This window comes from Streptomyces sp. NPDC023573 (assembly GCF_055559735.1).
Genome location: NZ_JBVHKB010000009.1, coordinates 281,515 through 338,535 on the forward strand (window position 1 = coordinate 281,515; position 57,021 = coordinate 338,535).

The following is a 57,021-nucleotide window of genomic DNA, read 5'->3' on the forward strand; positions in this document are numbered from 1 at the left end:
GCACCGCGGTTACCACGGCATGGCCATGCCGACCTGGAACCGTAAGATCCGGATCTTCGCGGACTGGACGCTTGCGATGTTCCTGAAGCGCGAGGTCGTCTCGCTCGGCGCCATGGAGACTCCGCGCGAGGAGTTCTACGAGGCCGCCAAGCCGAGCCCGGCTCCCGTCGCGGCCAAGGCCGACGGCGACAAGAGCACGACCGGCGAAAAGGCCAAGGCCTCCTAGCGCCTGTACGGAACCGAAGGGGTCGTCCGCCATCCGTGGTGCGGGCGGCCCCTCCGGCGTTCCCGGGCCGGCTGTCCGTGGTGCGGGCGGCCCCTCCGGTGTCCTCCGGCCCTCCGCAAACTAGATGGTGAGTGCAGCTATTTTGCCGTTCCATTGCCCGGCAATGGGATGGCGCGGCCGAGGGATGACGTTGACGCTGGTGTACCTCGCCGCGGCCCCGAGGTGTCGCGGCCAGGTTCGGGTGCGTATATGCGAATTTAGGCACGTTCGGAAACACCACCACGGAGGTGTGCACCATGGCCGACGCCGCATCGCGGCTGACCGCTCTTGCCGAAGAGTTGCTGGGAGAGCCCCTGCCTGTCCGGATCCGGGCCTGGGACGGCAGCGAAGCCGGGCCGCCGGGTGCCCCCGCCCTGGTCCTGCGTCACCGCCGCGCCCTGCGCCGACTGCTCTGGAAGCCGGGCGAGTTGGGACTCGCCCGCGCCTGGGTGGCCGGCGAGATCGACGTCGACGGCGACCTCTACGCGACCCTGGACGCCCTGGCCTCGCTGCTCTGGGAAAGGGGCGCCGACGCGAAGGACTCCGTCCACCCGGTCCGCGACCCCAGGGTCCGGGCCTTCGCACTCGGCCTCGTCCAGCTGGCGGGCCCCTGGCCGCCGCCGCCCCCGCCCGTCGAGGAGGTCCGCCGCCGCACCGGGCCGCTGCATACCAAGCGCCGGGACAAGGAAGCCATCAGCCACCACTACGACGTGGGCAACGACTTCTACGCGATGGTCCTCGGCCCCTCCATGGTCTACTCCTGCGCCTACTGGCAGGAGGGCTCCACCCTGGAGGACGCCCAGCGCGACAAGCTCGACCTCGTCTGCCGCAAGCTGGCGCTCAAGGAGGACGACCGTCTTCTCGACGTCGGCTGCGGCTGGGGCTCCATGGCCATCCACGCCGCCCGTGAGTACGGGGCCCGCGTCACCGGAGTGACGCTCTCCACCGAACAGGCCGCCTTCGCCCGCAAGCGCATCGCCGAGGAGGGCCTGACCGACCGGATCGAGATCCGGGTCCAGGACTACCGGGACGTCAGGGACGGCCCCTACGACGCCATCTCCTCGATCGGCATGGCCGAGCATGTGGGCTCGGTCCGCTTCCGTGAGTACGCCGACGACCTCTACGCACTCCTCAGGCCCGGCGGCCGGCTGCTCAACCACCAGATCGCCCGCCGCCCCGAGAAGGACGAGTCGGCCTACCGCATCGACGAGTTCATCGACTCCTACGTCTTCCCCGACGGGGAGCTCGCCCCGGTGGGCCGCACCGTCGCCACCCTGGAGGAGGCCGGCTTCGAGGCCCGGGACGTCGAGGCGATCCGGGAGCACTACGCGATGACCCTGCGTCAGTGGGTGGCCAACCTGGAGAAGCACTGGAAGGAGGCCGTGCAGGCGACCTCGCCCGGACGGGCCAGGGTGTGGCGGCTCTACATGGCCGCCTCGGCTCTCTCCTTCGAGCACAACAAGATCGGCGTCAACCAGATCCTCGCGGTCCGGCCGCGGGACGGCGGCGGTTCGGCCATGCCGCTGCGTGCCCGGGACTGGACGGCGTCGGCGAACGCCTGACCCGGGAACGCGGAAGGGCCGGTACCCCCAGCTGCGGGTACCGGCCCTTCCACGTACGCCTACTCCGTCTTGATCGCGGTCAGCATGTTCAGCTTCGCGCCGCTACGGGCCGGCCACAGCGAGGCCAGCACACCCACGAGCCCTGCCAGCACCAGGAAGACCGCGAGCCGGTCCCACGGGATGACCAGGGCGTAGCCCGGGATCGAGGCGGACAGGCTCTTGCCGATCGCCCAGCCGAGGAACGTACCGAGGCCCACTCCGACCACCGCTCCGAAGAGCGAGATGACCACGGCCTCCAGCCGGATCATGCGCTTGACCCTGCGGCGGTCGAGACCGATCGCCCGGAGCATGCCGATCTCCTGCTGGCGTTCGAAGACCGACATGGCCAGCGTGTTGACGACTCCGAGTACGGCGATGATCAGGGCCATGGCCAGCAGCGCGTACATGATGTTCAGCGCGGTGTTGATGAAGCCGCCGAACATGTCCCGGATGCCCTGGCGGTCCACGACGCTCATCGCGGGGTTGTCGCCGAGCGCGTCGATCACGGCCTTCTCGTTGGCCTCGCTCTGGCCGCCGTCCATGGTCAGCCAGACCTCGCGGATGTCGGCGAGGGTCTCGTGCGGGTCGACCACGTCATCGGGGATCAGGACGGGGGAGAGGAACTCGTTGCCCTCGTAGAGCGCGCCGACCTTCAGGGTCTCCTTCTTCTTGTCCTGGAACGTCACGGGGACGCTGTCGCCGGTCTTCCAGCCGTTCGACTTCGCGGTCTTGCGGTCGACGGCGATCTCGCCGTCCTTCAGCGACGACAGCGAGCCGGAGACCGTCTTCAGGTTGAAGACCTTCTCGACGTCGCCCGGCGTGACTCCGGAGGCCGAGACACCCTGCTCGTCACTGATGTCCAGCCAGACGGACCGCTGCGGCGTGGCCGCCGCGACGCCGTCGGCCTTGCGCAGGGCGGTGAGGGCCGACTCGTCGAGCGGGTCGCCACTGGCCATGGAGACCATGTAGTCGGCCCGGATGTTGTCCGTCGTCATCTTGTCGATGGCCTGGCCGAGCGTGACACCGAGCACGGAGATGCCGGTGACCAGGGTGAGTCCGATCGCGAGGGCGGAAGCGGTGGCCCCGGTGCGCCGCGGATTGCGGACCGCGTTCTGCGCGGCCAGCTTGCCGGACACCCCGAAGAGGCCCCGCAACAGCGGACGCGCCAGGGCGATCACAGGCCGCGAGAGCAGCGGGATGAGCACGATGACACCGATGAGGGCGAGGAAGGCCCCGCCTCCGATGAGCCACCGGCCGTTCTCGTCGCCCTGGGCGGCACCGGCGATGATCAGCGCGGATCCGACGAGGGTGATCACCGCGCCGAACGAGTTGCGCACGACCAGCGACTTGGTGGTGGCCACCGCGTGCACGCTGCTCATCGCGGCCACCGGCGGGATCTTGGCGGCGCGACGGGCGGGCAGCCAGGCGGCGAACACGGTGATCAGCACGCCCACGGCGAAGGCGGAGACGACCGCGGTGGGGGAGACGACCAGGGGACCGGCCGGGATCTTCCCGCCGAACATGCCCATCGCGGAGCGCAGCGCCGTCGCGAGCCCGACGCCCAGGACGAAGCCGATCACCGAGGCGATCACGCCGACCACGCCCGCCTCCAGCAGGATGGCCCGCTTGACCTGCCGGCGGGAGGCGCCGACGGCGCGCATCAGGGCGAGTTCCTTGGTGCGCTGGGCGATGAGCATGGTGAACGTGTTGGCGATCAGGAACACACCGACGAAGAGTGCGATGCCCGCGAAGGCCAGCAGCATCGAGTTGAGGCTCTTGAGGCCGGACTCGGTCATCTCGGCCTCCTCGTCCGCGAGGGCCGCTCCCGTCTTGGCCTCGGCGTCCTCGGGGAGGAGGGGCTTGACGGCGTCCAGCAGCTGCTGGTCGGACGCGCCGGCCGCGGCGGTCACGGTGACGTCCTTGAACTCGCCGGGCCGCAGGTAGAGCTGCTGGGCGATCTCCGTGTCGAAGAGGACCAGGCTGCCGCCCGCGTTCACGGCGCCGTCCTCCGTGGTGAAGATCCCGGAGAGGGCGTACTCCTTCACCGGCCCGTTCGTGGCGACCCGTACCTTCTCTCCGACGCGGTAGTCGCCCTTGTCCGCGGAGGTCTTGTCGAGGGCGATCTGCCCGGCCTCGACCGGGCCCGCGCCCTCGGTGAACGCGTACTGGGCGTCCTTGCCGTCGGTACCGGGGGAGAAGTTGGAGCCGGTGTTCGACCAGCCGTTGCCGATGAGCTTGCCGTCGGTGTCGGCGACACCGGCGAATCCGGAGACCCGCCCGGTGGCCTCGGCCACGCCGTCCAGCTTCCGGATCTTGTCGAGTGTGGCCTCGTCGACGGCGGGGGTCTCCTCGTCGCCGCGCTCGGCCCAGGTGGTGACGGCGACGGCCACCTTGTCGTAGTTCTTGGCCGACTGGTTGCGGAAGGCGTTGCCGAGGGTGTCGGTGAAGACCAGGGTGCCGGAGACGAAGGCGACGCCGAGCATCACGGCGAGCACGGTCATCAGCAGCCTGGCCTTGTGCGCAAGGACATTGCGCACAGCGGTACGGAACATGTCGTCAATTCCTGGGGGGGAGTTCGGAGTGCGGAAGGGTGGTGCGACAGCCTCTGGGACGTCAGCTGGTGCGGCCCTTCGCGTCGAACGCCTTCATCCGGTCGAGGACCCCGTCGGCGGTGGGGTTCAGCATCTGGTCGACGACCGCGCCGTCCGCGAGGAACACCACGCGGTCCGCGTAGGAGGCGGCCACCGGGTCGTGGGTCACCATCACCACGGTCTGGCCGAGCTCGCGCACCGAGTTGCGCAGGAAGCCGAGGACCTCGGCACCGGAGCGGGAGTCGAGGTTTCCGGTCGGCTCGTCACCGAAGATGATCTCCGGCTGCGAGGCCAGGGCGCGGGCGACCGCGACGCGCTGCTGCTGGCCGCCGGAGAGCTCCGTGGGGCGGTGCTTCAGCCGCTCGGAGAGGCCGACCATGTCGATGACCTTCTGGAGCCAGGCGGCGTCGGGCTTCCGGCCGGCGATGTCCATCGGCAGGGTGATGTTCTCCAGGGCCGTCAGCGTGGGCAGCAGGTTGAAGGCCTGGAAGATGAAGCCGATCTTGTCCCGGCGCAGCTGCGTGAGCTGCTTGTCCTTCAGCGTCCCGAGCTCGGTCTCGCCGATGCGCACGGAGCCGCTGCTGAAGCTGTCGAGACCGGCCACGCAGTGCATGAGCGTGGACTTCCCGGACCCCGACGGGCCCATGATCGCGGTGAACTCACCCTGCGGGAAGTCCACGGTCACCCGGTCGAGGGCGATCACCTGGGTCTCACCCGCGCCGTAGACCTTCGACAGCTCCGTGGCGCGGGCGGCGACCGCGGTGGTGCGGTGAACGGTGGTGGTGGTCACAGGGGTACTCCTGGTTCGTACGACAGCTTCGCGGGGACTCCTCCATTCTCGCCGCCGTCGCGCGCCGGGTCGTCAGCCCCCGTGCCCGTTCCCGGGGCCCTCTTGAGTCGCACCCGCCGGGCGGTGGCGTAGTCCTGAGGTAGGAGAGCAACCCCGAGTCCCGGGCCGCTCAGCGGGGCGGGGCGGTCGACCCGCGGGGCACCAGGCGGGCCGCCGCGTCCTCGAAACCGGGAGCGGAGCCGTCGGCCACCACCGCCAGCAGGGTGCGGGCCGCGTGCGTTCCGTACGCGGGAATGTCCCTGCTCAGCGCGGTCAGCGGGGGACGCACGACGCGGGAGAGCTGGGAGTCGTCCCAGGCCACGAGCGAGAGGTCGGCGGGGACGCCCAGCCCCATCTCCTGCGCGACCGACAGCCCGGCTACGGCCATGATGTCGTTGTCGTAGATGACGGCGGTCGGCCGCGCGGACGAGCTGATGAGTCTGCGGGTGGCGCGTGCGCTCTCGTCGCCGGAGTAGTCGGTGTGCACCACCACCGGCTCACCCAGACCGAGTTCGGCGCTGATCTCGCGCTGGGCGCGGTCGCGCAGCTGGGTGTGGATCAGCTCGGGCAGCCCGGCGACCCGGGCGACGGAGCGGTGGCCGAGCGCGGTGAGATAGGCCAGGGTCTCCCGCAGAGCCGCCGAGTCGTCCGACCACACCGGGGTGAGGGAGCCGGCCGCCGAGGGGTGGCCGATCACGACGGCGGGCATGCCCAGCTCGGCGACGCCCTCGATGCGAGGGTCGGGGGAGCGCACATCGGCGAGGAACACCCCGTCCACCCGGCCCTCGCCCCACCAGCGGCGGTACACCTCCAGCTCCTGAGCCGGGTCGGCGACGACCTGGAGGAGCAGGGCGCGGCCACGCGCTGACAGCTCCGTCTCGATGCCGCTGATCAGCTCCATGAAGAACGGCTCGACCCCGAGCATCCTGGCGGGGCGGGACAGCGCGAGCCCCACGGTGTCGGCGCGGGCACGGGTGAGCGCGCGGGCCGCGCTGTTGGGGCGCCAGCCGATCTCCTGTGCGATGGCCTTGATGGACGCGCGGGTCGCGGGGGAGACCCCGGGGCGGTCGTTCAGGGCGTACGACACCGCGACCTTCGACACCCCGGCGCGGCGTGCGATGTCGGCGATCGTGGGGCGGAGTTTGGACATGCGACCTCGCTTAACCGGTTCGCTCTCAGGTGCGCATCTTAGACCGGCCGGCCGCACACCCCTGACCTGGGTCTTCCCCGGAGCGGTCCAGACCACTCAGGGAGCGCCATGGGAATGCTCATATGGGAGCGCTCCCGCACTCTTGACACCGGTCCGGCGCCCCCATACCTTCACGGCACTTACCCGGTTCAGTGACTCCGCTCAGCAGGGACGGCGGGGGAAGAGGAGGGGCTATGGGTACGCGTACCCGGCTGCGGGTCACCACCGCACTCGCCGTGTTCACGCTCGCCGCGACCGCGTGCACGGGGGGCGGTTCGGGGGCGGGCGGCACCGGCGGGGCGGTCGGCAAGGGCGGCTCGCTGCCGCGCGACGAGACGCTCTACACGACCGGCACCCAGTGGGGGCCTCCGGCCAACTACAACCCGCTGCGCAACTGGGACCACGCGACCGGCACCAAGGGACTGGTCTACGAGACCCTGTTCCACTTCGACCCGAACGAGGGCAAGCTGACGCCCTGGCTCGCCGAGTCCGGCAGCTGGACCGGCGACAAGACGTACGAGGTGAAGCTGCGCCAGGGCATCACCTGGGCCGACGGCAAGCCGCTCACCGCCAAGGACGTGGCGTACTCCTACGGGCTGGGCAAGATCGAGGCCTCCGCCTTCCACTCGCTGTGGAGCTGGCTGTCCGACGCGAAGGCGGTGGACGACTCGACGGTCCGCTTCACCTTCAGGGAGGCCCGCTACCAGGAGTGGGACTACACCCTCTACGGCCAGCCGATCGTTCCGGAGCACGTCTGGAGTCCGCGCACCGACGAGGACATCCTCAACGGCGTCAACGACAAGCCGGTCGGCACCGGGGCGTACAAGCTGAAGAGCAAGTCCCAGGACCGGGTCGTCTGGGAGCGGCGCGAGGACTGGTGGGGCACCGAGGCGCTGAGCATGACGCCTGCGCCCCGCTACATCGTCGACGTCTCCAACCCGAGCAACGAAGTGGTGATCGGTCAGCTGGGCCAGGGCCAGCTGGACCTCAGCAACAACTTCCTGCCCGGCGCGTCCTCGCTGATCAAGAGCAAGAAGGTCGTGTCGTACTACGACAAGGCCCCGTACATGCTCTCGGCCAACACCGCCTGGCTGGTGCCCAACACCACCAAGAAGCCGATGGACGACGCCGCCTTCCGCCGGGCGCTCGCCGCGTCCGTCGACACCGGGAAGATCGTCAAGGGTGTGTACGGCGACCTGGTCAAGCCGGCCTCCCCGACGGGCCTGCTGCCGCAGTGGGAGCAGTTCGACGACAAGGCCCTCATCGCGGAGAAGGGCTTCACACACGACGCCGCCGCGGCGAAGAAGGAGCTCGCGGAGGCCGGCTACCGGGACGAGGACGGCGACGGCTTCGTCGAGAACAAGGACGGCAAGGCCCTCAGCCTGAAGCTGGCCGTGCCCTCCGGCTGGACCGACTGGATGGAGGCGGCCAAGGTCATCGCCGCCGGGGCCAAGGACGCGGGCATCAAGATCACCACCGAGTTCCCCGACCAGAACGCCCTCAACGAGCGGCGCGGGAAGGGCGACTTCGACCTCGTGATCAACAACGAGCGTCAGCTGTCCAACACCCCGTGGACGTACTACGACTACATCTTCCAGATGCCGGTCCAGAAGCAGCAGAACACGGTGAACTTCGGTCGCTACGAGAACGAGGAGGCCTGGAAGCTGGTGCAGGAGCTCGGCGGGGTCAAGACCGACGACACGGCGGGCATGAAGGCCGCCGTGTCGAAGATCCAGGACATCCAGCTGACGGAGATGCCCATCATCCCGCTCTGGTACAACGGCCTCTGGTCGCAGTCCACCACCGGCACCTGGACGAACTGGCCCTCGGACGCCGAGGGGACTCCCAAGACCGCGCCGGCCCTGTGGCGCAACTGGCTGGAGATGGGCGGCTTCGAGACGCTCACGCAGCTGAAGCCCGCCAAGTAGGACCGACCGCATGACCGCCCCGCCGTGCGCGCGCACCTGACCGTGCGCGCACGGCGGGGCTCTCCACCAGGGGAGCACTCTTGCGCCGCTATTTCGCCCGCAAACTTCTCATCTACGCACTGACGTTCGTCGTCGCCGTCACCGTCAACTGGATGATCCCGCGCTTCATGCCCGGTGACCCGGTCTCCGCCATGGTCGCACGCGCCCGCGTATCGCAGCCGGAGGCCGCCGAGGCGATGCGCACCTACTACAACAACCTGTTCGGCTTCGACGAACCGCTGTGGCAGCAGTACCTCCACTTCTGGGGGGCGCTGCTCCAGGGCGACTTCGGTATCTCCATCTTCGTCTTCCCCACGCCCGTCGGAGACGTCCTGCTCGACGCGCTCCCGTACACGCTCGGCCTGATGATCCCGGCCGTCCTGCTCAGCTGGTTCGTGGGCAACTGGATCGGCGCGCTCTCCGCCCGCCGCAAGGTCCTCGACAACACCGTGCTGCCGGCCGGCTATCTGCTGACGGCCATGCCGTACATGTGGATCGCCGTCATCCTCGCCTGGGCGCTGGGTGCGAAGGCCGGCTGGTTCCCCATATCGGGGGGCTACAGCCTGGACATCCAGCCCGGCTGGAACGGCGACTTCGTCATCGACGCGCTGCACCACTGGGTCCTGCCGTTCCTCTCGCTCTTCCTCGTCGCGCTCGGCGGCTGGGCCATCGGCATGCGCAACATGATCATCTACGAGCTGGAGTCCGACTACAGCTCCTATCTCTCCGCCCTCGGCGCCCCGCAGCGGCTCATCCGCCGCTACGCGTTCCGCAACGCCGTCCTGCCCCAGGTCACCGGCCTGGCGCTCCAGCTCGGCGTACTGGTCGCCGGGGCGCTCGTCACCGAGATCGTCTTCGCCTATCCGGGGCTCGGCTCACTGATCCTGGCGGCGATCCAGAACCAGGACTTCTTCCTGCTCCAGGGCGCGTTCCTGTTCATCGTCATCGGCGTCCTGATCGCCAACTTCCTCATCGACATCGTGTACGTCGTCGTCGACCCCCGCACCCGTACGGGCATGGCAGGAGGCACGTCATGAGCACACTGCCCGACCCGGCGCCCGAAGCCCCCTCGGCCGGGGCCCCCACGGCCAAGCCGGGCCGCGAGTCGCTGCACTACGCGGTGCGCAACCCCAAGCTGATCATCGGGGTGACCCTCGTCGTCATCCTGCTCGCGATCGGCGTCGTGGGACCGATGCTGCTCGACAACGGCAATCCCAACGAGTACGTGGGCCCGCAGGCGTCCGCGCCGGACGGCACGTACTGGATGGGCACCACCACCTTCGGCCAGGACGTCTACGCCCAGTTCGTGCACGGGCTGCGCGCCACCTTCCTGGTGGGCGTCGTCGGCGGGGCCATAGCCGCCGTCATCGCCATGGTCGTCGGCTTCCTCGCCGGCTACCGGGGCGGTGTCGTCGACGAGGTCCTCAACATGGTCACCAACGTCGTGCTGGTGATCCCCGCCCTCGCCGTCCTGCTGATCATCAACGCCTACATGGGGGTGCGCAGCGTCGCCGTGCAGGGCCTGTTCATCGGGCTGACCTCATGGCCCTGGGCGGCCCGGGCGATCAGGGCGCAGACGTTCTCGCTGCGCACCCGGGAGTTCGTCGACCTGGCCCGGCTCAGCGGGAGCGGCACCTGGCGGATCGTGTTCCGCGAGATCGCGCCCAACATGAGCTCGTACCTCTTCATGATGTTCATCCTGCTCTTCGGCGGGTCCATCCTCATCGCCTCCTCGCTGGACTTCATCGGGCTCGGCCCGACCGAGGGCGTCTCGCTCGGCCTGATGCTGCAGAGCGCCCAGCAGTGGAGCGCGCTCCAACTCGGCATGTGGTGGTGGTTCATTCCGCCGGGCGCCGGGATCACCGCGATCGTCGGAGCGCTCTACGTCGCCAACGTGGGCCTCGACGAGGTCTTCAACCCGAAGCTGAGGGAGTCCTGAGCTCATGACCCTGACCGTCAACGATCTGCGGGTCCACTACCGCACGCTGCGTGGCGAGGTCCGGGCCCTGGACGGCGTCGGCTTCGACCTGGCGGACGGCGAGATCCTGGGCCTGGCGGGCGAGTCCGGCTGCGGCAAGACCACCCTGGGCAAGTCCCTCATCCGGCTCGACGGCCGGATGCGGCACGTGGGCGGCACGGTGACGCTGGACGGCGACGAACTGCCGCTGTCCGACGACCGGGCGATGAACGCCTACCGCTTCCACCGGATCTCGCTCGTCCCGCAGTACTCGATGAGCGCGCTCAACCCGACGCGCCGCATCGGCCGCATGATCCGCGAGCTCCTCGCCTCGCGCGGAGTGAGCGTGGACACGGACGAACTCCACCGCCGGCTCGCCCTGGTCGGCATGGAGCGGGACGTCCTGGACCGCTATCCGATCGAGCTGTCCGGAGGCATGAAGCAGCGTGCCGTCATGGTGATCTCCACGCTGCTCGACCCGTCCGTCCTCATCGCCGACGAGGTCACCTCGGCCCTCGACGTCTCCAACCAGCAGGCCGTCGTCGGCGCCCTCACGGGGCTCCGCGACAAGGGCCTCGTCACCAGCATGATCTTCGTGACCCATGACCTCGGGCTCACCTCGCACATCGCCGACTCGATCATGGTGATGTACGCGGGCAAGCTCGCCGAGAAGGCCCCCACGAAGGCGCTGACGACCGCGCCACGCCATCCGTACACGAAGATGCTGATCGGCTCGCTGCCCCAGGTCGGCGCCCGCTTCAAGGACAAGCCGCTCAGCGGCATCGAGGGCTCCCCGCCCTCTCTCCTGGACCCTCCCCCCGGCTGCCGCTTCCGTGCCCGCTGCCCGCTCGCCGACAGCGGGTGCGCCGAGGAGCCGCCGGTCGTCGAGGTCGCCCCCCGCCACACCGTCGCATGCTGGAAGGCGGCCTGATGCTGACCCTCGACCGTGTCACCAAGACCTTCCGGGCCGGCGCCTTCGGCGGCGGGTCCGTCACCGCCGTCGACCGGGTGTCCTTCGAGGCGGCACCCGGCGAACTGGTCTCGCTCATCGGCGAGAGCGGCAGCGGTAAGTCCACCATCGGCCGCATGGTCCTCGGGCTCACCCGGGCCAGTTCGGGCCGCCTCACCCTGGACGGCGAACAGGTCAGACCCGGCAAGGACTTCTACCGCCGGGTCCAGGGCGTCTTCCAGGACCCCTTCAGCTGCTACAACCCCGTCTTCAAGGCCGACCGCGTCTTCGCCCTCGTCCGCCGCGCGTACCACCCGGGCGTCTCCGACAAGGAGTGGTCCGACCGCGTGGAGAAGGCGGTACGGGACGTACGCCTGGACCCCGGGCAGGTGCTCGGCCGCTACCCGCACCAGCTCAGCGGCGGCCAGCTGCAGCGCCTGCTCATCGCCCGCGCGCTCCTGCTCGACCTGCGTTTCCTGGTCGCCGACGAGATCACCAGCATGCTCGACGCCTCCACCCGCATCGACGTCCTCAACCTCCTCGCCGGGCTCAAGGAACGCGGCCTGGGTGTCCTCTACATCACCCACGACCTCTCCCTCGGCACCTACCTCGCCGAGAGAACGGTGGTCCTGAGGAACGGCCGCGTCGTCGAACGCGGCGACACCCAGAAGGTCTTCGGCAACCCCCTCCACCCCTACACCCGCACCCTCCTGGCCGCGGTGCCCCGGCTGAACCAGCCCTGGACGTCCGCCGAACCCGTGGAGGCCTGCGCCTTCCACGAGGGGGGCCCGGGGGACAGCGACCTGTACGAGACCGAGCCGGACCACTTCGTCGCCTGCGCCGGACTCCCCGACTGCGTAAGGACCTCCGCGTGACCCCTCGCCACCTGCCCCTGCACGACGGCTGGACGCTCAGCGCCGACAGCGCCGTCCCTGTGGGGCTCCCCACAGGAGGCGTCCCGGCGGCCGTCCCCGGCTGCGTCCACACCGACCTGTTGGCCGCCGGCCTGATCGACGACCCCTATCTGGACGACAACGAGAACCGGCTCGGCTGGATCGGCCGCACCGACTGGACGTACCGCACCACGTTCCAGTGGTCCGCCGACGGCCACGCGTTCACCGACCTGTGCTTCGACGGCCTCGACACCGTCGCCACCGTCCTGCTCAACGGCACCGAGGTGGGCTCCACGGCCAACCAGCACCGGAGCTACCGCTTCCCCGTGCGCCCCCTGCTGCGCGAGGGCCCCAACACCCTCGCCGTACGCTTCACCGCCCCGTACACCTACGCCGAGGCGATGCGCGACAAGCTGGGCGACCGGCCCGGCGCGTATGCGGAGCCGTACGCCTTCATCCGCAAGATGGCCTGCAACTTCGGCTGGGACTGGGGGCCCACCCTCGTCACCTCCGGCATCTGGCGGCCGGTCGCGCTGGAGTCCTGGACCGGCCCGCGCATCGCCGGGGTGAAGGTGCTGGGCGACCTCGACGAGGACGGGGTGCCGCGCCTGGCGGTCACCCTGGACGTGGACCGCGGCGGCAGCGCGGCCCTGCCGGGCTCGGTCGAGGTGGCCGGCGCCCGCGCCGTCTTCGTCGCCGACGAGGAAGAGCGCCGCGTCTCGGTCACCCTGCCCGTCCCCCGGGCCGCGCGCTGGTGGCCGCACAGTCACGGCGAACAGCCCTTGTACGACGTCACCGTCCGCCTGGGGGAGGAAGTCGCCTGGACCGGCCGCACCGGATTCCGTGGAGTTTCCCTGGAGCGTGAGGCGTTCCGTGTCTCCGTCAACGACGAGCCCGTCTTCGTACGCGGGGTGAACTGGATCCCCGACGACTGCTTCCCCGCCCGGATCACCCGGCAGCGGGTCTCGGACCGTCTCGACCAGGCGGTCGCCGCGGGCGTGAACCTGATCCGGGTCTGGGGCGGCGGCCTCTACGAGAGCGACGACTTCTACGAGCTGTGCGACGAGAAGGGGCTGCTCGTCTGGCAGGACTTCCCGTTCGCCTGCGCGGCCTACCCGGAGGAGCAGCCGCTGTACGACGAGGTGGCCGCGGAGGTCCGCGAGAACCTCGTCCGGCTCGCCCCGCACCCCTCGCTGGTGCTGTGGTGCGGGAACAACGAGAACCTGGAGGGCCACGCGGACTGGGGGTGGCAGGAGAAGCTGGAGGGCCGGACCTGGGGCCACGGCTACTACCACGAGCTGCTGCCGGCCCTCTGCACCGAGACCGACCCCTCCCGTCCGTACTGGCCGGGGTCGCCCTACTCCGGGTCCCCTGAGCTGCCCCCGCAGGACCCCTCGCGCGGCACGGTCCACCTCTGGGACGTCTGGAACAGGGTCGACTACCGGCACTACGCCGACACCGCCCACCGTTTCGTCGCCGAGTTCGGCTTCCAGGGCCCGCCCGCGTACGCCACGCTGCGCCGCGCGGTCAGCGGCCCGCCGGCACCCGGCTCCCCGCTGCTCGCCCACCACCAGAAGGCGGAGGACGGCGACGCCAAGCTGCTGCGGGGCCTGGGGGACCATCTCCCGCAGCCGTCCGGCTTCGACGACTGGCACTGGCTCACCCAGCTGAACCAGGCCCGCGCGGTCGCCTTCGGGATCCGCCACTTCCGCTCGCACAGCCCGTACTGCATGGGCTCGGTCGTGTGGCAGCTCAACGACTGCTGGCCGGTCGTGTCCTGGGCGGCCGTCGACGGGGACGGCCGCCGCAAGCCGCTCTGGTACGCCCTGCGCGCGGTGTACGCGGACCGGCTGATGGCCGTACGGGACGGAGCACTGCACCTGGTCAACGACTCCGCCCGCCCGTGGGAGGGCACGCTGCGGCTGACCCGGCGCTCCCTCGACGGCGAGGTCCTGGCCGAGGAGGCGGTCGAGGTGGGCACGGCGGCCCGGGGCGTCACCCGTGTGCCCCTGCCGTCCGCGGTCGCCGACCCGGACGACAGCGCCCGCGAGGTGCTGGTCGCGGAGCTGGGCGAGCAGCGGCTGGTGGAGTTCTACGAGGAGGACACCCGTCTCGCGCTGCCGCCGGCGCGGTACCAGGCCACGGTCACCCAGGGTGACGAATCGGGCATCGGTTACCGGGTCACGGTGACGGCGCGGACCCTGCTGCGCGATCTCGCGCTCTTCCCCGACCGGCTGGATCCGGCGGCGGAGGTGGACGACATGCTCGTCACTCTGCTGCCCGGTGAGAGTGCCGTGTTCCATGTCACGGGCGCGGTGCTGAAGGACCCGGAGGCGCTGGGCTCACGGCCGGTTCTCCGGTGCGTCAACGACACCGTCGACCACTGAGGTGGCGGGCCCTGGCGAACGGTGGCGCGGCCCATGGCGTATTGGGCCGTGCGGGTGCGGCGACTTTCCGTCATTCCCGTTTGCCGGGGTTCGTACCCCCCGACCGGGCCGGGCGTGTGCTGATGCGGTGCCCGGTGTCTGACGGTCCCTCACACGGTCAATAAAATAAGACAACATCGAATGGATGTTCCGCTGTTCGAGGGACGCCCCCGGATAGGGTCTTGTGCCAAAGCGGAGCCGCGCGCCCACGCCCGGGTGGTGGAATGCAGACACGGCGAGCTTAAACCTCGCTGCCTCCTCGGGGGCGTGCCGGTTCGAGTCCGGCTCCGGGCACCACCGCACGGTCGGTGGAGCCCGGGCGGCCGCACGGTACTTCAGCTGTCAACCTCTTAGGGCCGTCCCGCCGGTGGTCACCCTTCCCGTTCCGGGTGATCACTGTGCGTGCGCGGCGGCCGGGTGACCGGGGCGCGTGCGCATTTTGCGGACGCGCCCGGCGGGTACGAGGCTTTCGGTACCGCACAGGAGGGGCCGGGGCCGTCGGCTTCCCCGAAGATCCTCCTCCGGTACTAGGGTGATTCTTTTGCCTACCCATTACTCTTGACGCAAGGCCGCGCGAGGTGGCCATGGAGGAGTGAAATGAGGAGCAGCAACCCGGTCTTCTCGCGACGGGGGTTCAGCCGCGACAACGGCTACGCGGGCTTCAACGCGGCGCCGCAGGCCGGGGCCCCCGCAGCGGGTGCCAACCCGTACGCGCAGGGCACCGCCGCGAACCCGTACGCCACGAACCCCTACGCCCAGCAGGACACCCAGTACGGCGCCCCGCAGGCGCCCGCGCGCTCCGGCGCGATGACGATCGACGACGTCGTCACGCGTACGGCCATGACGCTGGGCACCGTGGTGCTCACCGCCGCGCTCTCCTGGGCCCTGCTGCCGGTCGACGAGGCCAATCTCGGCAAGTCCTACGGCATCGCCATCGGCGCGGCCCTGATCGCGTTCGTCTTCGCGATCATCCAGTCCTTCAAGCGCAAGCCCGCGCCGGCGCTGATTCTGGCCTACGCGGCCTTCGAGGGTGTCTTCCTCGGAGTGATCTCCAGCACGGTCAGCACCTACATCAGCCCCGGCACGGTGATGCAGGCGGTGATGGGCACCATGTGTGTCTTCGCCGGTGTCCTCATCGCGTACAAGATGCGCTGGATCCGCGTCACCCGCCGTTTCTACGGCTTCGTGATGGCCGCGGCCGTGGGCTTCGTGCTCCTGATGATGGTCAACCTGCTGTTCAGCGTGTTCGGCGGCGGTGACGGCCTCGGCTTCCGCAGCGGCGGTCTGGGCATCCTCTTCGGAGTCATCGGCATCATCCTCGGCGCGTGCTTCCTGGCGCTGGACTTCAAGCAGGTCGAGGACGGCGTCAACTACGGCGCACCGCGCGAGGAGTCCTGGCTGGCCGCCTTCGGCCTCACCCTGACCCTGGTGTGGATCTACCTGGAGATGCTGCGTCTGCTCTCCATCCTCAACGGGAACGACTGACCCGTAGGCACGACGACGACGGGACGGCCCGCAGGCTCATCGCCTGCGGGCCGTCCCGTTTCGTCGTCGCGAGGTTCCCGGCCCCGTGCCCGGGCCTCGGCGCGTTGGAAACCATCCCGCGGGGGCGCGTAGGGTCACGGCGTGCTTGATACGACGCCCCTGATCACCGCCGTGGACCGTTTCGCCGACCGGCTGCGGAGTACCCCGCAGAGCCGGCTGCAGCGCGGTACGGCCGCCGAGGCCCTGGCGGCGGCGAGGGAGCTGTCCGTCCGTGCCCAGCGGGCCGAGGCCCCGGACAGGGAGCCGAGGACCATGCCGGACGCCGGGATATTCGCGGTCGGCGACCAGCTCGCGGTCGCCGGGCGGGACCTGGCCGTGGCACTGGAAACGGCCTCGTCCCAGGAGCTGGACGAGGCCGTGCGGTGTGTCGAGGAGGCGGCGGAGCGGGCGTTCAGGCCCTAGAACGAGGCGATGACGCGGTCGGCGAGGATGTAGACGTTGTCCTGGCCGCACGAGAACGTCAGCGCGTAGGCGCCGGAGACTCCCGAACCGCCCAGCAGCACCGGCTGCTCACCGGAGCGCAGCGAGTCGGCGAGCCGCTCGGCGGTCTCCCGGTGGCCCGGGGTCATGCAGAGCGTGGTGCCGTCGGCGAAGACGTACACATCGAGCGTCCCGAGAGGGCCCGGCCGCACGTCGGTGAGCTCCGTACCGGTATCGGCGAGCCGTTCCAGCCGGTTCACGGTACGCTCATGGTCGGTGACGACGGGTGTCTGTACGGGGACGAAGTCCGGGTGTGACGGGTGGCGGCGACGGGCCGCGGCCAGCTCGGGGGAGTCCTCGGCGTACTCCGCGTATTCGGTGACCTCGGGCATGTCGGTGAGCTCCGCCAGCTCGGCGAGCTCGTCCAGGGCGTCGCCCGCTTCGAGGTCCATCGCCTCCAGGCCCGCGAAGTCGGTCTGGCGGGGCATGAAGAACGGGACGTCCTCGCCGAGTCCGCCCAGCAGGGACGGGGCGTCGGCGGCGTCGCGTGCTTCCTGGGCCGCCCAGAAGGCGCGGGCCTCGGCGAGCTCCCGCTCCCGCTCCTCGGCGAGCGCGTCGGCGACCGCCGCGCGTATCTCCTCGGCGGGTGTGCCGGCGCTCCGGTTCAGCTGCTCGGGCACGGACGCGTGCGGGCCGCGTCCCTCCGCCAGCTCCGTGCGCAGGGCCGTGACCTGCTTGCGCAGCCCGTGAGCAGCGTGCAGAGCGGCGGCGCCGACGGCCGTGGCAGCGGCGGTGGTCAGCAACAGGGCAAACGGCATGGCGCTCACTGACATACTCCCGGTTTCAATCGACACCCCCGACTTCCTACATCAGCTTGTCCTGTACCGATGCCTGCTGTCAGTGCATTACGTCACGAATTGGACAGGTCTTTGGGCCTGGTGTTTAGCTCTGTGACTGGTGTGACCTGCAGAAACGACTCTCCCCCGGGACGCAGATCACATCCTGGGGGAGATTCGGTCACGATAGGAGCTCGGCTCGATTCAAAAGGGCCCCTGAGCGCGCGCTGAGCTTCGCCTGCGCTGCGGGCAGGTGCCGCCCTCGTTCCTCGGGCGCCCCCTACCCTCCGCTGCGGCTCAGCTCAGCCGCTCTGTGCTTGCGGTCGCGCTGAGCTTCGCCTGCGCTGCGGGCAGGTGCCGCCCTCGTTCCTCGGGCGCCCCCTACCCTCCGCTGCGGCTCAGCTCAGCCGCTCGATGACCATGGCCATGCCCTGGCCGCCGCCCACGCACATCGTCTCCAGGCCGAACTGCTTGTCGTGGAACTGCAGGCTGTTGATCAGCGTGCCGGTGATGCGGGCGCCGGTCATGCCGAAGGGGTGGCCCACGGCGATCGCGCCGCCGTTGACGTTGACCTTGTCCAGCGGCAGGCCGAGGTCACGGTAGGAGGGGATGACCTGGGCGGCGAACGCCTCGTTGATCTCGGCCAGGTCGATGTCGTCGACGGTCAGCCCGGCGCGCCCGAGAGCCTGCCTGCTGGCCTCGACGGGGCCGTAGCCCATGATCTCGGGGGACAGGCCGGACACGCCCGTCGAGACGATGCGGGCCAGCGGGGTCAGGCCCAGCTCGTGCGCCTTGGTGTCGGACATGATCACCAGGGCGGCGGCGCCGTCGTTGAGCGGGCAGCAGTTGGCGGCGGTGACGAGCCCGTCGGGGCGGAACACCGGCTTCAGGCCCTGCACGCCCTCCAGGGTGACGCCGGCGCGGGGGCCGTCGTCCTTCGAGACGACCGTGCCGTCCGGCGTCGTCACGGGGGTGATCTCGCGCTCCCAGAAGCCGTTCTTGATGGCTTCCTCGGCGAGGTTCTGCGACCGCACGCCGAACTCGTCCATGTCCTGGCGGGTGACGCCCTTGATCCGGGCCAGGTTCTCGGCGGTCTGCCCCATCGCGATGTACGCGTCCGGGACGAGGCCCTCCTCGCGCGGGTCGGTCCAGCTCGTGCCCTCCTGCTCGGCGCGGGCGGCGGTACGTGCCTCGGCGTCGGCGAAGAACGGGTTGTGCGTGTCCGGCAGGCTGTCGGAGTTGCCCTTGGTGAAGCGGGACACCATCTCGACGCCGGCGGAGATGAAGACGTCGCCCTCGCCGGCCTTGATGGCGTGCAGGGCCATGCGGCTGGTCTGGAGCGAGGACGAGCAGTAGCGGGTGACCGTGCAGCCGGGGAGGTGGTCCATCCCCATCTGCACGGCGATGACGCGGCCCAGGTTGTTGCCCTGCTCGCCGCCGGGGAGGCCGCAGCCGAGCATCAGGTCGTCGATGTCCTTGGGGTCCAGCTCGGGGACCTTGGCCAGCGCCGTCCGGATGATGGTCGCGGTCAGGTCGTCCGCGCGCAGATCCTTGAGGGACCCCTTGAAGGCCCGGCCGATGGGCGAACGGGCAGCAGAGACGATCACGGCTTCGGGCATCACGCGGCTCCATGAGGGCTGGAAGGCAGGAAGGCTGGACTGCCTTGGAAGTTACCCGGACGTATAGCTGAGGTCACCCAACAGGTGATGTGATGCGGACCTCTTTTCTAAGCAACCGCTCAGTTTCCCGGAATGTTCCCGGGCCGGCGCCAGGTCGCACCCGACCCGCGCTCCGGCATGGGGCCGCCGTCCGTGTCCGTGCCCGTGCCGTCGTGCGGGACCGGTTCCGTGTGGGCGGGCAGGCGCCGGCGCCTGCGGTGCTTGAGCATGGCCCAGGGCGCGCGCGCCGCCGTCACCTCGGTGCCCGCCTCGCGTGCGGCGCGGGAGGCCGCCTTGGCGACCGGCAGCATCCCCTCGCGGCGCGAACCGTCCAGGTGGTCGGACTCCGGCCACAGCCCGAGAGCCGCGCACAGGGTCGGCAGCATCGCCATCGAAGCGGTCGCGTACCCCTCGGCCGAGGGGTGGTAGTTGTCGGGACCGAAGAGCTCCCGGGGGTTCGCCTCGAACTCCGGACCCAGCAGGTCGCCCAGTGAGACGGTCCGCCCGCCCTGCTCCACCGCGCCGATCGTCTGGGCCGCCGCCAGCTGCCGGCTCACCCGCCGGGCCAGCCACCGCAACGGCTGGTAGACCGGCTCGATCGTGCCCAGGTCCGGGCAGGTGCCCACGACGACCTCCGCACCGGCCGTGCGCAGCCGCCGGACGGCCGTGCTCAGACAGCGCACCGACTGTGTCGCCGGCATCCGGTGGGTCACGTCGTTCGCGCCGATCATGATGGCGCAGACGTCCGGCACCCCCGACGGATCGGCCAGCACCAGGGACACCTGCCGCTCCAGATCGTCCGACCGGGCCCCCGGCAGGGCCACGTTCCGTAGATCCACCGGCCGTTCGGCCACCGCCGCGAGACCGGACGCCAGCAGCGCCCCCGGGGTCTGGCCGGCTCTCCGCACACCCTGGCCGGCCGCCGTCGAGTCGCCCAGCAGGACGAAGCGCAGCGGATCGGACGGGCCGGCGAACGCCACCCCGTACCGCCCGTCCGCACTCGGGGGGACCGGGGCCTTGCCCCCGCCCACCTGCCGTTTCGCCAGCTGGACCTCGGCCAGCACCAGCCCCACCGTCGCCGCGCCGATCAGCCCTACGCTGCCGCCCCCATAGGCCGCACCCGCTGCGATCCGCCGCGCCACCCTCGCTCTCGACACAGTCCGGTCCACCTCCTCCGTGCCGTACAGCCGTACACAGCACTACCTGCCCCGTGGAGGGCGTAACTCAATCGCTCGGCCCGATCTCCTGCCCGTACGCATACTCTTGCCTGACCATTACGGAGATCCCGGAGTACACGGTGCAATTCCACGATTCGATGATCAGTCTTGTCGGCAACACCCCGCTGGTCAGGCTGCGCAATGTGTCGGCAGGCATTCAGGCGACGGTCCTGGCCAAGGTCGAGTACTTCAATCCCGGCGGATCGGTGAAGGACCGCATCGCGCTGCGCATGATCGAGGCCGCCGAGCAGAGCGGCGAGTTGAAGCCCGGTGGCACGATCGTGGAGCCGACCAGCGGCAACACGGGCGTGGGCCTGGCCATCGTCGCCCAGCAGAAGGGCTACAAGTGCGTCTTCGTCTGCCCGGACAAGGTGTCCACGGACAAGATCAACGTGCTGCGGGCCTACGGGGCGGAGGTCGTCGTCTGCCCGACGGCCGTCGACCCCGACCACCCGGACTCGTACTACAACGTCTCCGACCGCCTGGTCAGGGAGACGCCGGGGGCCTGGAAGCCCGACCAGTACTCCAACCCCAACAACCCGCGCTCGCACTACGAGACCACGGGGCCGGAGCTCTGGGAGCAGACGGAGGGACGGATCACCCACTTCGTCGCGGGCGTCGGCACCGGCGGCACGATCACCGGTACCGGCCGCTATCTCAAGGAGATCAGCGAGAACCGCGTGCGGGTCGTCGGCGCCGACCCGGAGGGCTCCGTCTACTCCGGCGGCTCGGGGCGGCCCTACCTCGTGGAGGGCGTCGGTGAGGACTTCTGGCCGAGCGCCTACGACCGCACGGTCACGGACGAGATCGTCGCGGTCTCGGACAAGGACTCCTTCCAGATGACCCGCCGGCTCGCCAAGGAGGAGGGTCTGCTCGTCGGCGGCTCCTGCGGCATGGCGGTCGTCGCGGCCCTGGAGGTCGCGAGGCGTCTCGGCCCCCAGGACGTGGTCGTCGTCCTGCTGCCGGACAGCGGCCGCGGCTACATGAGCAAGATCTTCAACGACGAGTGGATGGCCGACTACGGCTTCCTGGAGGACGCCGGGCCGTCCGCCCGGGTCGGGGCGGTGCTCGACTTCAAGGAGGGGCCGCTCCCCTCGCTCGTCCACATGCACCCCGAGGAGACGGTCGGGGAGGCCATCGACGTCCTCCGGGAGTACGGCGTCTCCCAGATGCCGATCGTGAAGCCGGGCGCGGGACACCCGGACGTGATGGCCGCCGAGGTCATCGGCTCCGTCGTGGAGCGCGAGCTCCTGGACGCGCTGTTCACCCAGCGGGCCACGCTGTCCGACTCCCTGGAGAAGCACATGTCGGCCCCGCTGCCGCAGGTCGGCTCGGGCGAGCCCGTCGAGGACCTCATGGCCGTGCTCAGCGGTGCGGAGGGTGCCGACGCGGCGATCGTCCTCGTCGAGGGCAAGCCGACCGGTGTCGTGAGCAGGCAGGACCTGCTGGCGTTCCTGGCGAAGGACGCGGCGCCCAAGCCGTAGCGCCGGGGTGTCCCGGGTTCGCGAAAACGGTACGAGCGCGACACGTTGACGCAGCACCGGCTTAACACGGCTCCGGCACAGTAATGGGTGTCGGCGGGAAGGCCCGCCGGCACCACATACGGCGACACGGACTACGGAGCGGCTCCCGGACCTCCACCGTCGCCAGGACGCGGCACCCGGCCCTGACCCGGGACCGCGTCCCTCGCGGGGACCGCCGTCGTCCCGCCCCCCGGGCGACCGGGGGTGCGGCGGTCCCCGCGACTATCCTTCCGCCGTCCTCTCCCTCAGCCGTCCCACCCGGACGAGGTCCGCCGCTTCCCCGGGCCCCAGGGCCACGCGCGGGCGGAGTGCACGGCGTTCACGCCGAAGATCCCCAGCCAGGCCACGACGAGCCCCTCGATGCCGGCGTTGGCGACGCCGATCGCGGACAGGGGGATGGCCAGCACCAGCGAGACCGCCCCGAAGCCGAACCGCTCACCGAAGGTGCCGACGGCCGGCGTCGCGGGGCGGGCCGCGCCCCGGGCGGTGGCCATCCGCTGCTCGGCGAGGTGGCGCCTGGCCCGCAGGTCGTTCGTGCCGTCGAGCCGCTGCTCGACCTTCTCCAGGAACGACTCGATGAGCGCGGACTCGTACTCGGGCCCCAGCTCGCCGCGGGCCTGCAGGGTGGCGTCGAGCTCTCGCCTGAGCTCAGGGTCACGGGCTTCCATACGCTTACGGTACGAAGCCGGGGCTCCCCGGGCACTGGGGACAACCCCCCTGTTTCGGAGGGCCGTCACACGGGGCGGGCCGCGCCCCGTCGGCGTAGCGTTGGTGCCGCAGGACGGGAAACGGGAGGCGCGCCCATGGCCACCACGACATCCTCCGCCCGGGCCATCCCCCGGACATCCGGGACGCGGGCCCGCCTGGTCAACGAGGCCGAGCTCCGCGCGACGCTCTCCACGTTCCGTGAACTCACCGACGAGGACTGGCGGCGCCCGACCGTCTGTACCGGCTGGAACGTCCGGGACATGCTGGCGCACACCGTCGGCCAGTACGAGGAGGTGCCGCGCCCCTGGGTCGCGGCCCGCCGGATCCGGCGGGCCGCCCGCACCCATCCGCACCTCGGCCGGCTCGACGGGCACAACGAGGCCCAGATCGAGGACAGGAAGGCCGTTCCGGGCCGCGAACTCATCGGCGCCCTCGCCCACTTCGCACCCCAGGCCCTCATCGCCCTGCGCCGCGTGCCCGCACCGCTGCGCCGCAGGGTCAGGCTGAGCCTGCTCTACCCGGAGGCGAAGGCGCTGCCCGACGACTCGGTGGACTACCTCGGCAACGTCCTCGTGGCCCGTGACACCTGGATGCACCGGGTGGACCTCTGCGACGCCCTCGGGGCCGAGCCCGTCCTCGACGGGCACGACCGGGAGATCGTGGACCAGGTGGTCCTCGACCTGGCCCTCGCCTGGACGGGCCCCGCGGTGGAGATCGACCTCGGCGGGCCCGCGGGAGGGCGCCGTCTGCTGGGTATCGGCAGCCCGGCGGCGACGCTGCGCTCCGGCGCGGTCGACTTCGCCCGGCATGTCTCGGGCCGCCCGGTGCGCGGCCCGCTGGAGCTGGAGGGCGATCCCGGCGCGCGGGCCGCGCTGACGACGGCCCGCGTCGTGTTCTGACTCCGGGCGGCCCGGACGCTCAGCGGGAGGTCACCTCGGCGAGGAAGGCCTCGGGCGTGACCGCGTACCCCATGGAGTTGATGACCGGGACCGGCGTGCCGTCGATCAGCACCGTCGGGGTGGACCGGACGCCGCTCGTCCCGAAGGCGGCCGACACCTGTGCCGCCCAGGGCAGGTAGGTGCGCTCACCCACCTTCTGCCGGAAGGCGTCGGTGTGCAGCGCCTCGACCTCGTCGGCCAGCCGCAGCAGGGTTTCCCGGTCGGCGAAGGCGTCCACCTCCTCACTGGGCTGATCGGCGTACAGCGCCCGCAGGTAGTGCATGAACGGCTTCTGTCCCTCGTCCGCGGCGGCTCCCAGCGCGGCCAGCGCCTCCATGGAGCCGCTGCCGCCCGCGGAGTCGTCGATGAACGTGGCGAAATGGTGGTCCACCGCGAATCGGCCCTCGTCCGCGGCCCGCTCCATCACGGCTCCGAGGCCGAGCTCCATGCGCTTGCAGTAGGGGCAGCGCAGGTCGGCGTAGACGCTCAGTACGTGCTCGGCCTCGGCATCGCCGTAGCGGACGATGACGCCGCCCGGCCCTCTCGTATTGGCTGGGATCATGATCCCAGGGTCGGCAGGGGACGGCGGTCCCGCAATGCGAGCGGCCGGGCCGGGGACTGTATATGGACATTCAGACCGCTTGCTGGCTGAATGGATTCCTCGGTGCCGGACCGGCGCGGTGGAACTCTGGAGGGGACAGCATGAGCGGGAGCAGCCCGGCTGCACGGTTGCAGCGGCTCTTCGAGGGGCAGCGGCTCACGCCCACCCAGCGGCGGATCGCGCACTCCATGGTGCGGCGGGCGGCCGACGCCCCGTTCCTGTCGAGCGTGGAGCTCGCCGAACTGGCCGGGGTCAGCCAGCCGTCCGTCACCCGCTTCGCCGTCGCGCTCGGCTTCGACGGGTACCCCGCGCTGCGCAAGCACCTGCGGGAGGTCACCCCGGAGGGTGCGGCCGGCGGGGGCGGGACGGAGGAGAGTTTCAACGAGTACCAGCAGGCGGTGCGCGCGGAGATCGAGAACCTGCGGCAGCTGTCCGAACTGCTCGCCGATCCGGCCCCCGTGGAGCGGGCGGGGCGGCTGCTCGCCGGTTCCAGGCCGCTGCTCGTGCTCGGACTGCGGGCCGCGTCCTCGCAGGCCAGGGGGTTCGGGTACTTCGCCGCCAAGGTGCACCCCGATGTGCGGGTGCTCGACGAGGGCGGCAGCATGCTGCACGACCGCGTCGACGCCGCGGCGCGTGCCGGCGCGAGCGCGCTGATGTGCTTCGCGCTGCCCCGGCACCCGCGCGAGGTCGTGGACGCGCTGGCGTACGCCCGGGAGCGGGGGCTCACCGTCGTGACCGTGGCCGACTCGGCGTTCGCACCGGTCGCCGCCCACAGCGATCTGCTGATCCCGGCGGCCGTGGGGACCGGGCTGGCCTTCGACACCGCGTGCGCCCCGATGCTGCTGGGGCGGGTCCTGCTGGAAGCCATGTGCGACGGGCTGCCCGAGGCGCAGGCCCGGCTGGAGGAGTTCGACGCGCGGGCCGCCGCGCGGGGGCTGTTCGTCGAGTAGCCGGAGCCCGGCCGAGAGGCTCCGCCGATTCTCAGACGTCGCTCATCTGCGCCTACTAATCTCCGCGCCGAAAGGTCCACAGGGGACTGCGGGAGAGGGGTACGGACGTGGGGCGCGGAGCACAGTCGCTGGCGAGGGTGGCCGTGATCGTGAGAGCCGGCGCCGCGCCGTTGTGGTGGCCGGGGCTGCTGGCGGCGGCCGTCGGGGCGTTCGTCCCGGGCCTCCCCGGCCGGCGGATCGGACTGACGGCGGGGGCCGCGCTGTTCCTGGTGACCCTGGCCGCCGTGGCGTTCACGCGCACCGGGCGGTACACGGAGTTGGCGAAGGGCGCCACGAGGGCCGGGCGGGGCGACTTCCTCCAGGACCGGGACGTGACCGTACGGACCCGGCGGCGTGGCTGCCGCTGGTGGGTGGCCGGTGCGTTCCTGGTGGCGGTCGCGAGCGCGTACGTGCTGCCCGGTGCGGGCGGGCTCGTGATGGCCGGGGCCGGTGCCGGGCTCTGGCTGAAGGCCGTACGGATCGGGCAGCGTGAGCGGCGGGAGGACGTCCTGTACTGGGTGCGCACCGACTGGGTGGAGCGCGGACGGCCCACGGGCAGGCGCGTGAAGGCCTACAGGACGACCGGGCCGGTGGCGGGGGACGCCGCACCCGGTGGGGCGCGGCGTCGCCGCCGGTGAGAGGGCCGGCTCAGACCTCCAGCTCCGCCTCGATCTTCCGCAGCTGGTGGCGCGCCATCGCGAGGTTGGCCCGGCCGCCGTCCAGCACGAGGTAGAGGAAGAGGCCGTTGCTGCCGCGGGTCTTGAGCAGCCGGATCAGGTGGTACTGGGTGCCGAGGGTGATCAGGATGTCCTCGATCTCGTCCTTGATGCCCAGGTGCTCCATCGTCCGGAGCTTCGCCCGGACCACATCGGTGTTGCCGGCCGCGGCGACCTCCAGGTTGAAGTCCTTGCCACCGCCGAGGGTGCCCAGGGCCATGCCGCTGGTGTAGTCGACGAGTGCGACACCGACGGTCCCCTCGATCGACGCCATCGCTTCCTTCAGTGACGCTTCGGTGTTGGCCATAGTGCTCGTTTCCTTTCCCTGGCCGGCCCGGTGGCCGGTCCGTTGCTTGGTGGTGCGCTTCGCGTCCGTGGCGCGTGCGTGACGGGCCGCGGCGGGTGTCACGGGGAGTCCGGTGTGACGGTGCGGCGGGGCAGGGCCCGTGACTGCTGCGGCCGTGGGGGCGGCACGGGGCGGTCGGGGCGGTCCTGGGAGGCGTCGACCAGTTCGCCGATGCGCGCCCCGGCGCGGCGGCCCTCCAGGTGGAGACGGCCGACGTTGATGCGGTCCTCGGCCAGCAGCGTGAGGACGGCGGAGGAACCCGCCGCGTAGGTGGCGATGTAGCCGTTCTCGCCACGGATCAGGAGTTCGCGGAAGCCGCCGCGTCCGGTGGCGTCGGTCATCCGGATCGAGACGCCGAGTGCGGCGGCGGTCAGCGCGGCGACGCCCTCGGCCTCGACGCCCGGGGTGTCCTGGGCGACGATCAGGCCGTCCGTGCTGGCGGCCAGCGCGCCGGTCAGGAGGGGCACCCGCGCGCGTAACCGCTGGAGCTCGTCGAGGACGTCCTGCGCCTCTGCCTCGGGCACCATCAGCTGTCTCCTCCCGGCACGCTGTCTGAGCGCGCGTATCACAAGGCCTCCAATGCGTCTCTGAGCCGGCGCAACAGGGCGACGTCGGGGTCGTTCGTGACCTCGGGCAGCGTGATGCGTCCAGGCCCGGACGCCGGTGCGGAGCCTGCTGTGGCGGGGCGGACCGCTTCGACCAGCCCGGCGGCGGCGAGCCGGCGCAGGTCGACCAGGATGTGGAAGGCCGAGCGTCCCAGTTCCTGGGCGATGTCCGTGGCCGTGCGCTCGCCGTTCACCAGGGCCAGGACGCGGCGCTGGCGTGGCGGGACCGGCACGTCCACCGGGTGGGCCGTGGGGGAGAGCGGCGCGCTGTCGGTGAGCGCGTCCGGCCAGATACGGTCCAGGAGTTCGCGGCGCCGGAGCGTCTCGCGCTGCACGGCGTGCACGGGTACGGGGCGGACGGGGCCGATCCAGTGGGAGACGCCGTAGCGGAAGCGGGCGGGTGTGTGCGTGGGGGCCAGGGCGAAGAACGCCGCGTCGTACAGGGCGCCCAGATGGCAGAGCTCCAGCGCGCCGCCGGGGACCCGGCCGCTGTCCACGAGGTAGCGGCCGACCCGCTGTCTGGCGCCCGCCTGGGCGACCGCGTCCCACCAGCCCTCGGAGCGCAGGGCCCCGCCCGTGGTGAGCAGGACGTCGATCCCGGGGGTCGCGGGGCTCTCCGCGTGGACGACCTGGCCGTCGGCGAGGTAGAGGGTGCCGCGGTCGCGCATCAGCGCGCCGGTGGCGCGCTCCGCCTCGAGCCGCTGCAGCATCGGGGAGGGAGCGGCCCGTTCGGCTGTGCCGGGCCGGACGGTGGCGGTGGGTCTCATGCCAGGACCAGCCGCTCCGCTATCTCGCCGAGCCGGATGCGCGCCAGGGCGAGATTGCCCTCCGCGCGGTCCAGCCAGAGGTGGAGGAAGACGCTGCTGTCGAAGGCCGTCTCGACGAAACGGAGGATGTGGTAGCCGGGGGCGGTGGTGACGATGACGTCCTCGACGGCGGGGACGGGCGGCCCCGGTGAGCCGGTGGACGCCTCCGCCTGGGCGAAGACCGGCTGTTCGGCGGCCATCCTCGCCACCTCGGCCGTCTCGGCGGCCGTGGCCTCGTGGTCCCCGTTGGGCGACTCGCCGATGGTGCCGAGCGCGAGCCCGCTCGTCCAGTCGACCACCGAGGCGCCCCGGGCACCGGGCAGCCTCATGACTTCGATCAGGCACTCGTCGATCCCGGGCAACGCGAAATCCCTCCCGACGTGGCGTACGGATGTAATGGAGAGGCTACGCAACGTGTGTGTGCCCGGTGGGAGTTCTGGCATTTTCCACAGGTACATGCGGCGGGCCGTGTAAAGGGCTCCAGGTGGAAGCGCGACAGCCGGCCGGGACGGGTCCGGCCGGCTGTCCTTCCGTGGCGGGAACGGTCCGCCTCCGCCCGCCTCCGCCCGTCGTCAGGCCTTCTCGCGGGCCGGCATCACCGCCTTGTTGACCGCCCAGAGACCGATTCCGATCAGGAGGAGGATCCCGGCCCGGACGTAGACGTCGGCGGCCCGGTCGGCCAGCGGACTCGCCAGGATCAGGGAGGTGATCGCCCCCAGCACGGGCAGCGCCGTCGGCGTACGGAAGTGCCGGTGGTCCACGCGGTCCTTGCGCAGCACCAGCACGGAGATGTTGACGACGGCGAAGACGCAGAGGAGCAGGAAGGACGTGGTGTCGCCGAGGCCCTCGATCTCGCCGGTGGAGACGAGTCCGACGGCGAGCACGGTCACGAAGAGGATGCCGGCCCAGGGGGTGCGGCGTCCGGCGAGGACGCTGCCCATCGCGCGGGGCAGGATGCGTTCGTTGGCCATGCCGTAGCAGAGCCGTGAGGCCATCATGATGTTGATCAGGGCCGAGTTGGTGACCGCGAACAGCGCGATGAGGGCGAAGAGTTTCGGCGGGAAGTCGACGCCGCCCGCCTTCACCACTTCGAGGAGCGGGCCGCTGGACCCCTCCAGGGTGCGGGAGTCGACGAGCAGGGACGAGACCAGGGCGACCAGGACGTAGACGGTGCCGGTCACCGCGACGCCGATGAAGATGGCACGCGGGAACGTCCTGGCCGGATCGTGGGTCTCCTCGGCCATGTTCACCGAGTCCTCGAAGCCGACGAAGGCGAAGAAGCCGAGCGCGGTCGCGCCGAGGACGCCGGTGATCAGGGCGTATCCCGTGCCGCCCGTCTCCAGGTCGGTGAGCCGGGAGGGTTCGCCGTCGCCGGCGAACACGGCGTAGGCGCCGATCGAGAGGATCACGACGAGCCCGCTGAGCTCGACGAGCGTCAGGACGACGTTCGCCTTCACCGACTCCGAGACGCCCCGCAGGTTGATCGCCGCGAGCACGAGGATGAAGAGGATGGCGACGAGGGTGGGCGGCAGGGCGTCCGTGAACTCACCGAGGTAGTCGCCGCTGAAGGCCAGCGCCGCGGCGCTGGCGGAGGAGAGGCCCGAGCACATCACCAGGAAGGCGACCACGAAGGTCAGGAACGGGACCTTGAAGGCCTTCTGGGTGTAGAGCGCCGCGCCGGCCGCCTTGGGGTACTTCCCGACGAGCTCGACGTACGAGGCCGCCGTGAGCAGCGCGACCACGAAACCGATCAGGAACGGGAGCCAGAGCGCCCCGCCGACCTTGCCCGCGACCTTTCCGGTGGTGGCGTAGATGCCGGTGCCGAGGATGTCGCCGATGACGAACAGGATGAGGAGCTTGGGGCCGATGGCCCGCTTGAGGGCGGGCTCACCGGCTGGTGTCGTGGGCTGCGATGCGGGCACGGGGCCTCCCCGGGAGAGTGATGGGTTCAGGCCTGCCCGGGGGAGAAGGGGGTCTCACCTGTTGACTAGGAGTATTCAGGCGGACAGGATGTGAATAAGAGAGTCACATTCGCGAGGAGGCATCGCCATGTCAGGACCCCGCCCCGTACGGGCACCGCGCGGTACGGAACTGAGCGCCCTGGGATGGCAGCAGGAAGCCGCCCTCCGCATGCTGCAGAACAACCTCGACCCCGAGGTCGCCGAGCACCCCGACAAGCTCGTCGTCTACGGCGGCACGGGCAAGGCGGCCCGCGACTGGCGGTCCTTCGACGCCATGGTCCGTACGCTGCGGACGCTCAAGCAGGACGAGACGATGCTCGTCCAGTCCGGGCGGCCGGTCGGCGTCATGCAGACCCACGAATGGGCGCCGCGCGTCCTGATCGCCAACTCCAACCTGGTCGGCGACTGGGCCAACTGGGAGGAGTTCCGCCGTCTGGAGGCCCTCGGGCTCACCATGTACGGGCAGATGACCGCCGGGTCCTGGATCTACATCGGGACGCAGGGCATCCTCCAGGGCACCTACGAGACGTTCGCCGCGGTCGCCGCGAAGAAGTTCGGCGGCACCCTGGCCGGCACGATCACCCTCACCGCCGGTCTCGGCGGCATGGGCGGCGCCCAGCCCCTCGCGGTGACGATGAACGACGGCGTCGCGATCTGTGTCGACGTCGACCCGCGCGCCATCGAGCGCCGCATCGAGCACAAGTACCTGGACGTGAGGGCCGATTCCCTGGAGCACGCGCTCCAGCTGGCGGTGGAGGCGCGCGACGCCCGCCGTCCGCTCTCCATCGGCCTGCTCGGCAACGCGGCGGAGCTCCTTCCGCGCATGCTCGCCGAGGGTGCCCCCGTCGACATCGTGACCGACCAGACCTCGGCCCACGACCCGCTCGCGTACCTCCCCGCCGGCGTCGGCTTCGACGACATGGCCTCGTACGCGGCGAAGGACCCGGCGGGCTTCACCACCCGCGCGCGTGAGTCGATGGCCCAGCACGTCGAGGCCATGGTCGGCTTCATGGACGCGGGCGCTGAGGTCTTCGACTACGGCAACTCGATCCGGGGCGAGGCCCAGCTCGCCGGTTACGCGCGCGCGTTCGACTTCCCCGGCTTCGTGCCCGCCTACATCCGGCCGCTCTTCTGCGAGGGCAAGGGCCCCTTCCGCTGGGCCGCCCTCTCGGGCGAGGCCTCGGACATCCACAAGACCGACAAGGCGCTCCTGGACCTCTTCCCGGAGAACGAGTCGCTGCACCGCTGGATCAGGATGGCGGGCGAGCGGGTCCACTTCCAGGGCCTGCCCGCGCGCATCTGCTGGCTCGGTCAGGGCGAGCGCGACAAGGCGGGCGACATGTTCAACGACATGGTCGGCGACGGCACCCTCACCGCCCCGCTCGCGATCGGCCGCGACCACCTGGACTGCGGTTCGGTGGCCTCCCCCTACCGTGAGACGGAGGCCATGCTCGACGGCTCCGACGCGATCGCCGACTGGCCGCTCCTGAACGCCATGGTGAACGTCGCCTCCGGCGCCTCCTGGGTCTCCATCCACCACGGCGGCGGCGTCGGCATGGGCCGTTCCCTCCACGCCGGCCAGGTCTCGGTCGCCGACGGCACGAAGCTGGCCGGCGAGAAGATCCGCCGCGTCCTCACCAACGACCCGGGCATGGGCGTCATCCGGCACGTGGACGCGGGCTACGACATCGCGGAGTCGGTGGCGGACGAGCGCGGCGTGCGCATCCCGATGCGGGAGGAAGGCACCGCGTGAGCGACACCTTCCACGCCATGTGGCGCTCGCTGCGGCCCGTCGGCCGCAACGACGCCTCCGGCGGATACCGCCGCTACGCCTGGACCGGCGCCGACGCCGAGTGCCGCCTGTGGTTCCAGGCGCAGGCCGAGGCGCGCGGCCTCGATCACGAGACCGACCGCAACGGCAACCAGTGGGCCTGGCTCGGCGACCCGCTCGCCGGGAACGCCGTGGTCACCGGGTCCCACCTCGACTCCGTGCCCGACGGCGGCGCCTTCGACGGCCCCCTGGGTGTGGTGTCCGCCTTCGCCGCCCTGGACGAACTGCGCCGCAGGAAAGCGGTCTTCACCAGGCCCTTCGCCATCACCAACTTCGGTGACGAGGAGGGGGCCCGCTTCGGGCTGGCCTGCGTCGGCTCCCGGCTCGCCGCCGGACAGCTGACCGTCGAGCAGGCGCACCGGCTCCGCGACGGGGACGGCGTCTCGCTCCCGCAGGCGATGGAGGCCGCGGGGCACGATCCCGACGCCATCGGGCCCGACGCCGAGCGGCTCGCCCGCATCGGCGCGTTCGTCGAGCTCCATGTGGAGCAGGGGCGCGCCCTCGACCTGAGCGGGGACCCGGTCGGGATCGCCTCGGCCATCTGGCCGCACGGCCGCTGGCGGTTCGACTTCCGGGGCGAGGCCAACCACGCCGGCACGACACGCCTCGCCGACCGCCGCGACCCGATGCTCCCGTACGCCGAGACCGTGCTCGCGGCCCGGCGCGAGGCCGAGCTCGCCGGAGGTCTCGCGACCTTCGGCAAGATCGCCGTCGAGCCGAACGGGGTCAACGCGATCCCCTCCCTCGTGCGGGGCTGGCTCGACTCACGCGCCGCCGACCAGGCCACTCTCGACGCCGTCGTGAGCGGCGTCGAGCGGGCCGCGCGGGAGCACGCCGAGCGGGCCGGGATCGATCTCGACGTCGTACGCGAGTCGTTCACGCCGGTGGTGGACTTCCAGCACGCGCTCCGGGACGAGATCGGCCGGGTGCTGGCGAAGCGCGGCCCGGACGGTGGTGGCCGCACCGTGCCCGTGCTCGGTACGGGGGCGGGACACGACGCGGGTATTTTGTCCGCTTCCGTGCCGACCGCCATGCTGTTCGTACGGAACCCGACCGGGATCTCGCACTCACCCGCCGAACACGCCGCCGAGGACGACTGCGTGGCCGGGGTGAGGGCACTCGCCGACGTACTGGAAGGTCTCGCGTGCATCTGACAACGCAACCGACGGGCACACCGGTCACCGCGACGTACTGGATGTCGCACGCCTGGCTCGGGACCCATGTCGAGCCGGGCGTCCTCCTGGACGTGGCCGGCGGACGCATCGCCGGCGTCCGGACGGGCATCGACGCACCGCCTCCCGGCGCCGTCGTGCTCGACGGGCTGACCGTCCCGGGACTGGCCAACACCCACTCGCACGCCTTCCACCGCGCGCTGCGCTCCACCGTCCAGGTGGGGTCCGGCACCTTCTGGACCTGGCGCGAGCTGATGTACCGGACGGCCTCCCGGCTCACCCCCGACACCTACTACGACCTGGCCCGTGCCACGTACGCCGAGATGGCGCTGGCCGGGATCACCGCGGTGGGCGAATTCCACTATGTGCACCACGCGCCCGGAGGCACGCCCTACGACGATCCGAACGCCATGGGCGAGGCGCTCATCGCGGCGGCGGCCGAGGCCGGGATCCGCATCACCCTGCTCGACACCGCCTATCTGGCCGCAGGCTTCGGCGAGAAGCCGAGCCGGCACCAGCTGCGCTTCTCCGACACCACCGCCGACGCCTGGGCCGAGCGTGCCTCCCTCCTCAAGGGCGACGACGACATGGTGGTGATCGGCGCCGCGATCCACTCGGTGCGCGCCGTCCCGGCCGGGCAGCTGTCCACCGTCGCGCAGTGGGCGCGGGAGCGGACGGTCCCGCTCCATGTCCACCTCTCCGAGCAGACCGCGGAGAACGACGCCTGCCTCGCCGCCCACCGCCGCACCCCCGCCCAGCTCCTCGCCGACCACGGGGTCCTCGGCCCGCACACCACCGGCATCCACAACACGCACCTCACGGCCGAGGACATCGACCTCCTGGGCTCCTCCCGGACGGGCACCTGCATGTGCCCCACGACCGAACGCGACCTCGCCGACGGCATCGGCCCGGCCACCGCGCTCCAGGGCGCCGGCTCCCCCCTCTCGCTGGGCAGTGACAGCCACGCCGTGATCGACCTCTTCGAGGAGGCACGGGCGATGGAGCTCAACGAACGCCTGCGCACCCATGTCCGGGGCCACTGGACGGCGGCAGCACTGCTCAGGGCGGCTTCCGCCGAGGGCCACGCCGCGCTCGGCCGCCCGGACGCGGGCGTGCTCGAACCGGGCGCGCCCGCCGACCTCGCCACCGTCGCGCTGGACTCCGTCAGAACAGCGGGGCCGGTGCCCCGGCTGGCAGCCGAAGCAGCCGTATTCGCCGCGACCGCAGCCGATGTGCGGCACACCGTCGTGGCGGGCCGGCACATCGTCCGGGACGGCAGGCACACCCGGGTCGACGATGTGCCAGGAGCGCTCGCCTCGGCCGTCGCCGCCCTGTACGCCTGAGCGCGCGGCCGAGCCCCGCCCCGTGAACCCGGGCCGCAAGCAGGCCCGAGCCGAGAGAAAGCTGTGCACCGATGACGACGACCGCCATCACCCACATCGCGAACCTGGTCACCAACGACCCCTCCCTCGGTGACGGGACCCCCCTGGGACTGATCCAGGACGCGGCCGTCGTCATCGACGGCGACCGCATCGTCTGGACCGGTGAATCCAGCAAAGCACCCGCCACCGACAACGCCGTCGACGCGGGCGGCCGCGCCGTGATCCCCGGGTTCGTCGACTCCCACTCCCACCTGGTGTTCGCCGGCGACCGCACCGCCGAGTTCAACGCCCGTATGTCCGGCCGCCCCTACTCCGCCGGGGGCATCCGCACGACCGTGGCCGCCACGCGCGCCGCCTCCGACGAGGAGCTCTCCGCCAACGTCGCGCGCCACCTCGCGGAGGCGCTCCGGCAGGGCACCACCACCTTCGAGACCAAGTCCGGCTACGGCCTCACCGTCGAGGACGAGGCACGCGCCCTGCGCGTCGCCGCCCGCCACACCGACGAGGTCACCTTCCTCGGCGCCCACATCGTCTCCCCGGACTACGCCGACGACCCCGACGGTTACGTCGGCCTCGTCACCGGCCCGATGCTGGACGCCTGCGCGCCGTACGCCCGTTGGATCGACGTCTTCTGCGAGCGAGGCGCCTTCGACGAGGACCAGGCGCGCACGGTCCTCACCGCGGGGAAGGCCAGGGGCCTCCACCCCCGCGTCCACGCCAACCAGCTCGGTCACGGCCCAGGGGTCCGGCTCGCCGTCGAGCTGGACGCGGCGTCCGCCGACCACTGCACCCACCTCGACGACGCCGACCTCGACGCGCTCGGCCAGGGCTCCACCGTCGCCACCCTGCTCCCCGGCGCCGAGTTCTCCACCCGGGCGGCCTGGCCGGACGCCCGCCGCATCCTCGGGGCGGGCGCCACCGTCGCCCTGTCCACGGACTGCAACCCGGGCTCCTCGTTCACCTCCTCCATGCCGTTCTGCATCGCCCTCGCCGTACGGGACATGGGCATGACCCCGGACGAAGCGGTCTGGTCCGCCACCGCCGGAGGCGCCGCCGCCCTGCGCCGCACCGACATCGGCCGCATCACCCCCGGCGCACGGGCCGACCTCCTGATGCTGGACGCTCCGAGCCACGTCCACCTTGCCTACCGGCCGGGGGTCCCGCTGGTGAGCGCGGTGTGGCGGCAGGGGAAGCGGGTCGTGTGACACCCCCGCCCGGGGCGCACCCGATATTCCCGGTCGGTCACAGGATGTCGCGGCTGTCTACCGCCGGGTGACCGCGCCCGGTACCGTTCTGGGCAGCGTGGCTCAGGGGGTAGGACCGGGGGGTCTTGTGGGCAGCAGGCGCATACGTGTGGTCAGGCCCGGAGATCTGGGCGCGGGGGACATCGAGCGCTGGCGGGAGCTGCGGGCCAGGTCCGGCGCTCCGGCCCAACCGTTCATGGAGCCGGAATTCGCCCTCGCCGTCGGCCGGGTCCGGCCGCACGCGCGGGTGGCGCTGATCAGCGAGGAATCCGAGGATCCGGGCAGCGAGGAATCCGGAGGCCCGATCGGCGGGCGATCCGGAGGCCCGACCAGCGGGCAATCCGCGGGACCGGCCGGTTTCCTCCCCTTCGAGCGGGGACGGTTCGGCCACGGCCGGGCCATCGGCTTCGGGGTCTCCGACGTCCAGGGCGCCGTGCTGCGCCCCGGCCTTCCGCTGGACGCGGGGGAGCTGCTGCGGGCCTGCGGGCTCTCCGCGTGGGAGTTCGACAACCTCGAGGAGGGCCAGGGCCTCTTCGAGCCGGACGCCGCCCGCTCGTACGCCTCGTACGTGATCGATGTCGGTGACGGGTACGAGAGCTACGAGCAGGTCCTGCGGGCCCGGTCGCCGAAGTTCCTCAGGACCACCCTGGCCAAGGAGCGCAAGCTCGGCCGCGACGCCGGGGAGGTGCGGTTCGTCCTCGACGAGCGGGACCCCGCGGTGCTGCGGACCCTGATGGAGTGGAAGTCCGCCCAGTACCGCAGGACCGGACGCCGCGACCGCTTCGCGAAGAGGTGGATCCGCGACCTGGTGGAGTTCCTCTTCCACACCCGGGCGCCCGGGTGTTCGGGCCTGCTCTCCGTCCTGTACGCGGGTGACCGGCCCGTGGCCGCCCACTTCGGGCTGCGCTCGCGCACCGTGCTCTCCTGCTGGTTCCCGGCGTACGACCCCCGGTTCGCGAAGTTCTCCCCGGGCCTGATCCTGCATCTGCGGATGGCGCGGGCCGCGGCGGACGACGGCATCGGGATGCTCGACATGGGGCGCGGCGCGGCCGAGTACAAGGACGCCCTGAAGACCGGCGAGCTCACGGTGTACGAGGGCGCCTCGGTCCGGCCGGGACTGGGCGCGGCCCTCCGGTGGGCCGGCCGTGAACCCACCCGCCGCGCGCACGGCTTCGTACGGAACCGGCCACGGCTGGCCGGCCTGGCGCAGCGCAGTCTCGAACGGGCCGGCCGGTTGCGCGAACCGAAACGTCCATAGCGTCACGACCCGGGGGGACCGGATGCCGTACGGACACGCACAGGCAGCGAGCACGGAGCGGTTACCCGGCATCGGCCGGCTCGCCGGCATCGGCCGGCTCGCCGGCATGGCCGTCGCCGAGCTGGAGCTCGACGCGGCCGACGGCACGGGCGCCCGGATAGGGCCCGCGCCCGGCGGCCCGCCCCTGGGTCCGCCGGCCGGTGAGGAGCAGCGGATCTTCGCCCTCGTACGGCTGCGCGGGCGCCCCGTCGGCACGGTCGTCGGGCGCGTCAGGGCCGGCGACGACCCGGCCTCGGTCCTCGCCGAGCAGGCGAGGGACGAGATCGACGTCCCCGACGCAGCGGGGCGGCCTCCGGCCGGGGAGGCGCCCAGGGCCACGGTCGTCGTCGCGACCCGGGAGCGCCCCGCGCAGCTCGCCCGCGCCCTCGACTCGCTGCTCGCCCAGGACCACCCGGACTTCGAGATCGTGGTCGTGGACAACGCCCCGGCCACCGGCGCCACCCGCGACCTCGTCACCTCCGGCTACGCGGGCCGGGGCGTGCGCTACGCGCGGGAGCCGGTCCCCGGGCTGGCCGCCGCGCACAACAGGGGCGTCGCCGTCGCCGGGTCCGAGGTGCTGGCCTTCACCGACGACGACGTCGTCGCCGACCCGCACTGGCTCACCGCTCTCACCCGGCCGTTCGGCGAGGATCCCGGGCCGGCCTGCGTCACGGGCCTGATCCTGCCGGCCAGGCTGACGACCCCGGCGCAGATCCTGCTGGAGAGCCACGGCGGATTCGCCAAAGGGTTCACCGCGCGCCGCTACGACCCCGCGCGTCCGCCCGCCGACGAGCCGCTCTTCCCGTTCACCGCGGGGCGCTTCGGCTCCGGCGCCAACATGGCGTTCCGACGCGAGGCGTTGAAGGCCGTCGGCGGTTTCGACCCCGCCACCGGGACCGGCACCGCGGCCAAGGGGGGCGACGACCTCTACGCGTTCGTACGGCTCCTCGCCGAGGGGCACCCGCTGCACTACACGCCCGAAGCGATCGTCTGGCACCACCACCGGGAGCGCTGGGAGGACCTCTGCGGGCAGGCGTACGGCTACGGCGCAGGCCTGACCGCCTGCCTCACCGCGCTGCTGGTCCGCAGGCCCGCCCTGCTGCCGTCCCTCCTGGCCCGGCTGCCGCGCGGCCTCGCCCGCGCCCGCACGATGACGGCGCCCCGTGTCACCGACGCGGCGCCGGGCGGCGTTCCCGGCGCGCACGGTGCGTACACCTACCCGTGGCCCCGACATCTGTCCCGGCTGGAGCGCAGAGGGCTGCTGTACGGCCCCCTCGGATACGTACGCGCGCGGTTCGCCGTCCGTGGCGGATCACGTCCCTGGGAGACGAGATGAGGGCGCGCGGACCCGGGCGGGACGCCCCTTCCCGTATTCCCGTGCTGCTGTACCACGCGGTGATGGACGACCCCCCGGCGTGGATCGCGGAATTCACGGTCCCGCCGAAGGAGTTCGCCGCCCAGCTGGACGCGATCGGCGCCTGTGGGCGCACACCGGTCCCGGTCGGCGCGCTCGTCGCCCATCTCGCGGGGCGTGAGCCGCTGCCGGACCGGCCGGTCGTCCTCACCTTCGACGACGGTTTCGCGGACCTGCCGGGGCCGACCGCCGAGGCGCTCGCCGGACGGTCGATGCCGGCCACCGTGTATCTCACGACGGGCGCGCTGACGCGGTCCGGCGGGGGCAGCCTGCTGCCGCCCGCGCCGATGATGAGCCTGGCCCAGGCGCCCCTGCTGGAGCAGTACGGTATGGAGGTGGGCGGGCACACCGTGACCCACGCCCAGCTGGACACCCTGCCCGCCGAGGCCCTGCGCTCAGAACTCGTCGACTCCAGGAAGGCGCTGGAGGACGTCCTGGGCCATGAGGTGACCCATCTCGCCTATCCGCACGGTTACAACAGCGTGCGCGTGCGCCGTGCCGCCCGCGCCGCCGGTTACGAGAGCGCGGTCGCCGTCCGGCACGCGCTGAGCTCCGGCCGGGACGAGCCGTACCGGATCGCGCGGCTGATCCTGCGGCGGAGCCACACCGTGCGGGACGTCGAGCGCTGGATGGCCGGCGAGGGCGCGCGCGTGGCGCCGTTCCGCGACTCCCTGCCGACCGTGGGCTGGCGGTGGTACCGGCGGGGCCGGGCCGCCGTGCGGGGGCCCGAGTTCGCCGGGTGACCCGAGGAGTGCCCTGAGGGGTGGCCGGAAAAGGACGAGAGCGCCACAAAGCCGAAGCTCGTTCCTATACTTCGCTTAAGGGGACAACGGCGTGACGGCCGTGACCACATCCGTGGGGGGAGTCGCACCGTGCCACAGCATGTGCCCGCGCCGGCCAAGGGGGACACCGCGGTGAGCGCCGAGCCGGGGCCTCCCCCCGGGCGGCCGCGTGACGCCGCCCCCGGGACGGCGTCACGGGGCCTCCCCGAGGCGCTGAGACCCTGGGCGGTCCTCACCTGGCTGCCGTTACTCCTGGCGGCCGGTCTCTGGACCACCTCGCTCCCGTACATCGGATTCCGCTCGATGGGGGAGTACGGGCTCCTGGACCGGCTGCCCGTCATCTACTACCTCTCCCTGCTCGCCCTGACCGCCGGCTTCCTGGTCAGCCTCCGCCGGGCGGGCACCGCCGCCCCGTGGTGGCCCGCGCTGTACTGCGCCGGACTCCTGATGGCCCTCAAGGGCGTCCCCGCCGTCCTGTACGACTCGGAGCGCTATCCCTGGGCGTCCAAGCACGACGCGGTCATCAACCACCTGCTGGCCAACGGCGAACTGCGCCCGGACGAGGGCCTGTCGGGCAACATGTCCGCCTACGACCAGTGGCCCGGCTTCTTCACGCTCAACGGCGGGCTCGTCCGCGCCTTCGGGGCCGACAGCGCCGCCGCCTACCTGAACTGGGCCCCCGTCGTCCTCGGCCTGCTGATGATGCCGGTCCTGGTCCTGATCTACCGCACCTTCAGCGAGGACCGGCGCCTCGTGTGGACCGCCGTCTGGATCTTCCAGCTCGCCAACTGGGTGGGCCAGGACTATCTCGCCCCGCAGGGCCTCGCCTTCCTCCTCCACCTCGCCGTACTCGCCGTCGTCGTACGGCACTTCGTGCGTCCCGGTTCCGCCGGGCGGCTGGGCTCGCGCGCCTGGCTGGACCCGGCCGCCGCCACCGTGCCGCCGCCCACCGGCACCCGGCAGCGCGCGGTCTGCGTCGCGGTCCTGGTGCCCCTGATCGCGGCCGTCAACGCGACGCACCAGCTGACCCCGGTGATGCTCTGTGTCACCCTGCTCGCGCTCAACCTCACCCGCCGCTACCGCAACCTGGGGCTCCTCGCCGTGGCCGGGCTGATCATGCTGGCCTGGGACCTCACCATGGGCCGTCCCCTCTTCCTGGAGACACTGGGCACCCTGCGCGACTCCCTCGGCGAACTCACCCGGAACTCCCGCGCCGGATACGCCGGGCAGCTCACCGGGGCCGGACCCGAGCTCGCGGGCCGCGCCAACGTCCTGATGGTGCTGGCCGTCGCCGTCCTCGCCGGCGCGGCACTCCTGCTGCGACGGCGCCTGGCGCACAGCGCCCTGCCGCTGCTGCTGGCCTCCGCCGCGCCCGTCCCGCTGTTCGTGGTCAACGACTACGGCGGCGAAATGCTCTTCCGGGTCTACCTGTTCGCGCTCCCGGGCGCCGCGTTCTTCGCCGCCGCCGCGCTCGTCCCGGCCGCCGGGGGCGCCGGTGCGCAACGGGTCGGGCCCGCCGTAAGGAAGATCTGCGCCGTCGCGCTGCCGGTGTCCCTGGCCGCGCTGCTCGCCGGGTTCATGCCGTCCTACTACGGCAAGGAGCAGATGAACTACACCCCGCCCGCCGAGACCGCGCTCGTCACCCGCGCCATCGACCGCGCCCCCGAAGGAGCGCTGATCCTGGCCACCACCGGCTCCTTCCCCAAGGCGCTGCACCGCTACGACCGGCTGGAGCACTGGTTCTTCGCCGAGCAGGAACTCACCGCGAACGTCGAGATGCTGAAGGACCCGGCGGGCTACCTCTCGTCCCGGCTGCCGCCCGGCACCACGGCCTACGTCATCCTCACGCGCACCCAGGACATCTACACGGCGGGTGAGGGGCTGCTGCCCCCCGGCGGCTTCGACGCCCTGACCCGGGACCTCGCCGCCTCGCCGCTCTTCCATGTGGTCGAGCGGACCGGACACGGTCTCGTCCTGCGCCACGACAGCCCCTGAGACAGGTCCCCGACCAGGAAGGCAGCCACGTGTCCGAGAACCGGCAACCGGCACTCCCCGCCCGGCAGACCCTGATCAGAGCCGCCCTGGCGCTCTCCGGGTGGGTGGCGCTCGGCGCGACCGCGCTGCCGGGGGGTTCGCCGCTGCGCTGGGCCCCCGTGCTCCTCTTCGTCTGCCTCGGCCCCGGCCTCGCCCTGCTGTATCCCCGGCCCGGACCGACCGGGCCGGGCGCCGGCCTGGAGACGGCCGCGCTCGCCGCGCCCCTCGGGCTCTCCGTGGCCGTCGTCGCGGCCACCGCGCTGTTCCTGGTGGAAGGGTTCTCGGGGACCGCGTTCCTGGTGTCCCTCGCCGCGTTCACCACCCTCGCCGCAGCCCTCCCGGGGCTTGCGCTGCCCGCGGCCACCCGGGGCGCCGTCGAGCGCGCCGGGCCGGCCGGCGGGAGGCGCCCGTGACCCGCCACCGCACACGGGAGGGCCGCCGCCCCCGTACGTCCCTCGTACTCGCCCTGGTCGCCGTCGCGGCGCTGCTGACCGGACTGGTCGCCCTGTTCGCCACGGACTCCTCCGATGCGGGCGACGAGCGGGTGCCCTCCGCCGGAGCCCTCCCGGCCGACGCCGCCACCGGCCCGGTGCCCGGCGGGACGTGCGCCCCCACCGCCACGCTCGTCCCGCCGTGCGGGGCCTGGTGGGGCGCCTACGTGCCGTACGCCGAGAACGGATCGCTCAAGGACGCGGTGTACGCGTTCGAGGAGAAGATCGGCCGGAAGCTCGACCTCCTGTACACGTACCACGACATGTCGAACACCGATCTCGACGGACAGCTCCTGACCCCCGACGAGCAGGTCCTCGGCCGGGACCGGCTGCTCATGCTGGCCTGGGAGTCCACGGTGTGGCGCGAGCCCCACCACGCCGACTGGACCGAGGACCAGCTCGGCTGGGCGGCCATCGCGTCGGGAAAGCACGACCGCGAGATCATCGACCCGCAGGCGCGCCGCCTCAAGGCGTACGGGAAGCGGGTGTTCTTCTCCTTCGACCAGGAGGCCGACGCCCGGGTCGGCGACGCGGGCACGCCCGAGGAGTACGTCGCCGCCTACCGCCACCTCCACGACCGTTTCGAGGAGCTGGGCGTGGACAACGTGGTCTGGGTGTGGACGGTCTCCGGCTACCTCCCCTCGGGAGAACTCTTCGAACGGCTCTACCCGGGCGACGACTACGTCGACTGGATCGGCATGGACCAGTACAACTACTTCACCTGCCACGGCACCACGGACTGGAAGGACTTCGACCGCAGCCAGCGGCCGACGTACGAGTGGCTGCGCACCCACATCAGCGACGAGAAGCCCCTGATGTTCGCCGAGTTCGCCACCGCGCCCGATCCGGCGGACGAGGACCGCCGGCGCGAGTGGTACGAGGAGATCCCGGAGGTGGCCAGGACCATGCCCGAGGCGAAGGCGCTGGTGCACTGGAACCGGGCGGTTCCGGGCAAGGGCTGCGACCTCACGGTCAACGAGGGGCCGGGCCTTGAGGGTTACCGGACGGCCGGCCAGGACGACTGGTTCAAGCAGCCGGTGCCCGGGCGCTGAACCACCCCCGGACGCCGTACGCCACCGCCGCCGCCGCGCACAGCCCCCAGAACACGGGCAGTCCGGCCGCGGCGAAGGCGTCCTGCGCGGCCCACCCGGCCACCGCGAGCGCCCACACCGCGGCGGCCGTGACCCGCCAGTGCGCCCCGGCCGCCACCAGCAGGACCACGGCCGGCGCCAGGCACAGCAGCTGGAGCGCGAGCGGCAGGGCCCGCAGCACCGCCTCCGGCGGGGCCGCTCCCGGCGCCCCCGCGAGGACGCCGGCGAGCGTCCCGTGCCACTCCCGTGAGGCGGCGGGCGGCCGTACGCCGAGGAGGAGCGGGGCCGAGTGCAGGGCCGCCACGGTCGCCAGCAGCGAGGCGCCCAGCAGCGCGGGCCGGGGGCGGTGCAGCGCGACGGCCGCGGTGTGGACGACGATCAGGAGCACCCCGGCGGTCACCGTGACCGGTGGCAGCGCGCCGATCAGCTCCGCACCGGTCAGACGCGTGCGCCCGGAGTGCGCCGCGCGTGACAGCGGCACCCAGAAGAGCCCGGCCGCGAGCACGAGCAGTCCCCAGAGCCACAGCGCCTCGCGCCGTTCCGGCCCCGCGTCCGCCCGCTGTTCCGCTCCCCGCCGTTCCCGCGCCGCGAGCCGTGCCCAGCCCGTTCCGAACTCCTCGGCTCCCGGCGCCGCACGCCGGGAGCGCCGCGGCGTACGCCCGGTCAGGGCGGAACGCAGTCCGAGGGCGGAGACGGCGGCCACCGCGGTCATGGCGATCAGCATCGCCCAGCCGGCGCCGGCGATCCCCAGCGGGCCGAGCAGCACGGCCGCGCTGCCGAGGACGAGGACACACATCGCGCCCTGCAGGACGGCCAGGGCGCCGGTGCGGCCCTGCACCCGCAGCACGCCGATGTACAGCTCGACGACGACCCGGGGCAGGGCGGCCGCCGCCAGCAGCCGCAGGACCAGGGTGCCGTGCGCGGCGTAGTCGGAACCGAAGGGGCTCAGGATCTGCGGGGCGAAGAGGAGCAGGACGGCCACGACGGGAACCAGCAGGACCGCCATGCGGCGCAGTGCCCCGCGCACGCCCTCGGCCAGATGGCCGGGGCTGTGCGAGGCGTGCGCGGTGAGGGAGGAGGCCATGTTGATGGCCATGAACTCCATGGTGCCGCCGACGGTGTAGGCGATGTAGAAGAAGCCGTTGTGCGCGGCGTCGAAGCGCACGGCGACCATCACCGGCAGCAGGTTGATCATGGCCAGGCTGAAGAGCGCGCCGACGGAGTCGCCCGCCAGGAACCGGCCGATCTCACGCATCCCGGGCGGCTCGCGGTCCCGGTCGGTGCCGGCCTGACGTGGGATCAGCCGGCGGAAGACCATCCAGCCGAGGGGCAGCACGGACAGGGTGATGGCCGCGGCCCAGGAGACGAAGACACCGAGGACGGGGAGCGCGGTCGCGAACGCGGCGAGGAGCAGCAGCTTGCCGACGGAGAACACGGCGTTGCCGACGGGCACCCAGACGGCCTTGCGCAGCCCGGTCAGCACTCCGTCCTGGAGGGTGAGGACCGCCCAGGCGACGCAGGAGCCGGTGAAGACGAGCCCGGCGGAGAGGGTGCCGAGCGGGGCGTACGAATCGCCCCACAGGTCCAGCGTGAGCAGGAAGACCACGCAGGCCAGGGTGACGACGACGGAACTGACCAGGTAGGTACGGGCGACCAGGGAGCCGGTGGCGCGTCCGGCGCGGGGCACGTAGCGGACGACGGCGCCGATCATCGTGGTCGCGGTGACCGAGGCGAGGAGCCGCATCGCGGCGATGGCGGCGGAGCCCTGGCCGACGGCCTCCTCGCTGTAGTAGCGGGCGGCGACCAGCCAGAAGCCCAGGCCGAGGGCGGCGGAGACCCCGGTGGAGAGCATCAGGGCGTAGGCGTTGCGGAACATCGCGTCGCCGCTCGCGCCGCCGCTCTCCGGGGCCTGCGGGAGCGGCGCGCCCGTCTTCGGCCGGCCGGCTCTCGCGGTGTCAGCCACCGGGCAGCTCTCCCGCCGGCCGGGCACCCGCCGAGGCCAGGGTCTCGATGACCGCGCCGGCGCGCAGCGGGTCGACGGGCAGGGCGTGGCGGGCGAACCAGGCCGCCGCGGCGGGGGCGGGCGACGGGTCGGTGAACGGTGGGCCCGCGTAGGTGTCGAGCGGCGGGTCGTAGAGGTAGCCGACGGTGACGCGCCGGCGGGCGAGCGCGGCGACGGCCGCGTCCCGGTCGGCCACGAGCAACGGGACCCGGAAGAGCGGCTGGACGGGGGCGCCGGTGGTGACCGGAGGGGCCCAGCGGGTCGCGAGCAGACGCTCGGTGCCCGCCCGGTGCGCGGCGAGCCGCTCGTCGAGGCCGGCCAGCAGGCGGGCGACGCGCCGCAGCCGTAATCGGCCGGGGGCGACGCGGTAGTCGTGCATGTCGACCCGGACCCAGGAGTGGAGGGCCGTCAGCGAGGGCGCGGCGCCCAGGGCGCCGCGCAGCTCCGCGGGCCGCAACGGCATCCGGATCCCGTCCCGTTCCTGGAGCCCGAGGAGCCGCAGGGCCCACCAGGCGGCGGGGGCGAGCCGCAGCCCGCGTACGGCCGCTTCCGCGTACGGGCGTACGGCGTAGGCGAGTTCGGCGGTGAGGCGGGCCGGATCGAGCAGGGCGTCGCGGGCCCGTTCGAGCGGGGCGCGCAGGGCGGGGTCGGCGACGGCGAGGAAGCCTCCGGCCTTCGCGCCGACGTGTTTGGAGAGGCTGAAGGCCGCCGCGTCCCCGTACGAGCCGACCGGTCTTCCGTCCGTGACGCTGCCGATGGCGTGCGCGGCGTCCTCGATCAGGGGGACGCCGAGGCGGTCGCAGTGTGCGCGCAGCCGCCCGGCCGGGTCCGGGTTCCCGTACGGATTGGTGGTGAGGACGGCCGAGATGCCGGCCCAGAGGGCGTCGGGCACGGCGTCCACGTCGATCGTGCCGTCCGCCGCGGACAGCGGGGCCTGGACGGGCCGCAGGCCGGCGGCGAGGACGACGAAGAGGATGACGTCGTCGTTGACCGGGGACATCAGGATCCTGCCGCCGGGTTCGCACCAGTGGCGGAGCGCCAGATAGAGGCCGAGCCGGCAGGACGGCACGTACAGGCATTCCCGGCCCAGCCGGACGCCCATCGCCCTCTCGACCGCCGCCGTCGCTCCGCGGTCAGCAGGACCGCTCTCCCCATGAGCCATGTGTTCCCCCCAGAACCCCGCCCAATGTGGCCCAGTCCGTGCCACTTCGTCAACAATGCGGAAGGACCCGCCCGTTCGGCCGGGGCAGGTCCTTCCGCAGTGAGGTGCCGGTGGTTCGGGTGACGCCGGGTCACTCCTCCACGGTCAGGCCCTTCCTGAGCTTGACCAGGGTCCGGGAGAGGAGCCGGGACACGTGCATCTGTGAGATGCCGAGCTCTTCGCCGATCTCCGACTGCGTCATGTTGGAGACGAACCGCATGGAGAGGATCGTGCGGTCGCGCAGCGGGAGCGAGGCGATGAGCGGCTTGAGGGACTCGACGTACTCGATGCCCTCCAGGCCGTGGTCCTCGTAGCCGAGGCGGTCCGCGAGGGCGCCCTCGTTGCCGTCGGTCTGGTCGTCGGGCTTGGCGTCCAGCGAGCTCGCGGTGTAGGCGTTGCTCGCGGCCATGCCCTCGACGACCTCGTCCCTGCTGAGGCCGAGGCGGTCGGCGAGCTCGGCGACCGTGGGGGAGCGGTCCAGCTTCTGGGCCAGCTCGTCGCCCGCCTTGGCGAGGTCCAGCCGCAGCTCCTGCAGCCGGCGCGGGACGCGCACGGACCAGCTGGTGTCGCGGAAGAAGCGCTTGATCTCGCCGACGATGGTGGGCATCGCGAACGTCGGGAATTCGACGCCCCTGCTGAGCTCGAAGCGGTCGATCGCCTTGATCAGGCCGATGGTGCCGACCTGGACGATGTCCTCCATGGGCTCGCTGCGGGTGCGGAACCGGGCGGCGGCGAACTTGACCAGGGCCAAGTTGAGTTCTACGAGGGTGTTGCGCACGTACGCGTACTCGTGGGTGCCCTCCTCGAGGGCTTCGAGCCGCGCGAAGAGCGTCTTGGAGAGGGCCCTGGCGTCCAGGGCGCCGACCTCGGCGTAGGGCGGGATCTCGGGAAGTCCCTCGAGACCCTCGAACTCCTCGTCCGGAAGGTGGTCCTCGGCGGACAGGTCGGTGGTGGTGCCTGTGCTGGTCCGCGGGCCGGGTACGGCGCTCGCGACAGCGGAGTCGGAATCGGTCGGTCCCTGAGGACATGCCGACGTCGCGTCGTGGGTACGCGATACGTCGAGCCGGGGTGACATGGTTCTCCTCCATCGTTCTCGGCATATGGCTGCCGATGCCCATACGTCTTCCTGCGGTGAAGCGGCGCCTCCGAAGCCGATCGGGATTACTGGTGCAGATGTCTCTTCTACCCTTACCCGTTTCCAGCCACGAGTTACAAGCGCCAAATCGGCCTATATGTCCGGTTTGTTGAGTTCTTCGACTACCGTGTGGCGAGGGAAACGCGTAATGTTTTACGCACGTCGGCGGCAGCCACGCAGAAGCCGCGTACACAGGGACGTGGGTAGTGACGGACGGCGAAGAGGGACAGTCAATGGACCGCGGGACGGTCGGCAGTGCGAACCGGGGTCGACTCCGTGTCGAAGCCCGGACCGAGGGGCGGAGCGAGGTGGTGACGCCGGTGGGTGAGCTCGACCACCACACCGCGGATCTGCTTCGGGAGCCCCTGGAGAGCGCGGTCGAGGAAGGGCGCACACGCCTGGTGGTCGACTGCTCCGGGCTCGAGTTCTGCGACTCCACCGGGCTCAATGTGCTGCTCGGCGCGCGCCTGAAGGCCGAGGCCGCCGGAGGAGGGGTCCATCTTGCCGGAATGCAGCCCGTGGTGGCTCGCGTCTTCGAGATCACGGGGGCTGAGGCGGTCTTCACCGTCCACGCCTCGCTCGAAGACGCTCTGAGCAGCTGACAGCGGCGCCGCCGATGTCAGCCCCCGGCCCCGGGAACCCCGCCTGTCGCGCGAGTCACGCTCACGGCGTAGGCGAAAAGGGTGTTGTCACCACCCGGCCGGGCAGGAGACACCTCGTCGGGGTCATGGAACCCGCACACTCTGTATCTGATCAGTTCTGTTCGATGGCAACACGGTGAATCGGTGAGGTGAAGCGCTGATGAGCACCACCCGGCAGCATCCGCCGGGCGGCCTCGGCCGCGAGCCGGACGGCACGGGCACCGCCTCTGCCGTACCCGCTGACCGGCAGTGGCGCACGCTCTCGCTGAGACAGGCCAGCGGCATCGTGCCGATGGCCCGCGATTTCGCCCGGCAGGCGCTCCACGACTGGGGCTGGCTTCCCGCGTCGGGGGCAGACCGGCGGGCGGCGGCGGAGGACGTCCTCCTGGTCGTCTCCGAGCTCGTCACGAACGCCTGCCTGCACGCGGACGGCCCCGAGGAGCTCCGCATCGCCTGCTCGCCCAAGATGCTCCGGGTCGAGGTCGTCGACGCCGGGGCCGGCCAGCCGGCGCCGCGCACCCCGCACCGCGCGGGGCGCCCCGGCGGGCACGGCATGTTCATCGTGCAGCGGCTCTGCATGGACTGGGGCGTGACGCGTACGCCGGAGCAGCCGGGCAAGACCGTCTGGGCGGAGCTCGCCGCTCCGGCGTAACCGCTCCCTCGTCACCCCACGCAACACTCGGGGCCCCGCACCGATCCGATCGGTGCGGGGCCCTGAGTCATGTGGGCGGGGTCCGTGTCAGCGGACGTTGCCCATGAGCGCCTTGACCTTGCCGCGGTACATGAAGATCGCGACACCGGCGAGGACCGCGAGCGCGGCCTGGAGGGCCACCACCCCGTTGCCGTTGAGTTCGACTCCGGCGAGGGACAGCAGACCCGTGGTGCAGTCACCGGCGGTCACGGCCAGGAACCAGACACCCATCATCTGGCTGGCGTACTTGGCCGGGGCCATCTTGGTGGTGACCGAGAGGCCGACCGGGGAGAGCGTCAGCTCGCCGACGGTCTGCACGAAGTAGATCGCGACCAGCCACATCGCGGCAGCCTTGTGGCCGTCGCCCGCGATGGCCAGGGGCGCCAGGAAGAGGAAGAACGACGCGCCGACCAGCACCAGACCGGAGCTGAACTTCACGATCGTGCTGGGCTCCTTGCCCCGCCGGTTCAGCGCCAGCCAGAAGGCGGCGAAGACCGGAGCCAGCGCCATGATCAGGACCGGGTTGACCGACTGGTACCAGGAGACCGGGAAGTCCCAGCCGAGGACCGAGTTCTCCGCCGAGGAGTCGGCGAAGATCGCCAGGGTCGAACCACCCTGGTCGTAGATCATCCAGAAGATGGCGGCGGCCACGAAGAACCAGATGTAGCCGGACATCTTCGCCTGCTCGGCCTGGTCGAGCTCCTTGTCGCGCTTGATGCGCGCCAGGACCACCACGGGGATGACGAGACCGGCGACCGTGATCGGGACCAGCAGCCAGTTCAGCGTGTAGACGCCGGTGACGACCGTGCCGATGTAGAAGACGGCCGCGATGCCCAGCCAGATCATCGACTTGCGCAGCGTGGAGGCGCGCTCGGCCACGGAGAGCGGCTTCGGCACGACGTGGCTGCGCTCGTTCAGGTGGCGGGTGCCGAGCAGGAACTGGGCGACACCGAGTCCCATGCCGGCGGCGGCCAGGGCGAAGCCCAGGTGCCAGTTGACGTTCTCGCCGACGGTGCCGATCACCAGCGGGGCGGCGAAGGCGCCCACGTTGATGCCCATGTAGAAGATCGTGAAGCCACCGTCACGGCGCGGGTCGTCCGGGCCGTCGTAGAGATGGCCGACCATCGTCGAGATGTTCGCCTTCAGCAGGCCGGAGCCGATCGCCACCAGGCCGAGGCCCGCGAAGAAGGTGCCCTCGGCGGGCAGGGCCAGCACCAGGTGGCCGAGCATGACGACGCCGCCCGCGATGGCGACGGTCTTGCGGGGGCCCCAGACACGGTCGCCGATCCAGCCGCCGGGCATGGTGAGCAGGTACACCAGCGACAGGTAGACCGAGTAGATCGCGGTGGCCGTCGCGGGGTTCATGTGAAGCCCGTTGGGAGCGATCAGGTAGAGCGGGAGAAGGGCGCGCATGCCGTAGTAGCTGAAACGCTCCCACATCTCCGTCATGAAGAGAGTGGCCAGGCCGCGGGGGTGGCCGAAGAAGGTCTTCTCCGAACCAGAAGTACTGGCCGAGTCCTTCGTCAGGCTGGACGCCATGGTCGATCCTTGCTGGTCGGGACGCGCTCGCCTCGTGAGCGGTACGCGCCCGGTGGGGGGTAGCCGGCACCGGACGGACACGCCCCACCCCCGACGCCTCGAGGGGATTCGATCCGGGCCACCGCTCCGCTGGGAGTGGGGTGACGGGGTCGTGGGACAGACCGCTCCGGGATCCACGCCCGGCGCGCGTCCTCGCGCTCCGGGCCCGGCCCACAGGTCATTCACTGGTCGGGGCCGGCGGGAACCGGCCCGTACACAAAAGAGACCCTTGGCGCGAAAAGCTGCCCAAAGGTCCTTCGGTGGTGCAACAGGCGTCGAGCAACCATACGACACGACACGCGGGGATATGGAAGGACTTGAGAGATGGATCACAGGTATGCGTGGAACCACGGTCCCATATTCAAAGGAGGATGACCGATTCGTGACCCTGACTCGCAGGGCCTGCCCAGTGCCTCACCCCAGCGGGCCTGCGCGGACTACCATCACTCCATGACCCGTGTACTGCTCGCCGAGGACGACGCATCCATCTCGGAGCCACTGGCCCGCGCCCTGCGTCGTGAGGGTTACGAGGTCGAGGTCCGCGAGGACGGTCCGACCGCGCTGGACGCCGGACTCCAGGGAGGCGTCGACCTGGTCGTCCTCGACCTGGGGCTGCCCGGGATGGACGGGCTGGAGGTCGCCAGGCGGCTCCGGGCCGACGGCCACGCCGTGCCGATCCTGGTGCTGACCGCCCGGGCCGACGAGGTCGACACGGTGGTCGGCCTGGACGCCGGGGCCGACGACTACGTCACCAAGCCCTTCCGCCTCGCCGAGCTCCTCGCCCGGGTCCGCGCCCTGCTGCGCCGCGGCGCCACCGAGCCCGCCCCGCAGCCCGCCACGCACGGCGTCAGGATCGACGTCGAGTCCCATCGGGCCTGGATGGGCGACGAGGAACTCCAGCTCACCGCCAAGGAGTTCGACCTGCTGCGGGTCCTCGTGCGGGACGCCGGCCGGGTCGTCACCCGCGACCAGCTGATGCGTGAGGTGTGGGACACCACCTGGTGGTCCTCCACGAAGACCCTCGACATGCACATCTCCTGGCTCCGCAAGAAGCTCGGCGACGACGCGGCCAATCCGCGCTACATCGCCACCGTCCGGGGCGTCGGCTTCCGCTTCGAGAAGAGCTGACGTACAGAACACTCATGCGCCGCCGACTGATCAACTCCACGCTCGCCGTGGTGCTCGTCGTGATCGCCGTCTTCGGCGTCTCCCTCGTCATCGTCGAGACCCGCACCATCAGCAACAGCGCCCAGGAGAGCGTCGACTCCGAGGCTTTCCGGCTGATCAGCGTCGTCGAGAGCCGGCTGCTCGGCGCCGAGCGGATCACCCCCCAGGTCCTCGCCGAGCAGGTGGACCCCAGTCGCTACGCCCGCGTCGAGATCCCGGGGCGCGCCGCCATCGAGGTCGGTGACCGCCCCACCGGCGGCGACGCCATCCGGAGCACGGAGACGGGGGATCAGGGCGAGAAGGTCACCGTCGAGGAGGACCGCTCGGCCGTGACCCGCGAGGTCGGCCGGACCCTGCTGATCATCGGAGCGGTGGCGCTGCTCGCCATCATCTCCGCCGTACTCCTCGCCGTACGCCAGGCCGACCGGCTCACCTCCCCGCTCACCGACCTCGCCGAGACGGCCGAGCGCCTCGGATCGGGCGATCCCCGCCCCCGCCACAAGCGGTACGGGGTGACGGAGCTGGACCGGGTCGCCGACGTCCTGGACTCGTCCGCCGAGCGGATCGCCCGGATGCTGACCGCGGAGCGGCGCCTGGCGGCGGACGCCTCGCACCAGCTCCGTACGCCCCTGACCGCCCTCTCCATGCGGATCGAGGAGATCTCCGTCACCGACGACCCGGAGACGGTGAAGGAGGAGGCGAACATCGCGCTCACCCAGGTCGAGCGGCTCACCGACGTGGTGCAGCGGCTGCTGACCAACGCCCGCGACCCGCGCACCGGCTCCGCCGTCGTCTTCGACCTCGACGAGGTCGTCAAGCAGCAGATCGAGGAGTGGCGCCCGGCCTACCGCAGCGCCGGCCGGGCGGTCGTCTGCTCGGGCAAGCACGGCCTGGAGGCCGTCGGCACCCCGGGAGCCGTCGCCCAGGTGCTCGCCGCGCTGATCGAGAACTCGCTGATGCACGGTGGCGGCACGGTCGCGCTGCGTACCCGTGTCACCGGCAACCAGGTCGTCGTCGAGGTCACGGACGAGGGGCCCGGCGTCCCCGCCGACCTTGGGGCGCGGATCTTCGAGCGCACCATCAGCGGCCGCAACTCCACCGGGATCGGCCTGGCCGTGGCCCGGGACCTCGCCGAGGCCGACGGCGGCCGGCTCGAACTGCTCCAGCAGCAGCCGCCGGTCTTCGCCCTCTTCCTCAGCCGTGTCGCGCCGAGCCGCAAGGACTCCCTGCGCCCCGTGCGCTGAGCGTCAGCGGGTCACGGGACCCGGTGTCACCTCGTCGGAGGGCCGCCGCTGTTCCAGAAACCGTTCCGCGTCGAGCACGGCCTCCTTGGCGGGCAGCGCCCTGAACACCCAGGTGCGGTAGGACCAGAAGCGGAACAGCGTGGCGACCCCGATGCCGATGATCTTGAAGACATTGCTCTGGACCGGGCTGTTCCAGCCGAAGCCGTACGTCGCCAGGTAGAGCACGCCCGTCTCGATGACCGCCCCGACCGCGCTGAAGAGCAGGAACAGCGTCAGCTCCCGGGTACGGCCGGTCTTGTCACGGTCCCGGTAGGTCCAGTAACGGAAGCCGACGTAGTTGAAGAGGATGGCGACGACCGTCCCCATCAGTCCGGCCCGCACCACGGGGAAGTCCGTGGTGCGCCAGATCAGGTTCGAGACGACGATATTGACGACCAGCCCGAGTGCGCCGACCGCGCCGAACTTGGCGACCTCCCGGGCCAGCAGATCAAGCCGGGTCCGCAGTGCGCCCCGTTCGCTCATGGTGATCGCTCAGCCCCGTCCGGTCGGTTTCGTCAACTCGGCCATGCTAACCAGCCCTCCCGTGTGATGCCCGTGAGCCGCCTCGCCCCCGTGACGAGGCCTCGTGCCGGGGGGGTGCCGGAGAGGGTGGGGGCGGCCTTCGCACGGCCCGATACCCTGGACCGGTGACGTTCCCTGTAGTCGGCATGGTCGGCGGCGGTCAGCTCGCCCGCATGACCCACGAGGCGGGCATCCCCCTCGGCCTCAAATTCAAGCTCCTCAGTGACACGCCCCAGGACTCGGCCGCCCAGGTGGTGGGCGAGGTCGTCGTCGGTGACTACCGCGACCTGGAGACACTGCGCGCCTTCGCGCGCGGCTGCGACGTGATCACCTTCGACCACGAACATGTACCGACCGAGCACCTCCGGGCCCTGGAGGCGGACGGCATTCCCGTACGCCCCGGCCCCGACGCTCTGGTGCACGCCCAGGACAAGGGGGTGATGCGCGCGAAGCTCACGGAGATCGGCGCGCCCTGCCCCCGGCACCGCATCGTCGCGGACGCGGCGGACGCCGCCGCCTTCGCCGAGGAGGTGGGGGGCTTCCCCGTCATCCTGAAGACGGTCCGCGGCGGATACGACGGCAAGGGCGTCTGGGTGGTCCGCTCCGAGGCGGACGCCGCCGAGCCCTTCCGGGCGGGTGTCCCCGTCCTCGCCGAGGAGAAGGTCGACTTCGTGCGGGAACTGGCGGCGAACATCGTCCGCTCGCCGCACGGCCAGGCCGTCGCCTACCCGGTCGTCGAGTCCGTCCAGGTCGACGGGGTCTGCGACACCGTCATCGCCCCGGCACCCGGCCTGGACGAGCGCCTCGCGGGGGAGGCCCAGCAGCTCGCCCTGCGGATCGCCGCCGAGCTGGGCGTGGTCGGCCACCTCGCGGTCGAGCTCTTCGAGACGCACGACGGCCGCATTCTCGTGAACGAGCTCGCGATGCGCCCGCACAACTCCGGGCACTGGACCCAGGACGGCGCGGTCACCTCGCAGTTCGCCAACCATGTACGGGCCGTCCTGGACCTCCCGCTCGGCGACCCCCGCCCGCGCGCCACCTGGACGGTCATGTGCAACGTCCTCGGCGGCGACTACCCGGACATGTACCAGGCGTATCTGCACTGCATGGCCCGGGACCCGCAGCTCAAGATCCACATGTACGGCAAGGACGTGAAGCCCGGCCGCAAGGTGGGCCACGTCAACACCTACGGCGACGATCTGGCGGACGTGCGGGAGCGCGCCCGGCACGCGGCCGACTACCTGCGAGGAACGATCACCGAATGACCGCACCAGGCTCCGCCCCCGTCGTCGGCATCGTCATGGGCTCGGACTCCGACTGGCCCGTGATGGAAGGGGCCGCCAAGGCCCTCGGCGAGTTCGAGATCCCCTACGAGGTCGACGTCGTCTCCGCCCACCGCATGCCGCACGAGATGATCGAGTACGGCGAGAGGGCCGCGGACCGCGGTCTCAAGGCCATCATCGCGGGGGCGGGCGGAGCGGCCCACCTGCCCGGGATGCTCGCCTCCGTCACCCCGCTGCCCGTGATCGGCGTACCGGTACCGCTGAAGTACCTCGACGGCATGGACAGCCTGCTGTCCATCGTCCAGATGCCGGCCGGGGTCCCCGTCGCCACGGTCTCCGTCGGCGGCGCCCGTAACGCCGGACTGCTCGCCGCCCGTATCCTCGCCGCCCACGACAGCGCGCTGCTGGAACGGATGAAGGACTTCCAGCAGGAGCTCAAGGAGCAGGCGACGGAGAAGGGCAAGCGGCTGCGCGCCAAGGCCCAGGGCGCGGACTCCTTCGGCTTCGGGAAGTAGGCCCCCGATGGACAACCTGGACCGCGCCCGGCTCCTCCTCGCCGACCACCCGGTCGTCGACGGCCACAACGACCTGCCCTGGGCCCTGCGCGAGCAGGTCGGCTACGACCTCGACGCCCGCGACATCTCCCGGGACCAGACCGGCACGCTGCACACCGACATCCCGCGGCTCCGGGCCGGCGGCGTCGGAGCGCAGTTCTGGTCCGTCTACGTCGCACCCCGCCTGGCCGGCGACGACGCGGTCAGCGCCACGCTGGAACAGATCGACGTGGTCGGCGAGATGCTGGACCGCTACCCGCACGACCTGCGGCGCGCCCTGACCGCGGACGACATGGAGAAGGCCCGCGCCGAGGGCCGTATCGCCTCGCTGATGGGCGCCGAGGGCGGCCACTCCATCAACAACTCGCTGGCCACCCTGCGCGCGCTGCACGCACTCGGCGTCCGCTACATGACGCTCACGCACAACGACAACACCGACTGGGCGGACTCGGCGACCGACTCCCCGCGCGTCGGCGGCCTGTCGGAGTTCGGCCGTGAGGTCGTACGCGAGATGAACCGCGTCGGGATGCTGGTCGACCTCTCCCATGTGGCGGCCACCACGATGCGCGACGCGCTCGCCACCTCCGTCGCGCCGGTGATCTTCTCGCACTCCTCCGCCCGGGCGGTCTGCGACCACCCGCGCAACATCCCCGACGACGTGCTGCGGATGCTCGCGGCCAACGGCGGCGTGGCCATGGCGACCTTCGTGCCGAAGTTCGTCCTGCCCGCGGCCGTCGAGTGGACGCTCGCCGCGGACCGCAACATGCGGGAGCACGGCCTGCACCACCTGGACACCACCCCCGCCGCCATGCGGATCCACGCGGACTTCGAAGCGCTCAACCCGCGCCCGATGGCCACCGTGGCCACGATCGCCGACCATCTCGACCACATGCGCGAGATCGCGGGGATCGACCACATCGGCGTGGGCGGCGACTACGACGGCACGGCGTTCCTCCCGCTGGGGCTGGAGGACGTGTCGGGCTACCCGCACCTGATCGCGGAGCTGCTGACGCGCGGCTGGTCGGACACGGACGTGGCCAAGCTGACGTGGCAGAACGCCGTGCGGGTCCTGCGTGACGCGGAGGCGGTGTCCCGCGATCTGATCACCCGCGTCGGCCCGTCCCACGCGACGATCGACGAGCTGGACGGCCCGACGGGCTGAGCCGGTCCCCGACACGAGGAGGCGGCGGCCCTGTGGCCGCCGCCTCCTCGTGTGTGGTGCTCAGCCGGGTCAGGCCTTCGGGCGGCCCATCGCCCGGTACGTCCAGCCGGCCTCGCGCCACACCGTGGGGTCCAGCGCGTTGCGGCCGTCCAGGATGATCCGGCGCCCCGCGGCCTCGCCGAGCGCCACCGCGTCCAGCTCCCGGAATTCGCGCCACTCCGTCAGGTGCAGCACGACGTCCGCGCCGCGCACCGCGTCCAGCGCCGTGTCCGCGTAGCCGAGCGTCGGGAAGAGCCGCCGGGCGTTGTCCATGCCCTTCGGGTCGAAGACCGTCACCTGGCCGCCCTGCAGATGGATCTGCCCGGCGACGTTCAGGGCAGGCGAGTCGCGTACGTCGTCGGAGTCCGGCTTGAAGGTGGCGCCCAGGACCGCGACGCGGGTGCCCAGGAAGGATCCTCCGCCCACGGCCTCGCGGGCCAGCTCGACCATGTGACCGCGCCGGCGCATGTTGATGGAGTCGACCTCCCGAAGGAAGGTGAGCGCCTGGTCGGCGCCCAGCTCACCGGCGCGCGCCATGAAGGCCCGGATGTCCTTGGGGAGACAGCCACCGCCGAAGCCGATCCCGGCCCGCAGGAACTTCTTCCCGATGCGCTCGTCGTGGCCGATCGCCTCGGCGAGCTTCACCACGTCGCCGTCGGCGGCCTCGCAGACCTCGGCCATCGCGTTGATGAACGAGATCTTGGTCGCCAGGAAGGAGTTGGCGGAGGTCTTCACCAGCTCGGCGGTCGGGAAGTCCGTCACCACGAAGGGCGAACCCTCCGCGACCGGCCCCGCGTACACCTCGCGCAGCACCTTTTCGGCCCGCTCGCTCTCCACGCCGACGACGATCCGGTCGGGGTGCAGGGTGTCCTTGACCGCGAAGCCCTCGCGGAGGAACTCCGGGTTCCAGGCCAGCTCCGCGTCCGTGCCCACCGGCGCCAGCTCGGCCAGCCGCGCCGCCAGCCGTGCGGCGGAGCCCACCGGGACGGTGGACTTGCCCACGACCAGTGCGGGGCGGGTCAGCTGCGGGGCCAGCGACTCGAAGGCGCTGTCCACATAGCTCATGTCGCAGGCGTACTCGCCGTGCTTCTGGGGAGTGTTCACGCAGACGAAGTGCACATCGCCGAACGCGCCGATCTCCTCCCAGGAGGTGGTGAACCGCAGCCGCCCGGTGGACCCCTCGATACCCGCGACGTGCTTCTGCAGGATCTCCTCGAGCCCCGGCTCGTACATCGGCACCCTGCCGGCCGAGAGCATCTCGATCTTCTCGGGCACGACATCGAGCCCCAGGACTTCGAAGCCCAGCTCCGCCATGGCCGCGGCATGGGTGGCGCCGAGGTAGCCGGTGCCGATCACGGTGATCCTGAGGGCCATGGGTGCTCCTGAACGATGCGGGCAGACGTGCGGAGCCGAGCATAACCGGGCGTGCGGAACGCCGTTTTCCGGTCGTCCCCCGGGCCGTCTCCGCGGCTGTCGGCAAGCTCACGTG

The 57,021-nt window shown here is 71.6% G+C and carries 50 protein-coding genes and 1 tRNA gene (1 of these 51 only partly in view); 32 read left to right on the plus strand and 19 right to left on the minus strand.

The genetic code is table 11. From position 1 onward, the window contains the following. On the plus strand, positions 1-226 hold the 3' end of the coding sequence (locus ACZ32T_RS27770; RefSeq protein WP_356709603.1) for an NAD(P)/FAD-dependent oxidoreductase. It extends 1,178 nt beyond the left edge of the window; only the last 226 of its 1,404 coding nucleotides appear in the window; the start codon falls outside the window, past its left edge; it ends in the stop codon at positions 224-226. A gap of 296 nt (positions 227-522) precedes the next feature. Beyond that, positions 523-1,827 carry a class I SAM-dependent methyltransferase gene (locus tag ACZ32T_RS27775; protein WP_467273335.1) on the plus strand — a complete coding sequence of 435 codons (1,305 nt, stop codon included), beginning with the start codon at positions 523-525 and terminating at the stop codon, positions 1,825-1,827. A gap of 59 nt (positions 1,828-1,886) precedes the next feature. Here ACZ32T_RS27775 and ACZ32T_RS27780 read toward each other — a convergent pair whose 3' ends face one another. From ACZ32T_RS27780 to ACZ32T_RS27790, 3 genes are all read right to left on the minus strand, one after another. Beyond that, positions 1,887-4,418, minus strand: a complete 2,532-nt coding sequence (locus tag ACZ32T_RS27780) for an ABC transporter permease (RefSeq protein WP_467273336.1) — start codon at positions 4,416-4,418, stop codon at positions 1,887-1,889. A gap of 61 nt (positions 4,419-4,479) precedes the next feature. After that, positions 4,480-5,247: an ABC transporter ATP-binding protein gene (locus ACZ32T_RS27785; protein ID WP_467273337.1), complete on the minus strand. Its 768-nt coding sequence runs from the start codon at positions 5,245-5,247 to the stop codon at positions 4,480-4,482. Positions 5,248-5,416: 169 nt separating this feature from the next. Beyond that, positions 5,417-6,436 carry a LacI family DNA-binding transcriptional regulator gene (locus tag ACZ32T_RS27790; RefSeq protein WP_467273338.1) on the minus strand — a complete coding sequence of 340 codons (1,020 nt, stop codon included), beginning with the start codon at positions 6,434-6,436 and terminating at the stop codon, positions 5,417-5,419. 233 nt (positions 6,437-6,669) lie between these two features. Between ACZ32T_RS27790 and ACZ32T_RS27795 the strand changes: the two genes are divergently transcribed. From ACZ32T_RS27795 to ACZ32T_RS27835, 9 genes are all read left to right on the plus strand, one after another. Next, positions 6,670-8,403 carry an ABC transporter substrate-binding protein gene (locus ACZ32T_RS27795; RefSeq protein WP_467369615.1) on the plus strand — a complete coding sequence of 578 codons (1,734 nt, stop codon included), beginning with the start codon at positions 6,670-6,672 and terminating at the stop codon, positions 8,401-8,403. A gap of 80 nt (positions 8,404-8,483) precedes the next feature. Next, on the plus strand, positions 8,484-9,479 hold the full coding sequence (locus ACZ32T_RS27800; RefSeq protein ID WP_467273340.1) for an ABC transporter permease: 996 nt from the start codon (positions 8,484-8,486) through the stop codon (positions 9,477-9,479). After that, the gene (locus ACZ32T_RS27805; RefSeq protein WP_467273341.1) at positions 9,476-10,381 is read left to right on the plus strand and encodes an ABC transporter permease; all 906 of its coding nucleotides are present in this window, start codon (positions 9,476-9,478) and stop codon (positions 10,379-10,381) included. The genes ACZ32T_RS27800 and ACZ32T_RS27805 overlap by 4 nt, the downstream gene beginning before the upstream one ends. A gap of 4 nt (positions 10,382-10,385) precedes the next feature. Beyond that, positions 10,386-11,330: an ABC transporter ATP-binding protein gene (locus tag ACZ32T_RS27810; RefSeq protein ID WP_467369617.1), complete on the plus strand. Its 945-nt coding sequence runs from the start codon at positions 10,386-10,388 to the stop codon at positions 11,328-11,330. Then, complete coding sequence (locus ACZ32T_RS27815) at positions 11,312-12,223, plus strand: ATP-binding cassette domain-containing protein (RefSeq protein WP_467369619.1); 912 nt, start codon at positions 11,312-11,314, stop codon at positions 12,221-12,223. The genes ACZ32T_RS27810 and ACZ32T_RS27815 overlap by 19 nt, the downstream gene beginning before the upstream one ends. Beyond that, the gene (locus ACZ32T_RS27820; RefSeq protein ID WP_467369622.1) at positions 12,220-14,628 is read left to right on the plus strand and encodes a glycoside hydrolase family 2 protein; all 2,409 of its coding nucleotides are present in this window, start codon (positions 12,220-12,222) and stop codon (positions 14,626-14,628) included. Before ACZ32T_RS27815 ends, ACZ32T_RS27820 begins: the two co-directional genes overlap by 4 nt. Before the next feature lie 249 nt (positions 14,629-14,877). Further along, positions 14,878-14,964 (plus strand) — tRNA-Leu (locus ACZ32T_RS27825). Between the two features lie 300 nt (positions 14,965-15,264). Continuing rightward, the gene (locus ACZ32T_RS27830) at positions 15,265-16,152 is read left to right on the plus strand and encodes a Bax inhibitor-1/YccA family protein (protein ID WP_467273345.1); all 888 of its coding nucleotides are present in this window, start codon (positions 15,265-15,267) and stop codon (positions 16,150-16,152) included. 141 nt (positions 16,153-16,293) lie between these two features. Further along, the gene (locus ACZ32T_RS27835; RefSeq protein ID WP_467369624.1) at positions 16,294-16,614 is read left to right on the plus strand and encodes a hypothetical protein; all 321 of its coding nucleotides are present in this window, start codon (positions 16,294-16,296) and stop codon (positions 16,612-16,614) included. Here the strand turns inward: ACZ32T_RS27835 and ACZ32T_RS27840 are convergent. The 3 genes from ACZ32T_RS27840 to ACZ32T_RS27850 form a co-directional block, all read right to left on the minus strand. Then, the gene (locus tag ACZ32T_RS27840) at positions 16,611-17,465 is read right to left on the minus strand and encodes a hypothetical protein (protein ID WP_467273347.1); all 855 of its coding nucleotides are present in this window, start codon (positions 17,463-17,465) and stop codon (positions 16,611-16,613) included. The genes ACZ32T_RS27835 and ACZ32T_RS27840 overlap by 4 nt on opposite strands. A 401-nt stretch (positions 17,466-17,866) precedes the next feature. Then, complete coding sequence (locus tag ACZ32T_RS27845; RefSeq protein WP_467273348.1) at positions 17,867-19,087, minus strand: acetyl-CoA C-acetyltransferase; 1,221 nt, start codon at positions 19,085-19,087, stop codon at positions 17,867-17,869. 119 nt (positions 19,088-19,206) lie between these two features. Beyond that, a complete protein-coding gene (locus tag ACZ32T_RS27850) occupies positions 19,207-20,268 on the minus strand; it encodes an SGNH/GDSL hydrolase family protein (protein WP_467273380.1) in 1,062 nt (353 codons plus the stop codon). A 155-nt stretch (positions 20,269-20,423) separates the two neighbouring features. On the opposite strand from ACZ32T_RS27850, the gene ACZ32T_RS27855 reads away from it, so the two are divergent. Further along, complete coding sequence (locus ACZ32T_RS27855) at positions 20,424-21,827, plus strand: cystathionine beta-synthase (protein WP_467273349.1); 1,404 nt, start codon at positions 20,424-20,426, stop codon at positions 21,825-21,827. Between the two features lie 284 nt (positions 21,828-22,111). Here ACZ32T_RS27855 and ACZ32T_RS27860 read toward each other — a convergent pair whose 3' ends face one another. Beyond that, a complete protein-coding gene (locus tag ACZ32T_RS27860; RefSeq protein ID WP_467273350.1) occupies positions 22,112-22,534 on the minus strand; it encodes a hypothetical protein in 423 nt (140 codons plus the stop codon). 135 nt (positions 22,535-22,669) lie between these two features. Between ACZ32T_RS27860 and ACZ32T_RS27865 the strand changes: the two genes are divergently transcribed. Then, entirely contained in the window at positions 22,670-23,473 is an 804-nt protein-coding gene (locus ACZ32T_RS27865) for a maleylpyruvate isomerase family mycothiol-dependent enzyme (protein WP_467369626.1), read from the plus strand. Positions 23,474-23,492: 19 nt separating this feature from the next. On the opposite strand, the gene ACZ32T_RS27870 is transcribed toward ACZ32T_RS27865, so the two are convergent. Continuing rightward, positions 23,493-24,074, minus strand: coding sequence for a DsbA family protein (locus ACZ32T_RS27870; protein WP_467273352.1), 582 nt, complete (start codon positions 24,072-24,074; stop codon positions 23,493-23,495). A 140-nt stretch (positions 24,075-24,214) separates the two neighbouring features. On the opposite strand from ACZ32T_RS27870, the gene ACZ32T_RS27875 reads away from it, so the two are divergent. Both ACZ32T_RS27875 and ACZ32T_RS27880 read left to right on the plus strand, forming a co-directional pair. Then, positions 24,215-25,063: a MurR/RpiR family transcriptional regulator gene (locus tag ACZ32T_RS27875; protein ID WP_467273353.1), complete on the plus strand. Its 849-nt coding sequence runs from the start codon at positions 24,215-24,217 to the stop codon at positions 25,061-25,063. 107 nt (positions 25,064-25,170) lie between these two features. Further along, on the plus strand, positions 25,171-25,740 hold the full coding sequence (locus ACZ32T_RS27880; protein WP_467369628.1) for a hypothetical protein: 570 nt from the start codon (positions 25,171-25,173) through the stop codon (positions 25,738-25,740). A 10-nt stretch (positions 25,741-25,750) separates the two neighbouring features. Here ACZ32T_RS27880 and ACZ32T_RS27885 read toward each other — a convergent pair whose 3' ends face one another. The 5 genes from ACZ32T_RS27885 to ACZ32T_RS27905 form a co-directional block, all read right to left on the minus strand. Next, on the minus strand, positions 25,751-26,125 hold the full coding sequence (locus ACZ32T_RS27885; protein WP_467273354.1) for a hypothetical protein: 375 nt from the start codon (positions 26,123-26,125) through the stop codon (positions 25,751-25,753). Between the two features lie 98 nt (positions 26,126-26,223). Continuing rightward, a complete protein-coding gene (locus tag ACZ32T_RS27890) occupies positions 26,224-26,691 on the minus strand; it encodes a roadblock/LC7 domain-containing protein (RefSeq protein WP_467273355.1) in 468 nt (155 codons plus the stop codon). Between the two features lie 38 nt (positions 26,692-26,729). Beyond that, positions 26,730-27,536: a helix-turn-helix domain-containing protein gene (locus ACZ32T_RS27895; protein WP_467273356.1), complete on the minus strand. Its 807-nt coding sequence runs from the start codon at positions 27,534-27,536 to the stop codon at positions 26,730-26,732. Beyond that, positions 27,533-27,937: a hypothetical protein gene (locus ACZ32T_RS27900; protein ID WP_467273357.1), complete on the minus strand. Its 405-nt coding sequence runs from the start codon at positions 27,935-27,937 to the stop codon at positions 27,533-27,535. The genes ACZ32T_RS27895 and ACZ32T_RS27900 overlap by 4 nt, the downstream gene beginning before the upstream one ends. A 210-nt stretch (positions 27,938-28,147) precedes the next feature. Beyond that, positions 28,148-29,497 (minus strand): APC family permease, encoded by a 1,350-nt coding sequence (locus tag ACZ32T_RS27905; RefSeq protein WP_467273358.1) that lies wholly within the window; start codon positions 29,495-29,497, stop codon positions 28,148-28,150. Between the two features lie 127 nt (positions 29,498-29,624). Between ACZ32T_RS27905 and hutU the strand changes: the two genes are divergently transcribed. The 10 genes from hutU (at position 29,625) to ACZ32T_RS27955 (ending at position 42,235) form a co-directional block, all read left to right on the plus strand. After that, positions 29,625-31,289, plus strand: a complete 1,665-nt coding sequence (gene hutU, locus ACZ32T_RS27910) for a urocanate hydratase (RefSeq protein ID WP_467369629.1) — start codon at positions 29,625-29,627, stop codon at positions 31,287-31,289. 17 nt (positions 31,290-31,306) lie between these two features. Continuing rightward, positions 31,307-32,521, plus strand: coding sequence for an allantoate amidohydrolase (locus ACZ32T_RS27915; protein WP_467369688.1), 1,215 nt, complete (start codon positions 31,307-31,309; stop codon positions 32,519-32,521). Continuing rightward, positions 32,512-33,882, plus strand: a complete 1,371-nt coding sequence (locus ACZ32T_RS27920) for a formimidoylglutamate deiminase (RefSeq protein WP_467273360.1) — start codon at positions 32,512-32,514, stop codon at positions 33,880-33,882. Before ACZ32T_RS27915 ends, ACZ32T_RS27920 begins: the two co-directional genes overlap by 10 nt. A gap of 71 nt (positions 33,883-33,953) precedes the next feature. After that, entirely contained in the window at positions 33,954-35,126 is a 1,173-nt protein-coding gene (gene hutI / locus ACZ32T_RS27925; protein ID WP_467369630.1) for an imidazolonepropionase, read from the plus strand. 148 nt (positions 35,127-35,274) lie between these two features. Further along, positions 35,275-36,423 carry a GNAT family N-acetyltransferase gene (locus ACZ32T_RS27930; protein WP_467369632.1) on the plus strand — a complete coding sequence of 383 codons (1,149 nt, stop codon included), beginning with the start codon at positions 35,275-35,277 and terminating at the stop codon, positions 36,421-36,423. A gap of 106 nt (positions 36,424-36,529) precedes the next feature. Next, positions 36,530-37,798: a glycosyltransferase family 2 protein gene (locus ACZ32T_RS27935; RefSeq protein WP_467369690.1), complete on the plus strand. Its 1,269-nt coding sequence runs from the start codon at positions 36,530-36,532 to the stop codon at positions 37,796-37,798. Between the two features lie 41 nt (positions 37,799-37,839). Further along, positions 37,840-38,619 carry a polysaccharide deacetylase family protein gene (locus ACZ32T_RS27940; protein ID WP_467369634.1) on the plus strand — a complete coding sequence of 260 codons (780 nt, stop codon included), beginning with the start codon at positions 37,840-37,842 and terminating at the stop codon, positions 38,617-38,619. Between the two features lie 129 nt (positions 38,620-38,748). Continuing rightward, complete coding sequence (locus tag ACZ32T_RS27945; protein ID WP_467273364.1) at positions 38,749-40,653, plus strand: hypothetical protein; 1,905 nt, start codon at positions 38,749-38,751, stop codon at positions 40,651-40,653. Positions 40,654-40,682: 29 nt separating this feature from the next. Next, the gene (locus ACZ32T_RS27950; protein ID WP_467273365.1) at positions 40,683-41,105 is read left to right on the plus strand and encodes a hypothetical protein; all 423 of its coding nucleotides are present in this window, start codon (positions 40,683-40,685) and stop codon (positions 41,103-41,105) included. After that, positions 41,102-42,235 carry a glycoside hydrolase family 26 protein gene (locus tag ACZ32T_RS27955; RefSeq protein ID WP_467369636.1) on the plus strand — a complete coding sequence of 378 codons (1,134 nt, stop codon included), beginning with the start codon at positions 41,102-41,104 and terminating at the stop codon, positions 42,233-42,235. Before ACZ32T_RS27950 ends, ACZ32T_RS27955 begins: the two co-directional genes overlap by 4 nt. Here the strand turns inward: ACZ32T_RS27955 and ACZ32T_RS27960 are convergent. The 3 genes from ACZ32T_RS27960 to ACZ32T_RS27970 all read right to left on the minus strand — a co-directional run bounded on the left by ACZ32T_RS27960 (position 42,210) and on the right by ACZ32T_RS27970 (position 46,552). Continuing rightward, the gene (locus ACZ32T_RS27960) at positions 42,210-44,237 is read right to left on the minus strand and encodes a lipopolysaccharide biosynthesis protein (RefSeq protein WP_467369639.1); all 2,028 of its coding nucleotides are present in this window, start codon (positions 44,235-44,237) and stop codon (positions 42,210-42,212) included. The two genes, ACZ32T_RS27955 and ACZ32T_RS27960, sit on opposite strands and share 26 nt — an antisense overlap. Beyond that, positions 44,230-45,438, minus strand: a complete 1,209-nt coding sequence (locus ACZ32T_RS27965; protein WP_467369641.1) for a DegT/DnrJ/EryC1/StrS family aminotransferase — start codon at positions 45,436-45,438, stop codon at positions 44,230-44,232. Before ACZ32T_RS27965 ends, ACZ32T_RS27960 begins: the two co-directional genes overlap by 8 nt. Before the next feature lie 130 nt (positions 45,439-45,568). Then, positions 45,569-46,552: an RNA polymerase sigma factor SigF gene (locus ACZ32T_RS27970; RefSeq protein WP_467273369.1), complete on the minus strand. Its 984-nt coding sequence runs from the start codon at positions 46,550-46,552 to the stop codon at positions 45,569-45,571. Between the two features lie 293 nt (positions 46,553-46,845). Here ACZ32T_RS27970 and ACZ32T_RS27975 point away from each other — a divergent pair, with 293 nt between their 5' ends. Together ACZ32T_RS27975 and ACZ32T_RS27980 are read left to right on the plus strand one after the other, a co-directional pair. Then, a complete protein-coding gene (locus ACZ32T_RS27975) occupies positions 46,846-47,214 on the plus strand; it encodes an STAS domain-containing protein (RefSeq protein ID WP_467273370.1) in 369 nt (122 codons plus the stop codon). A gap of 199 nt (positions 47,215-47,413) precedes the next feature. After that, positions 47,414-47,905 (plus strand): ATP-binding protein, encoded by a 492-nt coding sequence (locus tag ACZ32T_RS27980; RefSeq protein WP_467273371.1) that lies wholly within the window; start codon positions 47,414-47,416, stop codon positions 47,903-47,905. Between the two features lie 87 nt (positions 47,906-47,992). Here ACZ32T_RS27980 and ACZ32T_RS27985 read toward each other — a convergent pair whose 3' ends face one another. Next, positions 47,993-49,483, minus strand: coding sequence for an oligopeptide:H+ symporter (locus ACZ32T_RS27985; RefSeq protein ID WP_467369643.1), 1,491 nt, complete (start codon positions 49,481-49,483; stop codon positions 47,993-47,995). 489 nt (positions 49,484-49,972) lie between these two features. On the opposite strand from ACZ32T_RS27985, the gene ACZ32T_RS27990 reads away from it, so the two are divergent. Both ACZ32T_RS27990 and ACZ32T_RS27995 read left to right on the plus strand, forming a co-directional pair. Further along, positions 49,973-50,650, plus strand: a complete 678-nt coding sequence (locus ACZ32T_RS27990; protein ID WP_031098784.1) for a response regulator transcription factor — start codon at positions 49,973-49,975, stop codon at positions 50,648-50,650. 14 nt (positions 50,651-50,664) lie between these two features. Further along, positions 50,665-51,933: an ATP-binding protein gene (locus ACZ32T_RS27995; RefSeq protein ID WP_467273373.1), complete on the plus strand. Its 1,269-nt coding sequence runs from the start codon at positions 50,665-50,667 to the stop codon at positions 51,931-51,933. A gap of 3 nt (positions 51,934-51,936) precedes the next feature. On the opposite strand, the gene ACZ32T_RS28000 is transcribed toward ACZ32T_RS27995, so the two are convergent. Continuing rightward, entirely contained in the window at positions 51,937-52,455 is a 519-nt protein-coding gene (locus ACZ32T_RS28000; RefSeq protein WP_467273374.1) for a GtrA family protein, read from the minus strand. A 164-nt stretch (positions 52,456-52,619) separates the two neighbouring features. On the opposite strand from ACZ32T_RS28000, the gene ACZ32T_RS28005 reads away from it, so the two are divergent. Genes ACZ32T_RS28005 through ACZ32T_RS28015 form a run of 3 tightly spaced genes read left to right on the plus strand, consistent with a single transcriptional unit; the run spans position 52,620 to position 55,493 of the window. Continuing rightward, complete coding sequence (locus ACZ32T_RS28005) at positions 52,620-53,759, plus strand: 5-(carboxyamino)imidazole ribonucleotide synthase (RefSeq protein WP_467273375.1); 1,140 nt, start codon at positions 52,620-52,622, stop codon at positions 53,757-53,759. Next, positions 53,756-54,292: a 5-(carboxyamino)imidazole ribonucleotide mutase gene (purE, locus tag ACZ32T_RS28010; protein WP_467273376.1), complete on the plus strand. Its 537-nt coding sequence runs from the start codon at positions 53,756-53,758 to the stop codon at positions 54,290-54,292. Before ACZ32T_RS28005 ends, purE begins: the two co-directional genes overlap by 4 nt. Before the next feature lie 7 nt (positions 54,293-54,299). After that, a complete protein-coding gene (locus ACZ32T_RS28015) occupies positions 54,300-55,493 on the plus strand; it encodes a dipeptidase (protein ID WP_467369645.1) in 1,194 nt (397 codons plus the stop codon). Between the two features lie 69 nt (positions 55,494-55,562). On the opposite strand, the gene ACZ32T_RS28020 is transcribed toward ACZ32T_RS28015, so the two are convergent. Next, positions 55,563-56,906, minus strand: a complete 1,344-nt coding sequence (locus ACZ32T_RS28020) for a UDP-glucose dehydrogenase family protein (protein WP_467273378.1) — start codon at positions 56,904-56,906, stop codon at positions 55,563-55,565. Between the last annotated feature and the right edge of the window lie 115 nt (positions 56,907-57,021).

What these genes read in the sequence shown, in the direction of transcription:
- ACZ32T_RS27845 (WP_467273348.1), bottom strand. Translation starts at nt 19,087, where the DNA reads ATGCCCGAAGCCGTGATCGTCTCTGCTGCCCGTTCGCCCATCGGCCGG.
- ACZ32T_RS27775 (WP_467273335.1), top strand. Translation starts at nt 523, where the DNA reads ATGGCCGACGCCGCATCGCGGCTGACCGCTCTTGCCGAAGAGTTGCTG.
- ACZ32T_RS27965 (WP_467369641.1), bottom strand. Translation starts at nt 45,438, where the DNA reads ATGGCTCATGGGGAGAGCGGTCCTGCTGACCGCGGAGCGACGGCGGCG.
- ACZ32T_RS27875 (WP_467273353.1), top strand. Translation starts at nt 24,215, where the DNA reads ATGAGCGGGAGCAGCCCGGCTGCACGGTTGCAGCGGCTCTTCGAGGGG.
- ACZ32T_RS27990 (WP_031098784.1), top strand. Translation starts at nt 49,973, where the DNA reads ATGACCCGTGTACTGCTCGCCGAGGACGACGCATCCATCTCGGAGCCA.
- ACZ32T_RS27815 (WP_467369619.1), top strand. Translation starts at nt 11,312, where the DNA reads ATGCTGGAAGGCGGCCTGATGCTGACCCTCGACCGTGTCACCAAGACC.
- ACZ32T_RS27970 (WP_467273369.1), bottom strand. Translation starts at nt 46,552, where the DNA reads ATGTCACCCCGGCTCGACGTATCGCGTACCCACGACGCGACGTCGGCA.
- ACZ32T_RS27790 (WP_467273338.1), bottom strand. Translation starts at nt 6,436, where the DNA reads ATGTCCAAACTCCGCCCCACGATCGCCGACATCGCACGCCGCGCCGGG.
- ACZ32T_RS27995 (WP_467273373.1), top strand. Translation starts at nt 50,665, where the DNA reads ATGCGCCGCCGACTGATCAACTCCACGCTCGCCGTGGTGCTCGTCGTG.
- ACZ32T_RS27780 (WP_467273336.1), bottom strand. Translation starts at nt 4,418, where the DNA reads ATGTTCCGTACCGCTGTGCGCAATGTCCTTGCGCACAAGGCCAGGCTG.
- ACZ32T_RS28015 (WP_467369645.1), top strand. Translation starts at nt 54,300, where the DNA reads ATGGACAACCTGGACCGCGCCCGGCTCCTCCTCGCCGACCACCCGGTC.
- ACZ32T_RS27935 (WP_467369690.1), top strand. Translation starts at nt 36,530, where the DNA reads ATGGCCGTCGCCGAGCTGGAGCTCGACGCGGCCGACGGCACGGGCGCC.
- ACZ32T_RS28000 (WP_467273374.1), bottom strand. Translation starts at nt 52,455, where the DNA reads ATGAGCGAACGGGGCGCACTGCGGACCCGGCTTGATCTGCTGGCCCGG.
- ACZ32T_RS27985 (WP_467369643.1), bottom strand. Translation starts at nt 49,483, where the DNA reads ATGGCGTCCAGCCTGACGAAGGACTCGGCCAGTACTTCTGGTTCGGAG.
- hutU (WP_467369629.1), top strand. Translation starts at nt 29,625, where the DNA reads ATGTCAGGACCCCGCCCCGTACGGGCACCGCGCGGTACGGAACTGAGC.
- ACZ32T_RS27980 (WP_467273371.1), top strand. Translation starts at nt 47,414, where the DNA reads ATGAGCACCACCCGGCAGCATCCGCCGGGCGGCCTCGGCCGCGAGCCG.
- ACZ32T_RS27840 (WP_467273347.1), bottom strand. Translation starts at nt 17,465, where the DNA reads ATGTCAGTGAGCGCCATGCCGTTTGCCCTGTTGCTGACCACCGCCGCT.
- ACZ32T_RS27890 (WP_467273355.1), bottom strand. Translation starts at nt 26,691, where the DNA reads ATGGTGCCCGAGGCAGAGGCGCAGGACGTCCTCGACGAGCTCCAGCGG.
- ACZ32T_RS27885 (WP_467273354.1), bottom strand. Translation starts at nt 26,125, where the DNA reads ATGGCCAACACCGAAGCGTCACTGAAGGAAGCGATGGCGTCGATCGAG.
- purE (WP_467273376.1), top strand. Translation starts at nt 53,756, where the DNA reads ATGACCGCACCAGGCTCCGCCCCCGTCGTCGGCATCGTCATGGGCTCG.
- ACZ32T_RS28020 (WP_467273378.1), bottom strand. Translation starts at nt 56,906, where the DNA reads ATGGCCCTCAGGATCACCGTGATCGGCACCGGCTACCTCGGCGCCACC.
- ACZ32T_RS27860 (WP_467273350.1), bottom strand. Translation starts at nt 22,534, where the DNA reads ATGGAAGCCCGTGACCCTGAGCTCAGGCGAGAGCTCGACGCCACCCTG.
- ACZ32T_RS27870 (WP_467273352.1), bottom strand. Translation starts at nt 24,074, where the DNA reads ATGATCCCAGCCAATACGAGAGGGCCGGGCGGCGTCATCGTCCGCTAC.
- ACZ32T_RS27975 (WP_467273370.1), top strand. Translation starts at nt 46,846, where the DNA reads ATGGACCGCGGGACGGTCGGCAGTGCGAACCGGGGTCGACTCCGTGTC.
- ACZ32T_RS27895 (WP_467273356.1), bottom strand. Translation starts at nt 27,536, where the DNA reads ATGAGACCCACCGCCACCGTCCGGCCCGGCACAGCCGAACGGGCCGCT.
- ACZ32T_RS27795 (WP_467369615.1), top strand. Translation starts at nt 6,670, where the DNA reads ATGGGTACGCGTACCCGGCTGCGGGTCACCACCGCACTCGCCGTGTTC.
- hutI (WP_467369630.1), top strand. Translation starts at nt 33,954, where the DNA reads ATGACGACGACCGCCATCACCCACATCGCGAACCTGGTCACCAACGAC.
- ACZ32T_RS27915 (WP_467369688.1), top strand. Translation starts at nt 31,307, where the DNA reads ATGTGGCGCTCGCTGCGGCCCGTCGGCCGCAACGACGCCTCCGGCGGA.
- ACZ32T_RS27810 (WP_467369617.1), top strand. Translation starts at nt 10,386, where the DNA reads ATGACCCTGACCGTCAACGATCTGCGGGTCCACTACCGCACGCTGCGT.
- ACZ32T_RS27830 (WP_467273345.1), top strand. Translation starts at nt 15,265, where the DNA reads ATGAGGAGCAGCAACCCGGTCTTCTCGCGACGGGGGTTCAGCCGCGAC.
- ACZ32T_RS27805 (WP_467273341.1), top strand. Translation starts at nt 9,476, where the DNA reads ATGAGCACACTGCCCGACCCGGCGCCCGAAGCCCCCTCGGCCGGGGCC.
- ACZ32T_RS27865 (WP_467369626.1), top strand. Translation starts at nt 22,670, where the DNA reads ATGGCCACCACGACATCCTCCGCCCGGGCCATCCCCCGGACATCCGGG.